Here is a 57671-nt window from a genome sequence, read left to right as displayed (position 1 = left end):
ATTGTTCTTCGTTAAATTGGTTGATGTAATTGTCGGGTTTACAGAAGAAGTTTAATTAAAATTGGTTTAGGGTGGAGTGAGATATCTGGAGAAAACGGATCCTGGGGAATACCTTGTTCATGTGAACATTACGAAGTGAAACATAAGTAATACTTAAAAAATACAAAAAGGTTATAATGAGCATTAAAGGTGACATGACTTGAGTATGCGTTCTAAGGATAGGTTGCATTCGTTAGAAACCTAAAAAGAAAGTTGACTTTTTATGCCTATCCTTCTTATAATGAATTGGACTGTCTTTTTAGTTTTTGAATTTATTCAATCCTCAGGGAGGTGTCTATACAATGAAACGTACATTTCAACCAAATAACCGTAAACGTAAAAAAGTGCACGGCTTCCGTAATCGTATGAGTTCTGCAAACGGACGTAAAGTACTAGCGCGCCGTCGTCGCAAAGGTAGAAAAACATTATCTGCATAGGCCACTGAACATATGTCAGTGGTCTTTTTTCTAGTTTGAACGTAAATAAAACGTATTCCTCACTAAACCATTAATAGTGGTGCTGATCTAATATTTCTTTAAGAAAATGCTGTTTCGTATGATATAACTTTTTTCTGTAGGGGATATGCTGTAAGCAGGGGGAATACGTTTTTTATGTTGAGAATAAAAGAAGAAACGACATATGATGGTCATAACTTATTTACTAGCGACTTTGCACATCTCGACGATTGAAAACTCGTGTATCTAAAGGCGCACTACGCTTTTTTTTAAGAGTGAGGATGAAATTATGAAGAAACAATACCGCATTAAAAAAAATGAAGAATTTCAGCATGTTTTTAAAAAGGGTTCTTCATTTGCTAATAGACAACTGGTGCTCTACTACGTAAAAAAAGAGGAACAACCTCACTTCCGAATTGGCCTTTCAGTAAGCAAAAAGATCGGAAACGCCGTTATGAGAAATCAAATAAAGCGTTACTTGAGACAAGCCTTTCTTGAACTTGAGCCACGAATGGAGCAAAATTACGATATAGTTGTCATTGCTAGAAAGCCAACAAATCAAATGAACTTCCAAGAGATCAAGAAAAGTTTGTCTCACGTTTTAAAGAAAACAAATCTTTTAGCGAAATCAGTAAAAGCTTAAGATTTGATATAGAAGCTTGCCAGTCACTAATGATAGAATACATGTATTACTGGAATATTACCGTTTGGGATAATAAGGAGGAAGAAACGTTGCGAAAGAAGGTCCTTTTTTTATTAACTCTGACAGGACTTCTTGTTGTACTATCAGGTTGTACTCAAATTGATCAAAACATTACATCTGAAAGTACAGGATTTTGGAATGAGTATTTCGTCTATCCACTGTCATTGTTAATTAAGTATTTCGCAGGCTTGTTTAGTGAAAGCTACGGTTTATCTATTGTAGTTGTAACACTGATCATTCGCTTGATTCTGTTGCCGTTAAACGTAAAACAGTTAAAAAGCTCTAAAGCTATGCAGGAAATACAACCACAGTTACAAGAGCTAAGACAAAAGTATAGCTCAAAAGATCAGAAAACACAGCAACAGCTACAACAAGAAACAATGCAATTGTTCCAGAAAAATGGGGTTAACCCGTTAGCTGGTTGTTTCCCAATTCTTTTACAAATGCCGATCTTAATTGCTTTTTATCATGCAATTGTTCGTACCCAGGAAATTGAAACACATAGTTTCCTATGGTTTGAATTAGGTGCACCAGATCCATTCTTCATTATGCCACTCGTTGCTGCAGCAACAACATTTATTCAGCAAAAGTTAATGATGGCTGGCACTATGGATCAGAACCCGCAAATGAAAATGATGCTTTACATTATGCCGGTTATGATTGGTATTTTTGCATTAAACTTCCCAGCCGCACTAGCACTTTACTGGGTAGTAGGTAACTTATTTATGATTGCACAAACTGTTTTTATTCGTAAGCCAATGATGAAGGATACAGAAACAGAGGGAGCGAAGTAAGTGAGACAAGTAACTGCTACTGGACAAACAGTTGAGGACGCGGTCCGTTCAGCGTTAGAGCAGTTAAACACCTCGAGGGACCAAGTTAATGTAGAAATAATTGACGAAGGCAAAAAAGGATTCTTCGGTGTGTTTGGTGCTAAGAAAGCTATTGTAAAGGTTATGATGATAACTACTAAAGAAGAAACGGTTTCAACCGCACCAGAACCAACTGAAGAACCTGTTGACCAAAAAGAAAGTACAGAAGATCAAGAAAGTTATAGTGTAGCTGAAGAACAGGTGAAAAAAACATCTGATGTGGAAGATGCAATTGAGGCAACGAAAGAGTATTTAGAGCAAGTCGGTAACCAAATGGGAGCTCCGATCCATGTAACCGTTCAGAAAAAGAGTAAAGAAGTTATATTTGAGCTTAAAGGGGATAAAATTGCTTTACTCATTGGTAAACGGGGTCAAACACTAAATGCTTTGCAGTCGTTAGCTCAGTTGGTCATAAACAAAGATGGTCATCAGTATCTTACAGCAATGGTAGATGCTGAAGGATATAGAGAAAGAAGGAAAGAGACACTTTCAGGTTTAGCAAGTCGTTTGGCTGACAAAGCCGTTCGAACGAAGACTGAGATTGCGCTTGAATCAATGCCTTCTTATGAGAGAAAAATTATTCACGCTGCTCTTCAGCATAACAAACAAGTTTCGACGTACTCTGATGGTTCAGAACCGCATCGTCATGTTGTGATTAAACCCGAATAACGTTTAAGATGCCCCTGGTCGAGGACCGGGGGCATTTCTTGTGATTGAGTCGGATGACGTGTGACAATGAAAAGAGGGGAAATGAGCGATATAAATTATCCACATGTGGATAACGCTCTGCCTATACAAATAGTTTGAAGTAAAAGCTTTTCAAAGAATTGTGTTATGTGCTAATCTAATAAGTTAGTGACTATATAAATCAAACAATTGTGGATAAAATATAATTAAGATGAGGAAAGAGGTGAGAGCATGGACACAGATACTATAAGTGCGATATCGACCCCCGTTGGGGAAGGAGCGATCGCTATTGTTCGTTTAAGTGGTCCAGAAGCGGTTTCCTTAGCTAACGGAATGTTTCAGGGTAAAGATTTAAACCAGGTTGACACTCATACGATTCATTATGGAAAGTTACTGGACCCTAAAACGAATGAAATGGTGGAAGAGGTAATGGTTTCTGTCATGCGTGCTCCTAAAACGTTCACTCGTGAAGATATAGTAGAGATCAACTGTCATGGTGGTCTTGTTTCTGTAAACCGTGTTTTAGAGTTAACTTTGTCACAAGGAGCCCGTTTAGCGGAGCCAGGTGAGTTTACTAAGCGTGCTTTTTTAAATGGACGTATCGACTTATCCCAGGCAGAAGCAGTTATGGATTTAATCCGTGCTAAGACTGATCGCGCTATGAACGTAGCTTTAAAGCAAATGGATGGTCGTCTATCCCATTTAATTCAGAAATTAAGACAAGAACTACTTGAGGTATTAGCTCAAGTAGAAGTCAATATTGATTATCCGGAATATGATGACGTTGAAGAAATGACGAACGAATTAATGATTCAGAACACAAGGCAGGTCCACCAAGAGATAGAACGACTGTTAAGAACGGCTAAACAAGGGAAAATACTTCGTGAAGGTCTTGGAACAGCTATCGTTGGTCGTCCGAACGTAGGGAAGTCTTCTTTAATGAACGCATTAGTTCACGAGAATAAAGCGATTGTTACAGAAATTCCTGGAACAACTCGTGATGTCATTGAGGAGTACGTAAACGTAAGAGGAGTTCCACTTCGTCTCATTGACACCGCAGGAATTCGAGAAACAGAAGACTTAGTTGAGAAGATTGGTGTTGAGCGATCTCGCCAAGTTTTACAAGAAGCGGATCTAATTTTGCTTGTCTTAAATAATGGAGACACAATTACGCAAGAAGACAAAAAATTATTTGAAGCGGTTGAAGGCATGGATGTCATTGTTATTGTAAATAAGACAGATTTGCCTCAACAAATAGATATGGATGAATTACGCGAAGTAGCGGGTGATCATCCAATTGTATCGACGTCGTTAATTGAAGAGCAAGGTATTGATCAATTAGAAACATCTATATCAGATATTTTCTTTGAAGGAGATATTGATACTGGTGATATGACCTACCTTTCAAATGTTCGCCACGTCCAACTGCTAAATCAAGCTAAAGAAACGTTAGAAGATGCAATGGATGGAATGAATGCGGGGATGCCGATTGATATGGTTCAAATCGATGTTACCCGAACATGGGAACTTCTTGGTGAAATCGTAGGTGATACGGTTCAAGAAAGCTTAATTGATCAGTTATTCTCTCAGTTTTGTTTAGGAAAATAAAAGTGAGTTAAGGAGAGAGAGTCATGAATACTTTTGATGCAGGACATTATGACGTTATTGTTGTTGGTGCTGGTCATGCAGGTGTAGAAGCTGGGTTAGCAGCTGCCCGTCGCGGAGCGAAGACATTAATGCTAACGTTAAATTTAGATATGATTGCCTTTATGCCTTGTAACCCTTCAATTGGAGGACCGGCAAAAGGTGTCGTCGTTCGTGAAATTGATGCCTTAGGCGGAGAAATGGCCAAAGTAATTGATAAAACGTATATTCAAATGCGTTTATTAAATACAAGAAAAGGCCCAGCTGTGCGTGCTCTTCGTGCCCAAGCTGACAAACATTTATATATTCAAGAAATGAAAAAAGTTATTGAGAATGAACCAAACCTAACGATTCGTCAGGGAATGGTTAAAGAACTTATGGTAGAAGACGGAGTATGTAAAGGTGTCGTAACAGAGACAAAGGCCGCTTATACAGCAGACTCTGTCATTGTGACAACCGGAACATTCATGCGTAGTAAAGTACTCATTGGAGATTTAGCCTATGAGAGTGGGCCTAATAACCAACGTGCTTCTACAGATTTATCTGTTCAACTTGAAGAACTTGGGATTAAGATGGTTCGCTTCAAGACAGGAACTCCAATGCGCGTAAACAGTCATTCAATTGACTATTCAAAAACAGAAATTCAACCAGGGGATGAGGTTCCACGTGCATTCTCCTATGAGACAACAGAGTATATTATGGATCAAATTCCTTGTTGGCTAACGTATACGAATGAATTTACTCATAAGATTATTGATGACAACTTAAGTTCATCTGCAATGTATTCAGGAATGGTGAAAGGTACAGGGCCTCGTTACTGCCCTTCTGTTGAAGACAAAATTGTTCGTTTCCATGATAAACCTCGTCACCAGGTCTTTTTAGAACCTGAAGGTAGAAATACAGAAGAGGTTTATGTACAAGGCCTGTCTACTTCCTTACCTGAAAACGTTCAAAAGCAAATGATTGAGACGGTACCAGGGCTTGAAAAAGCTGAAATCATGCGAGCTGGCTATGCGATTGAGTATGATTCTGTCATCCCAACCCAGCTTTGGCCAACACTCGAATTAAAAGCAGTTGAAGGGTTGTTTACAGCTGGTCAAATAAACGGTACTTCTGGATATGAAGAAGCCGCGGCTCAAGGTTTAATGGCAGGTATTAATGCAGCTTCTAAAGTACTTGGCAAAGAACCGGTTATTCTAGATCGTTCTCAAGCTTATATCGGTGTTCTTATTGATGATTTAGTAACGAAAGGAACGGACGAACCGTATCGTCTTCTTACTTCTCGTGCTGAATACCGCCTTATCCTGCGTCATGATAACGCAGACCTTCGTCTTACGGATATTGGTTACGAAATTGGAATGATCTCTGAAGATCGTTATGCTCGCTTCCAAGATAAAAAACGTATGATTAACGAAGAAATTGAACGTCTAAAAGGAATTACAATTAAAGCAACAGATCAAGTTCAAGAGGTTATTCAACAAGCGGGCGGTTCACCTCTTAAAGATGCAGTTAACGCGTATGATTTACTCAAACGACCAGAAATGAAATTTGAAATGGTCGCAAGTCTCCTTGAAGAGAGAAAGGATCTTCCTGAAGCGGTAGAAGAACAAGTGGAGATCCATACGAAATACGCTGGCTACATTCAAAAGTCAGAACAGCAAATTGAACGTATGCGAAAAATGGAAAACAAGAAGATTCCAGAGGACATTGATTATGATGATATCCATGGTATCGCTTCTGAAGCAAGGGATCGCCTGAAAGAGGTTCGTCCTTTATCGGTAGGTCAGGCTTCGCGTGTCTCTGGTGTGAACCCAGCTGATGTATCAATCTTACTTGTTTATATAGAGCAAGGAAAAATTGCTAAGGTATCTGGAGATGAAGCCTAAGCAGAAAGGACCGGTGTCATGAACAAAGAAACCTTTCTTAAAGCTTTACAAGATCAAGGGATTGAGCTAAATGAGAAACAAAAAAAGCAGTTCCATGATTATTTTGAAGCTCTCGTAGAGTGGAACGAAAAAATGAATCTAACGGCTATTACAGATGAAGAGAGTGTATATTTAAAGCACTTTTACGATTCAATAACAGCAGCTTTTTATTTAGATTTCAATCAACCTTTATCGATATGTGATGTGGGAGCTGGGGCAGGATTCCCTAGTCTCCCTTTAAAAATCGTCTTTCCGCAACTAAAGGTAACGATTGTCGATTCGTTGAAGAAGCGTATTACATTCTTAAATCATTTAGCTACAAAACTAGAACTCGATGATGTCGCTTTCTATCACGATCGTGCTGAAAACTTTGGCAAGAACCAACAGTTTAGAGAACAGTACGATATGGTAACAGCCCGCGCTGTAGCGAGACTATCCGTTTTAAGCGAATTATGTCTGCCTCTCACAAAAGTAGGTGGTAAGTTCGTAGCAATGAAGGGCGCTTCCTTTAAAGATGAATTGGAGGATGCGGCTTTTGCGACAAGTCTTCTTGGTGCTGAACTAGAGAAGCATCACACTTTCTATTTACCTGAAGAGGATAGCGAACGTAATATTGGAATCTATCACAAGCGTCGCAAAACACCTAAGAAATATCCACGTAAAGCGGGTCTTCCTAATAAAAGCCCTTTGACACAATAAGGAATTTGGCATACAAAAATAGTAAACACATGGGTTTTCTGGATAAGAGAGCTCATGTGTTTTTTGTATTTCAATTTAATAGAATCCTTAATTAAAGGTTTTATTTGTAGAGTAGGTAAGAATTCTGTTAATCTATCATAAGCCTTTCATTATAAAAAATATGGAAGGAAACTATTGAATTCCTTCCAACTGTTGAGAGACTCTATGCCTCGATAAGAAAAGTTTTTTGTGAGCAACGCTTATGTGCTCGGTATATAAACGACCTACGAAAATCTTAAATTTCATCGAATTATGTAAGGGAGTTGATGAGTTAGAAGGATTTGTGTCAATAAGTGGAGAATATATACATATTACAAGTAGGAGTAAGAAGCTCTATAGTTGTCTTCTGAGTCAGGAATATTTGAAAAGATTTTCAAGCTCTCCCTGCTCATTTCATAGATTATGTGCTAAAATAATAGATAGAAATATACGATAATAGAAGAAGACTGCTTCTATAAAATCGCAAATGAACGTTATATGCGCGGCAGCCTCCGCTGCAGCGCTTTTTTGCACTTTCAAAATTTTGTCCTTCCTTCCTCAAGGATAAAAGAAGAGAACAATACTTGGATTCTCGCATCTCTATTGAAAAGAGATGTTTTCTATAATGGTTTCTTTTACTGTTTCACGTGAAACATTCCTTAGATGATAACACGAAGGGTACCCATAAAGGGTGAAAGTAGAAAAGGTGGTGTCAAAGGATGAAACACCCATTCAGCCGCTTATTTGGAATAGGGGATAAGTCCGAAGCGGAAGAGAAAGATCAAGAACGACAAGACTATCATCCTGATGAAGTTATTCAATTACCAGTGCACAATATCCAACCAAACCGCTATCAGCCGCGTACAATATTCAACCATGACAAGATTGAAGAATTGGCTCAGACCATCCAAACACATGGTATGATTCAGCCTATTGTTGTTCGCAAGATGCAAGGTGAAGATGCTGGTTATGAATTAATAGCTGGTGAGCGTCGTTGGAGAGCTGTCCAGCATTTAGGGTGGGAGAATGTTTCAGCTATCATTAGAGAAATGGATGAAGCACAAACTGCTTCTGTTGCTCTAATTGAAAATTTACAACGGGAAGAGTTAACGGTTATTGAAGAGGCAATGGCTTATGCTAAGTTGTTAGAAATTCATAACTTAACACAAGAGGCTTTAGCGCAGCGGCTTGGAAAAAGCCAATCGACAATTGCGAATAAATTACGGTTATTGAAGCTGCCAGATGTAGTTCAACAAGCCATTCTTGATAAGAAAATTACAGAACGACACGCCCGTGCTCTTATTGCACTGAAGGATCCTGAGAAACAAGGGCAGTTGTTAGATGAAATTATTGAAAAGTCCCTTAATGTAAAACAAACAGAAGAGAAAATAGCTAAGATGCGTGAAGGGGAACATAAGCCCAAAAAGCGTAAGCCACAGTTAAAAGGGATTAGTAAAGATATGCGCATTGCGATGAACACAATAAAACAATCGCTTACGATGGTCTCCGACACAGGTATTGATCTTGAAACGGATGAAGAAGATTATGATGATTACTATCAAATCACTATTAAGATTCCTAAAAAACAATCATGATGCTAGTACTCCCCATCTTTTGTGACGCACATAAGGTGGGTTTTTTTCACTTAAATTTTGTATCTCTAGAAACAGTAAAGGATCTACAAAGCACTAGTTTAGAGGCTTTAGATTATAATTTTATCTGATTTATTTCATCTTATAAGTTCAAAAGATGATAGAATAAATATGAAAGATTTGACAGATTAGAGGTAGGTGACATCATGGGTAAAGTAATCGCCGTTGCTAATCAAAAAGGCGGTGTGGGAAAGACCACTACAGCTGTTAGTCTAAGTGCTAGCTTAGCTTATTTAAATCACAAGGTTCTATTAGTTGATATCGATCCACAAGGAAACGCAACAAGTGGAGTGGGTATTGAAAAAGCTGATATGGATCAATGTGTTTACAATGTGCTAGTGGAAGACTTAGAAGCGAAGTATGTGAAGGTTCCTACGATGGTGGAAAATTTAGACGCAATACCTGCCACGATTCAGTTAGCAGGTGCAGAAATTGAACTTGTTCCGACGATCTCACGTGAAGTCCGCTTAAAGAAAGCAATTGATTCGGTAAAGGATGAATATGATTACGTTATTATTGACTGCCCTCCATCCTTAGGGTTACTGACGATCAATGCTTTGACGGCTTCAGATGCTGTTTTAATACCTGTCCAATGTGAGTACTATGCATTAGAAGGATTGAGTCAGCTGTTAAATACTGTACGCCTCGTGCAGAAGCACTTGAATAAGCAACTTATGATCGAAGGCGTATTACTTACAATGCTAGATGCCCGTACCAATTTAGGAATACAAGTTATTGATGAAGTTAAGAAGTACTTTCAAGACAAAGTGTATGGATCTGTTATACCTCGTAACGTTCGTTTAGGTGAAGCTCCAAGTCATGGACAACCCATTATTCTTTACGATCCAAAATCCCGTGGCGCTGAAGTTTACTTAGAATTAGCAAAGGAAGTGATGACGAATGGCCAGAGGGTTAGGTAAGGGACTAGGCTCCTTCTTTCCGGAAGTAGAAGTAACAGAAGAGGAAAAGGTACAAGAAGTTTCTGTTCAAGAATGTCGCCCGAATCCTTATCAGCCAAGAAAGGTTTTTGATCCAAAAGCGATTGAGGAACTGAAAGAATCAATTCTCCAATATGGAATTCTTCAACCCATTATTGTACGGAAAAGTATAAAAGGATATGACATTGTAGTAGGAGAAAGACGATATAGGGCAGCAACAGAAGCGGGTCTCGGTACTGTTCCTGCTGTCATTCGTGATCTTTCCGAACAAAATATGATGGAATTGGCTTTACTTGAAAATCTTCAGCGAGAGGACCTCACGCCGATTGAAGAGGCACAAGCCTATTCAAACTTAATGAAAGAGCTAAATTTAACGCAGGAACAGTTAGCAAAACGTCTTGGGAAAAGTCGTCCTCACATTGCGAATTTAGTTCGTCTTTTGTCGCTTCCTAAACCTGTTGGAGAGCTTATTAATAACGGAGAACTTTCTATGGGACAAGGGAGAGCTTTGTTAGGGTTGAAGGATAAAAATCAACTCTTACCTCTCGTTGAAAAGATTCGAAAAGAAGGATTAAATGTACGTCAGGTAGAGCAGTACATTATTCAATTAAATGAAAAGAACATGCAAAAAAATAAGAAGAAAAAAGTAAAAAAAGATATCTTCATTCAAGAGAGGGAATCCCTTCTTCAAGAGCGATTAGGAACAGGGGTCACCATTCAAAAAGGGAAACGAAAAGGAAAAATTGAAATTGAATTTTTCTCTGAAGAGGACCTGGATCGAATTCTACACTACTTTGAAGAATAGAGACTCATACCTGATGCTTGTTCATGCAAGCATCAGGCTTTTTTCATATCTTAAGCAGATGTTTACCAACCTGTTTCACATGAAACATGGCTATGCTTGTTGGAGGAAAATGATAGATGATTTTATTTGGCACACTTGTAAATGGCATTGGTATTTTAATAGGGAGTTTAATAGGGTTATTTTTTCATAAAATACCTGAAAAAACGAAAGAAACAACTATGAATGGTATTGGGTTAGCTGTAACCCTCATTGGTTTACGAATGGCAATAGAAACAGACCAAATTATTGTCATGCTACTTAGTTTACTGTTTGGAGCTTTTGCCGGAGAATGGCTTCAACTTGAGGAACGGTTTGAGAAACTTGGTGCTTTCTTAGAGTTAAAGTTCAGTAAAGGTAAACAATCATCTGTATCAGAAGGTTTTATAACTGCCTCCTTAATTTTTGTTATTGGGGCAATGGCTGTTGTAGGAGCTCTTGATAGTGGAATAAGGGGAGACCACGACGTATTAGTCACAAAAGCAATTATAGATTCATTTGTTGCCCTCGTTTTAACGACGACATTAGGATGGGGAGTCATGCTTTCAGTTATCCCGGTTCTCTTATACGAGGGAGGAATCACGCTGTTATCTACTCAAATTCACAATTGGATACCTCAAGATTTTATGGATGTCTTTATTGTTGAAATGACAGCTACTGGCGGAATTTTAATCGTTGCAATCGGACTCAATATACTTCATATAACGAAAATACGCGTGGCCAATTTGTTGCCAAGTTTACTGTTTATTGGCTTCATCCTTTATGGCTGGTTGGAGTTAGGGGTATGACTTTTAGAAAAATGGACCGCTTTTAGTTATAAGAGCGTAAGCTGCTTCGGTAGATCTTTCCCTTTCCGCGGCCTTGCAAAGAAACAAAGCATAAAAAAGAGCAAAAACCCGAGAAGGTTTTTGCTCTTTTTTATGGATTCTATTCCTTAATCGGTAACCAGCGTTTTCTTTTTGTTGTGAGAGGATCAGTAGGAATAGTCTTTGAGATCTCAGCCTTCCCCATATCCTCATCAAAGGTTTGAAGTGCTTTGGCCATTTTTTTAGCCATTTGCATGACAATATTTAAGCGTGTGTTCTGCAAAACAAAATACTCCATAAAACCACTAACATTCACTACGCCTGTAAGGTGAATCTCTCCTACATCAGGGAGTTGTTTCTTTACGGCTGCCCCTGGTTTCACAGGTCCTTGACCTAAAATAATATTCCCAACAGATGATAATTTACCTAAACATGCATCGATCCCTATAATGTATGGACGATGATAGCGTTTTTGAATCAATTCAAGCTTTTCATTCAGGTTAACGGCATGAACAGGTTCATTAAGTGTTCCGTACACGTGAATACGTTGAAGATGACTCTCTTCTAGGAGTGTCCCAATTAAGGGACCGAGAGAATCACCAGTAGAACGGTCAGTACCAATACAGACAATGACAATTTCTCGATTAGCGGGCACCCACTCTTTAAGTGTTTGAGTTACCCCTAACATTAACTGCTCATCTTCAAAATGGTAGCGATGTTCTGTTTTCTGAGAAAAAAGTCTTTGCTTTAGATTCATAGCTTTTCCTCCGTAGTCATATTGTTATTAGTATACAGCGATTTATCGATTTCTATACATAGACGAAGAAAGAAGGTAGGAGGAAAAAATATGATTCGATCTGGTATGAAATGGATGTTTTTGATCATTGGGACTATGATTGGAGCAGGATACGCTTCAGGTAGGGAGTTATGGCAGTTTTTTGGTCATGAGAGTGGACTGGCCATTCTGATATTTACCATACTCTTTACAATTTCCTGTTACGTAATCTTGAGGATTAGTTTCGAGAAGAAGTCGAAGCATTACCTTCCTGTTCTTCGTACAATCGTAGGCGATCACTTAACTCTTCTGTACGATGGAATGATCATTCTTTACCTTTTCACTACAACTGTTATTATGCTAGCTGGAAGTGGAGCTACATGGCAGGCATTCCATTTTTCTTATTGGTTAGGAATCATTGCTATTATTGTTCCTCTTATTCTAGTGTTTGTGTGGGATATCAAAGGAATCTTATCTATGAATAGTATTATCTTGCCTTTGCTAATAGGGGGCCTATTGTATGTGTTGATTTTATTCTCCGTTCAGCAAGAACTCTCTATGTTTTCTCATTTTGGAGAACAGAGTAACTGGCCGGCAGCTTTCCCTTTTACTGCACTTAACATTCTTCCTCTTATTGCAGTTCTAGGTGCGGTAGGAAGTGAAGTTCGCTATAAGGGAGAAATATGGATTGCAAGTATTGGGAGTGGTCTTGTGCTAGGCTCTATATCATTTATTTACAATAGTAGTCTTATTCAGATAGCGGATGATATTTTACTTTATGAAATTCCCTTGTTTGCTATCCTTAAACATTACCCTTATGAGATGTTTCTCTTTATATCTTTTCTGTTATGGATTGCCATTTTTACAACGGCAGCATCTGGTGTTCTTGGATTAATTACAAGGTTTAGAAATCGATTGAAAGGGCCGCTTTGGCTTTTGGCTGCGATTACGCTGTTTCTTATGCTTCCTCTAACTAGTATTGGTTTTTCCACATTGATAAAGTATTTATATCCACTGTATGGTTTGTTAAACCTTTATGTGCTTTCGGCAATTTTGCTATACCCCTTTTTAAATCGATACAAAATCAGTTGAAAAGCTGATACAATAGTTTATTATGAAGGTTTAATGGGGGAGGGAACATAGCACATTGTGGAATTGGTTACAAGGTAAATGGACGAGCTCTGTTGATTATGTAACTGGGCCAGATTTATGGGTGATGCTTGGTAAAGGCGTTTTAAATATAATCGTCATATTACTACTTTCTTATTTTATTATTAAGTTTGGTAAACAAGTCATTCAAAACATTTTTAAACGAAGAAGAAAAGGTCCTTTTAAAATTACTCAACGGCGTGAGCTTACCCTCGTAAAGCTATTGGAAAATACGCTCACATATATGGTTTATTTCACCGCAGCGATCATGGTTTTAGACACCATTAGTATTGATGTGAGAACTTTGCTAGCTGGTGCGGGAATCGCTGGATTGGCTATTGGTTTCGGAGCCCAAAACCTGGTGAAAGACATCATTACTGGATTCTTTATTATCTTTGAAGATCAATTTTCAGTAGGTGACTATGTTCAAACGTCAAGCTCAGAAGGATTTGTTGAAGAGATCGGACTTCGCACAACGAAAATTAAACACTGGACAGGCAAACTCCACATTATACCGAATGGCAGTATTAATGAAGTCACGAATTTCTCGGTTCACAACAGTATAGCTGTCGTTGATGTCAGCATTGCTTATGAGGGAGACATTATACGAGCGGAAGCGGTTATAGAAGACTTGCTCCAAGAGTTACCTAAGCGGTACCAGGAGTTAAGAGGTACACCTGAACTTCTCGGCGTACAAAGTTTAGGATCATCTGATGTTGTGCTAAGAATTATAGCTGAGACAGATCCAATGGAGCATTGGCCAATTGCTCGTATGCTTCGCAAGGAATTGAAGAACAGGTTAGACGAACAAGGAATTGAAATACCGTTCCCTCGTTTAGTTATGTATTCTAGGCAAGAAGAACAGGAAGTCGTTGAGACAACATCGTAAGGAGGATCACAAATGGCAGATCAACTATATTCTTTAAACGATATTGTTCAGATGAAGAAGTCGCACCCATGCGGTGAGAATAGATGGAAGATTATTCGTTTAGGGGCAGATATACGCATAAAATGCGAAGGGTGCGGGCATAGTGTCCTCATACCAAGAAGACGCTTTGAAAGCAAGATGAAGAAGGTCCTTGAGAAACACGAAGCAAAGGAAGACTAAGAGTTCATAAAGAGCTTCTGAAGGTTGTTTCACGATAATCCTTGTATATGTTATGTTGTATACTAGAAAATCAAAAACCATCATTAGTGAATACCTGAAAAAATAAAAATTACGAGTGTATAAATGGAAAAACAAGGGCGAATTTCCCCTTGTTTTTCTAATGTGCTTACTTGTCATATGTATAGACGAGCAATATAATTGGGTTACTGCAGACGTTCATATGGACGGTAATCCTTAAGGAGTGGAAAGTTAATGTCATTAACAACAGGAATTGTAGGTTTGCCTAACGTTGGGAAATCAACTCTATTCAATGCAATTACGCAGGCAGGTGCAGAGTCGGCCAACTACCCGTTCTGTACGATTGATCCTAACGTTGGTATTGTTGAAGTTCCAGATGAAAGATTAGAAAAACTTACAGAATTAGTGAATCCTAAGAAAACAGTCCCTACGGCATTCGAATTTACAGATATCGCAGGTATTGTGAAGGGTGCAAGTAAAGGTGAAGGGTTAGGAAACCAATTCCTATCTCATATTCGCCAAGTAGATGCGATCAGCCACGTTGTCCGTTGTTTCCAAGATGATAACATCACACACGTTTCTGGTGGAGTAGATCCAATTGCGGATATTGAAACCATCAATTTAGAATTAATCTTGGCTGACTTAGAGACAGTCAATAAGCGTCTTGATCGAGTTGCTAAAATGGCACGCCAGAAAGATAAAGAGGCTCTTGCAGAACAAGCTGTTCTTGAAAAGATTAAAGAAGGTCTTGAAGAAGAAGTGCCAGCAAGAGCTTTGGAATATAGTGATGATCAACAAAAAATCGTTAAAGGACTTCATTTACTAACATCTAAGCCTGTTTTATATGTGGCTAATGTTGGAGAAGATGAAATTGCAGACCCAAGCGGCAACGAACATGTACAAGCTGTACGTGAGTTTGCTGAAAAAGAGAATGCACAAGTAATTGTTGTTTGTGCAAAGATTGAGTCTGAAATTGCTGAGCTTGAAGGAGAAGAAAAACAAGAATTCTTAGATGATCTAGGCATTGCAGAGTCAGGTCTTGATCAGCTTATCAAAGCGTCTTATAATCTTCTTGGTTTAGCTACGTACTTCACAGCGGGTGAGCAAGAAGTTCGTGCTTGGACCTTTAAAGAAGGAATGACAGCTCCTCAAGCGGCAGGAATCATTCACAGTGACTTTGAAAGAGGGTTTATCCGTGCTGAGACGGTGGCTTATGATGACCTTGTAGAGGCTGGTAAAATGTCAGTCGCAAAAGAAAATGGTAAAGTTCGTTTAGAGGGCAAAGAATATTTAGTTAAAGATGGAGATGTCATTCATTTCCGCTTTAATGTATAAGCGTAAAATTGGAAACTTGGTTGTGCTTTTTTATTAACTTTGATATAATACAACATTGTGAGTAATTGTACGAGAAATTACTCCTTGCCCGTAAAAGGGCCGCTAAGTCCAAAAGGAGGTGAAGTCGGATGAGAAATTACGAGATCATGTATATCATCCGCCCAAACGTAGATGAGGAAACTCAAAAATCAGTAGTAGAGCGTTTCAACAATGTTCTTACTGATAATGGTGCGGAAATTACTGAAACTAAAGAAGTAGGCAAGCGTCGCTTAGCTTATGAAATTAACGATTTCCGTGATGGTTACTACATGGTAATCAAATTCAACGGTGACAGCCAAGCTGTTAACGAATTTGATCGCCTTGCTAAGTATTCTGATGATATTATTCGTCACATCGCTGTACGCGAAGACGATCAATAAGGAGTGGTTCTGTGTTAAATCGTGTCGTTCTTGTCGGCAGATTAACCAAGGATCCCGATTTGCGCTATACACCCAACGGAGTAGCCGTTGCGAACTTTACGATTGCTGTAAACCGCCCGTTTACAAGCCAACAAGGTAGCCGTGATGCAGATTTTATTAACTGTGTCGTGTGGCGTCGTGCCGCAGAGAATCTAGCGAACTTTATGAATAAAGGAAGCTTAGTCGGTGTTGATGGACGTTTACAATCCCGAAGCTTCGATAACCAAGAAGGCAAACGCGTTTTTGTGACGGAAGTTGTTGCTGATAGTGTACAATTCTTAGAGACAAAAGGCTCGTCTTCAGGTGGCGCAGGTTCACAAGGATTCCAACCTAATCAGAACCAATCTGGATATAGTCCAAACAACAATAACAACAATAATAATCAACCTAAACAGGATGACCCATTCGCTGATAATGGGGAACCTATTGATATTTCAGATGACGATTTACCATTTTAATTAAATTATAAGGAGGTTTTCAATTATGGCTCGTCGTGGTCGCGCGAAGCGTAGAAAAGTGTGTTATTTCACAGCAAACGGAATTACACACATCGATTATAAAGATGTTGAACTTCTTAAGCGTTTTGTTTCTGAGCGTGGAAAGATTCTTCCTCGTCGTGTAACAGGAACTTCTGCTAAATACCAACGTAAACTTACAAGAGCGATTAAACGTTCTCGTCAAATGGCATTATTGCCTTACGTTAACGACTAATATTCTTTCGTAAGACTTTTAAAAGCACAGCATATAACGCTGTGCTTTTTTTGCAACAATAAAAACAGTTTACAGAAGGCTCGCTTAATGGCGGGTTTTCTGTAAACTTAGTTTTCCTTTTAACTTTGTGGTTTTATAGTATTCATGTGAAGTAAGAGGTTCAATGAACTTCCGAAAAATTAGAACTTTTGCGTTCTCCTATAAAGCATTGTAAAGTTAACCTTAACAATTGATTTAGTACATAGAACTATGACGACACTACTAATGAACACATACGCGTTTTATGTTAATCTAATTCTATTCAATAGATGGTTTAGAGGAGAGTAAATGAAAATGAAATCTTCAAGTATGTTACGTCAGAGCCTATTGTATGGTGGGGTTTATATCCTCCTCCTTCTACTTACCATTGTCATTCCTGTATTATCTATTTTTTCAATGGTAGTATTAGCTCTGCCTTTTTTCTTGTTTGCTGCTAAACATGGCTGGAAACAATCTTTGTTATTTATAGCGCTATTATCGATTATCTCGATGTTGATTTTAGGGTTTGTAGCGATCCCTGTTACTCTTTCCATAGGAGTAGGTGGAATCTTTTTAGGAGCTGCTCTACACCATGAAAGAAGTCCATATGAAGCATGGGCACAAGGAGCCGTTGGGTACCTCATTGGAATCGTAAGTTTCTATTTAAGTATGATCTTTCTATTTAATTTAAATTTAGTAGAGGCTTTCCAATCGATGCTCGATGAAGCTTTTCAGTCAACTGAGAGCATGGTTTCAGATATGGGGATTTCTGAAGAGCAACTTTCAGTTGTTCAGGCTCAATTTGAAAACCTTCCCTCTATGTTACCAAGCGTCATGGCAATTTCGTCTATAGTCTTCTCGTTTATTACCTTATGGCTTGGGTTTAGAATAAAGAGTAAGATTGAAAAACAAACGTTACGATTTCCGCCGGTCCATCAGTTTACCTTTCCGAAATCAGTATTATGGTACTATTTCATAGCCGTTCTAGTGACTTGGGTATTCCCAACCACAGAAGAGTATATGGGTGTTGTGGCGCAGAATATGTATACGCTCACCGGTTTCTTTATGATTCTACAGGGCCTTTCATATTTGTTTGCCTTGACCCACCACAAAAAACGTTCCAATGCTCTCCCTATAACGGCAGTAGTATTAACTTTACTTTTCCCTTACCTATTAGTGTTTCCGATGCGAATTTTAGGTATAATTGATTTAGGTTTCTCATTAAGAGAACGATTAGGAAAGCAATAAGGATCGACTTTATGTTTAGGAGATGACGGTCATGCCGAATTTCTTTAAAAAACCAAGGTTGAGTAGTCATTTATGGGTGATTTATACATTATCCATTCTTCTATTAGCGCTGATCTTTTATTATGAGTGGAAGCTCGGTTTAGTCATGACCGCACTACTGATCGCTTCTATTTACTATAGCGTTCGAACTGAACAGTTTCTAATTAACGAAACAGAAGAGTATATCTCAACCCTTTCGTACCGGGTGAAAAAAGTGGGTGAAGAAGCCTTAATGGAGATGCCTATAGGGATTGTCCTGTTTAGTGAGGACTATAACATCGAATGGGCTAACCCATATATGAATCACTTTTTTCCTCAGGAAACATTGGTCGGAGAACCTCTTAATCAAATTTCGGACACGCTAGTATCAGCGATTAAAGAAGGAAAGAACGATGTATGGATTTCTATGGACGACTATGAATTGCAAACGGTTGTAAAAAAAGATGAACGATTGTTGTATCTATTTGACCGAACTCAACAAACATTAGTTCAGAATCTATATCAAAATGATCGAACGGTCTTGGCGATTATCTTCCTGGATAACTATGAAGAGATTACACAAGCCATGGATGATACAGCCAAAAGCCATATTAATTCACAAGTTACATCTATTCTTAATCAATGGTCACAAGAAAATGGAGTGTATTTAAAACGCTCCTCGCAAGATAAGTTTTTCGCGGTTTTAAATCACCGTATTCTGAAAAACTTAGAGCGATCTAAATTTGATATCTTGGACGATGTACGTGAACTAATCACAGATAAGAATGTTCCTCTTACACTGAGTTTTGGTATTGGTGTAGGCGAAGCTTCTCTCCCTGACTTAGGTGAGTTGGCCCAGTCTAGTCTCGATTTAGCGCTCGGACGAGGAGGAGACCAAGTAGCGATTAAGGATGAAAATGGGAAGGTTCGTTTCTATGGAGGTAAGACAAATCCAATGGAAAAGCGTACCCGTGTACGTGCACGCGTTATTTCCCATGCCCTGAAGGGACTTGTTCAAGAAGCAGATAAAGTTATTGTAATGGGGCATAAAAACCCTGATATGGACTCAATAGGTGCTTGTATTGGTATCTTGAAAATGGCTCAAGCCAATGATAAAGACGGATTTATTGTATACGATCCAGATGAAGCCAATACAGGAGTTCAACGTTTGTTTGATGAGATTCAAAAAAGTGAACAATTATGGTCGAGGTTTATCGACCCAGAAGAAGCCCATGAGGTTGTGACTAAGAAAACATTAATTGTTGTAGTCGACACCCACAAACCTTCTCTTGTTATTGAAGAGAAACTCTTAAACAAAACAGAACATGTAGTGGTGATTGACCACCACAGAAGAGCGGAAGAGTTCATACAGGATCCTACACTTGTCTATATGGAACCATATGCCTCTTCAACTGCAGAACTGGTAACAGAAATGTTAGAATATCAACCGAAGAAATTAAAGTTGAATATGCTTGAATCTACTGCTCTTTTAGCTGGAATCATAGTAGACACGAAGAGCTTTACGCTCCGTACTGGCTCTAGAACGTTTGATGCCGCCAGTTATTTACGCTCTAAAGGCGCAGATACGGTGCTTGTGCAGAAATTCATGAAAGAAGACTTAGATGTTTATGTGAGACGGAGTAAGCTTATTGAGAGCGCTAAGATTTACCGCGACGGAATTGCCATATCAAAGGCAGGTGAGGGAGACACATTCGGCCCTGTTATCATTGCGCAAGCAGCTGATACATTGCTAACCATGAGTGGAGTTGTAGCCTCATTTGTTATATCCGAACGTTCAGATGGACGGATTGGTATTAGTGCCCGCTCACTAGGTGATGTTAACGTACAGATTTTAATGGAAAGTATGAATGGTGGTGGCCACTTAACCAATGCTGCTACTCAGCTTGACGATACTACAATTGAACAAGCTGAAGAACAACTAAAAGAAATTATAGATGAGTATTTTGAAGGAGGTAATGAATCATGAAGGTAATTTTCACAAAGGATGTAAAAGGTAAAGGTAAAAAAGGCGAAGTAAAGAACGTTTCAGAAGGATATGCTCGTAACTACCTTCTAAAAAATAATTTGGCGGTCGAAGCTACAAAAGGAAATTTAAAAGCCCAAGAAGCAATTGATCACAAAAAAGAAAAAGAAGCTCAAGAAGAACTTGAAGAAGCAAAGCGCCTAAAAGAAACTCTTGAAAATCTTACGGTCGAGCTACAAGCTAAATCAGGTGACAAGGGTAGTTTATTTGGGTCTATTACGAATAAGCAAATTGCTGAAGAACTGAAGAAATCTCATGACATTAAAATTGACAAACGTAAAATAGAGATGGATTCACCAATTCGTTCTCTTGGATATACAAATGTACCTGTTAAACTTCATCATGAGGTAACAGCTACGATTAAAGTTCATGTTTCAGAGAAATAATTAATCCATCCTCTTAACTGAAAAGGGGGAAGATGACTTGAGCGATTTTTTAAATGACCGAACACCGCCCCATAATATAGAGGCCGAGCAGGCGGTGCTCGGCGCTATTTTTTTGGAACCACAATCGATTGCAACAGCAACAGAGCTGCTCCAACCTGAGGATTTTTACCGCGCTAGTCACCAGCGTATATATGAAGCAATGTCCCACCTTTCTGAAAAGGGAGAACCTATCGATTTAGTAACCGTTACTACTTCTCTTTCCAATGCGAAAACACTAGATGAAATTGGTGGTGTTTCGTACCTTAGTGACTTAGCTAACTCAGTCCCAACAGCAGCCAATATTGAATATTACGCTCGAATAGTAGAAGAGAAAGCTATATTGCGTCGTCTCATTAAGACTGCGACAACAATTGTGACGAATGGTTACTCGAACGAAGAGGATATTGAAGGTGTCTTGAATGATGCGGAGAAGTCCATACTAGAAGTAGCTCAGCAGAAAGATTCCGGTAAATTTAAAAATATAAAAGACGTATTAATAGATGTGTATGACAATATTGAGCAACTTCACAATACGTCAGCTGAAGTAACAGGATTACCGACAGGATTTAGAGATCTTGATGGGATGACAGCGGGTTTCCAACGAAATGATCTTATTATCATTGCAGCCCGTCCTTCTGTAGGAAAAACGGCGTTTGCTTTAAATATTGCACAGAACGTTGCCGCTCATACAGATGAGAACGTAGCAATCTTTTCCCTTGAGATGGGAGCAGATCAGCTAGTCATGCGTATGCTTTGTGCGGAAGGAAATATTGATGCTACAAGATTAAGAACAGGTAAGCTTGAAACAGAAGACTGGGGTAAATTGACGATGGCTATGGGTAGCTTATCCAATGCGGGAATATTCATTGATGATACACCTGGTATTCGAGTAAACGAAATTCGCTCCAAATGCAGACGCCTTGCGCAAGAACATGGCCTTGGTATGATTCTTATTGACTATCTTCAGTTGATTCAGGGAAGCGGAAATTCCAAAGAGAATCGTCAGCAAGAGGTATCAGAGATTTCGCGTGCTCTTAAAGGATTAGCCCGAGAACTGAATGTACCTCTTATAGCTCTATCACAGTTATCTCGTGGCGTTGAAGGACGCCAAGATAAACGTCCGATGATGTCTGATATTCGTGAGTCCGGGAGTATTGAGCAGGATGCCGATATTGTAGGTTTCTTATACCGTGATGATTACTACGATCAAGAATCTGAAAAAGAGAATATCATTGAGATTATATTAGCCAAACAGCGTAATGGTCCAGTAGGAACCGTTGAGTTAATGTTTGTGAAGGAATATAACAAATTCGTTGATTTAGAGCACCGTTATGACGAGAGTGATATTCCTCCTGCTTAAAGAGGGTTTCCCACACTTGAATGGGATTCCCTCTTTTTTTATGAGAATAAAAGGGTTTCCAAGCTCCAAAACATTTATTATTACGAACGTATATTAAATTAAAAATGTTAATGTTCGTGTTTTGGTTTGACTTTTCCTTTTCTAGCTGATAAGCTACTCATGTTGTCAATTTTACGGAAATGAAATTCGGCGGAGGTGCCATATATATGTCTTCAGTAGTAGTAGTTGGAACACAATGGGGAGATGAGGGGAAAGGTAAAATTACTGACTTCTTATCCGAGAAAGCAAAAGTTGTCGCACGTTATCAGGGCGGTGACAATGCTGGTCACACGATACAGTTTGAAGGGGAGACGTACAAGCTTCATCTAATCCCTTCAGGTATTTTCTATAATGATAAAGAGTGTGTAATTGGGAACGGTATGGTTATTAACCCAAAAGCACTTGTAAAAGAACTTGCATACTTACACGAACGAAATGTATCAACAAGTAACTTGCGTATTAGCAACCGTGCTCATGTGATTCTTCCTTATCACATTAAATTGGATGCTCTTCAGGAAGAGAGCAAAGGAGATAATAAGATCGGAACAACGAATAAAGGGATTGGACCGGCTTATATGGATAAAGCAGGCCGCATGGGCATTCGCATTGCTGATTTATTAGATGCTGACGCTTTTCGTGAGAAGCTTACGCAAAACTTAATCGAAAAAAATAAGTTTTTCGAAAAAGTGTACGAGTCTGACCCGATGGCAGTCGATGAAATCTTTAATGAGTACTTTGAATATGGTCAACAAATTGCCCAATACGTTTGTGATACTTCTAAACTTCTTAATGATGCGATTGATTCAGATCAGCCTGTGCTATTTGAAGGCGCGCAGGGTGTTATGCTTGATGTTGACCAAGGGACTTACCCGTTTGTAACGTCCTCTAATCCAACAGCAGGTGGTGTAGCCATTGGTTCTGGGGTTGGCCCAACAAAGATCGATCACGTTGTAGGCGTTTCTAAAGCTTATACATCCCGTGTTGGAGATGGTCCTTTCCCGACAGAATTACACGATGAAACAGGCGACCGCATTCGTGAGGTAGGTCGTGAATATGGTACAACTACAGGACGTCCTCGTCGCGTGGGCTGGTTTGACAGTGTTGTAGTCAGTCACGCAAGACGTGTAAGTGGAATAACAGCTTTATCTCTTAACTCCATTGATGTATTAACAGGGATTGATACGCTTAAGATCTGTGTAGCTTATCAGTATAAAGGTGAACGTTTGGAAGAGTATCCAGCAAACCTGAATATCTTAGCTGATTGTGAACCCGTTTATGAGGAAATGCCAGGATGGACAGAAGACATCACAAGTGTGAAAAACTTCGAAGACCTTCCAACAAATGCCCAGCATTATGTAAATAGAGTTTCTGAGCTCACAGGTATCCCTCTGAACGTTTTCTCTGTTGGCCCAGACAGAAACCAGACGAACGTCTTAAAAGATGTCTACGAAGCTTAAATAGCCAAATAGAGCATGTTAGTAATTGGACTGCTATTAATAGTCCTTATTAAGCGTTTAAAACGCCTGGAGTATAACTTATACTCCAGGCGTTTTTTATAGGGTAACCACTCCACAATAGCCCCCTTATACGGAAGCCTTGAGGATGAGAATCTTTTGTATGAATGAGGCCGTTACGGTTGTTAAGTGCTTGGGGTGTCTGGTGAACGACTCGCTTTCCGCAGGCGGCCCCACATGATGTGGGGTCGTTCGACGTTGTCACAGGACGTGACGGTTTTAGTCGAACTTCTCCTTTCTTTTTAGAGCCTCCTCGTTCGCTTACGCTCTCTGTGGGGTCTCGTCTACCTCTTTCTCCTGCAGGAGTCTCCCCGTTCCCCAGACCCCCCTGGCTAAATTTTATAAAACGGCCGCGCAGCTTAGATGTGGGAGGGGTGAAGACCTCTGACTTATTGCATGTTTCCATCCCTTCTACATATGGCAAAGGTGGTTCGGGAAATTGCGAGACTCCTGCGGCAATAGGAGCATAGGGAAGACCCCACAGAGAGCGCCAGCGAACGAGGAGGCTTCCCAGCTCGCCGCGGAAAACGAGTGATTTCCCGAACCACCTTACTCTCAAATAACACAAACGGAAACATTCTCTCAGTTAATACGTAGTGGGAGGGGTATAGGAAGTCACTAAAAATATAATATTATCATTTTTTATAGAAAATCTATTGCCAAAGAGAAGATATCCTGCTATTATTAATATCGCTGTCAGTTAGACAGATCGTCTCGACATTCTATATTGGCCCGTTGGTCAAGTGGTTAAGACACCGCCCTTTCACGGCGGTAACACGGGTTCGAATCCCGTACGGGTCATTGCCTGATAGAGGGGTCCTGATCGATTCAGATTCCTCTACTTTATTTTGAGGTCCGGTAGTTCAGTTGGTTAGAATGCCTGCCTGTCACGCAGGAGGTCGCGGGTTCGAGTCCCGTCCGGACCGCCACTATTTATACCTATATAGTTAGCTTCCTACTATAGGAAGTGAGTAATTACTTGGCTCGGTAGCTCAGTCGGTAGAGCAACGGACTGAAAATCCGTGTGTCGGCGGTTCGATTCCGTCCCGAGCCACTTTTTAATAAACAGGACTCTCTGTAGAGGGCCCTGTTTTTTATTGCTCTTTGATTAGGACTTTTGTCTTGATTCGAACGCTATTAAATGTAACGATGGTGAAACATTAGGCCCGTTATTTGTAAGGTGTTATTTCATTAAAAGAAACAAATTACACTCAAGTAATCCTGTTACACTGGAATTTTCGGATTAATTTGCTAACTATAATACAAGTATATTACATCGTCTCGAATTCTATTTATTTGATAGTAGGAGATATGGTAGATTGATAGAGTGCTAAAGTAAAAAAATAAACTCAACTAATATAAAAAAGCAACGATTGTAGGGGGAAGAAGCTGTGTGGTTTAAAAAAGCCAGCGCTGCTCTCAACAAAAATGCTGATCACCAACCTAGAAAGAATTCTTTATGGAAGAAGATAGCGTTAACGACTTGTTTAGGTGTAGGGATTACGTTTGGCTCTGTGTATGCTGATAACATTGAGAGTCAGATTCCAACTGTGTATCACGTTTATGTTGATGGCGAGCACTTAGGTATTGTGGATGACAAGAAAGTAGTTAAAGAGCATGTCGAAGAAAAAGTAGATAAAGCTGAAGAAAAGCATAAAGACCTGCCATTAACGGTAGGTGAGGAAGTTACATATGTACCAGAGAAAATGTTTCGGCCCACCTTTAATAACCAACAACTTGTTCAGTCATTAGAAGATGAATTATCTATTAAAGTTGATGGTGTGCAAGTTGAAATTGCTGGTAAGGCTGTAGGGTTCATGGCGTCAAAGGATCAAGCTGATCAAGCTCTAGAAAAAATTAAAACACAATATGTATCTTCAGAAAAGTTAAAAGCATTTGAAGAAATGTCGGTAGAGCAAAAAGAACAGCCTGTAAAGATTGGCGAGTCTAGTATTATAGACGTTTCTTTATCGGAAAAAGTTTCACTATCTAATAAAAAAATATCTCCTAAAGATATATTAACGGTAAACGATATGGTTAAACTTCTTAAGCAAGGCGTATTAACAGACCAAGTTCATAAGATTAAAGAAGGCGAAGTACTAGGAGAGATTGCTTCTTCGTACAATTTATCTTCTGAAGAAATTAAGGAGTTAAATCCTAAGCTAAAAGACAATGAGCTGCTTCAAATTGGACAAGAACTAAACGTAACAGACTACGAGCCTTATGTAGATGTACTTGTAACCGAAAAGAAGCGTGTAGAAAAAACGCTTGAATATGATACTGAAATTCGTGAATCAGACGAACTTTATAAAGGTGAGCAGGAAGTTAAACAAGAAGGCGAAGATGGCTCAAAAAACATTGAATACGAAATAAGTAAAATGAATGGTAAGGTTACTACCGAAACAGTTATAAACGAAGAGACAACGAAAGAACCTGTAACAAAGGTGGTTGTCAAAGGGACGAAAGTAATCCCATCACGTGGAACAGGAAACTTTAAATGGCCTGCTGTTGGCGGCGTCATTACGAGTAAGCAAGGTCCAAGATGGGGATCCTATCATAAGGGGATTGATATTGCAGGAGTGAGCGATCGATCGATTCTTGCAGCAGATAATGGCGTTGTAACAGAGGCTGGACGTGATGGTGGATATGGGAATAAAGTTGTTATTGATCATAACAACGGATATAAAACCATTTACGCTCATCTTTCATCGATTAAAGTAAGCACTGGTCAAACGGTGAAAAGTGGTCAAACCATTGGGAAAATGGGAACAACCGGTCATTCAACCGGGATCCATTTACACTTTGAAGTCTACAAAAATGGTAACTTGGAAAACCCCCTTTCACACGTTAGCCAATAATAAATTGATTGAATCCTGCAGCAATTGCGTTGCAGGATTTTTTATATTAGGCTCTGCTACAGTTTGATGTTGTTATTTTTATAACAAAGTTCAAGAATAGAGCGGGATTGTTGAAGACTCGAAGTTTAGACACTTTATATTGGTTGGGGTCGTTACATTTATTGAGAGGTCGGGGTGTCTGGGAAAGCGATTGATTTCCCGAACCCCCTTATTCTTTATTTGAGCAAACGGAGTATTCGCTCAGCTTCAAGTCTTTTCTTGATATTAAACAGTAGCATAAGCATTGTCATCCCATTGAAAAAGACATTTACATGAAAATGCGTTAGAATTAAGAATTAAAGAACTACATGACGACCTAATAAGAAAGTAGGGATAAATATGAGTTTTAAAGTGTTAGTAGTAGATGATGAAAAACCGATTGCAGATATACTGAAATTCAACTTAGAAAAAGAAGGATACGAGGTTGTTTGTGCTTATGACGGCGATGAGGCAATTCACCTTGGGCTACAAGAAGACCCAGATATTATCCTTCTAGATATTATGCTTCCTGGAAAAGATGGTATGGAAGTATGCCGAGAAATTCGCAAAACAAAAAGTATGCCGATTATTATGCTCACAGCTAAAGACTCAGAGATCGATAAAGTGCTCGGTCTTGAGCTTGGAGCGGATGATTATGTAACGAAACCATTTAGTAATCGCGAAGTTATTGCTCGTGTTAAGGCGAATCTTCGACGCCACCAGCAGCCAGCTGAAGAAAGCGGTAGAGCCAATAATGACATTCAAATTGGGAAGCTTGTTATCCATCCTGATGCCTATACGGTAACAAGAGATGGGGAGCAGATTGAGCTGACTCATCGAGAATTTGAACTTCTGCATTACTTAGCCAAGAATATTGGACAAGTTATGACGCGTGAACATCTCTTAGAAACTGTATGGGGATATGATTATTATGGTGATGTTCGTACAGTAGACGTAACAGTAAGAAGGCTGCGCGAGAAGATTGAAGAGAATCCGAGTACGCCGATGTGGATCGTAACACGCCGGGGAGTAGGATACTACCTGCGAAATCCTGAACAGGAGTAATTTGATATGAAGCAGGTGGGGTTTTTTCAATCCATTCGTTTAAAGTTTATTATCATTATTACTCTTTTGCTTTTGTTTCCGATTCAAGTAATCGGTGCTTATTTCTCACAGCAGCTTGAGACAAAATTGAAAGAGAACTTCGAAGAATCCATTACAAACAACGTCGATATACTGAATATACAATTAGAGCAAGCCTTTTCAAAGGAGCGTACAGAGGATGGCCAGACTTTAGAAGAGGAGGTACAGTCCATCCTATCAGATTTTAATGCTGATAATATAACAGAACTCCTTGTGATAAATAGTAATATGCGTGTAATTGGGGCAACTGAAGATACTGATCAAAGCAAGGTAGGGAAGAGGCTTCCCCTTCCGGAAATACAACGTACATTGATGCTTGGGGGAGCGGAACCAGATACAAAAGTAAACCAACAAGGTCATCGTATAATGGTGAGGACCTACCCGATTTATCAGGAAAAAAATAATCAGGACAAAGAAAACGTTGAACAACAAGATGTAGTTGTTGGAGTAATCTATATTAAAGCTTCTCTTGAAGGTGTATATGGACAGCTTCAAGATATTAATCGGATCTTTGCTAATGGCACATTCTTAGGTGTTTCTATTTCGGTTTTATTAGGAATTGTCATTGCGAGAACGATTACAAAACCGATTACGGAAATGCGAAAGCATGCCAAAATTATGGGTGCAGGAGATTTTTCACAGAAGGTTAATGTATACGGACAAGATGAAATTGGACAACTTGCTGTTTCCTTTAACGAGTTAAACGATAAGTTAAAAATTTCGCAAGCTACTACAGAAGGTGAGAGACGGAAACTTAGTTCAGTATTATCAAACATGACCGAAGGCGTCATGGCAACAGATCACACTGGGGCAATCATTCTTATGAATGAGCCGGCTTCAAGATTACTAGGTAAAGAGATTGAAGATGTTCAAGGAGAGTCGCTTTTAAACGTCCTGAGTATAAATGACCGTCTTGATAACATTACAGACTTACATGACAAAGAATCGATTATTATCGACTTTAGTGAAGGCGATCAACAGCTTTTACTGAAGGCGAGTTTTACTGTGGTTCAATATGAAATGGAAGAAATGAATGGGTATATAACTGTGCTAAGCGATGTGACTGAACAAGAGAAGATAGAGCGAGAACGAAGGGAGTTTGTGGCAAACGTATCTCACGAATTACGGACGCCTCTAACGACAATGAAGAGCTATTTGGAGACACTAACTGAAGGCGCTTGGCAAGACAAAGAGATCGCTCCCCGCTTCTTAGACGTTACCCAAAATGAAACAGAGCGAATGATTCGTCTTGTTAACGATCTTCTGCAGCTATCCAAAATGGATAATAAAGATTACAAATTGCATAAAGAGAAAGTAAACTTTATTGGATTCTTTAGAACAGTAGCCGAACGTTTTGAAATCAACCAAGATGATCATATTCACTTTGAGCATCATTTACCAGACAAAGAGGTGATTGTTTGGATCGATAAGGATAAAATGACTCAAGTGTTGGATAACATCATCTCGAATGCGATTAAGTATTCTCCAGAAGGAGGAACCATTACTTTCCATTTAGAGGTAAAGAAACAGCAACAAAAGCTGCATATATCCATCTCTGATGAGGGAGTCGGTATTCCTAAAGAGAAGTTAGAAAAGATATTTGAACGCTTCTATCGGGTGGATCGAGCTCGTTCAAGAAATTTAGGTGGAACAGGGCTTGGGTTAGCAATTTCCAGGGAAATGATTGATGCCCATGGTGGAGAAATATGGGCCGATAGTAAAGAAGGTGAAGGAACTAAGGTGACCTTCACACTACCTTTACTGAAACAACCGCAAGGGGATGAAGAATGATGTGGGAGTACTTGAAGTCGATTGTGTTAGGGCTCCTCGTGACCACTAGCTTATTGGTTACGTTCGCCCTTTGGACTTATCAGCCCGAATATGATGAATTGAATAAAGGTAATAAAATTCTAGAGGTAGAAACTAAGTTAACCAATGGAACGCAACAAAGCATATCGTCCGTTATTAATCCTGAGCTCCTCTTATTTCACCAAAATGGAAGGCTTTTCTCATTGAACGAACGTAGTGAAGAAAAAAGCTTATATGAAAAAATATTAACTTGGCCTTTAACAAATTTTTATAAAGTAGAAGAAGTGAGTAAATCGGAGAGAGAGTCTGCATTGGAAATTACCTATCCAACTAGTGTACCACTGAGTACATTAGTCAACATCTTCACAGTAAACGAGGAGACAGAATTTCGTGCCGAGGAGACAGAATATAGCCCGTATAATGTTGATCGTATGTTGATTTCTTTTGCACCCCAAAAGTCCAATAACTATGTTTACTTTGTATCTGATGATAACTCTGACACTTACTGGAGAGCTTCAATTCGAAACTTTGATGTATATAATTTTGTCGCTAAGTATTTGAATAATACTGATATGCAAAGAGAGTACTTTAGCATTGATGATAATAGAGAAAATCCGATTTATTTACCTGAATCTGAAATATCTGTACCTATGGATACAATGACGGGTGAAGATTCAGAAGTAGATACGATGAAGAATATTCTGTTTAATAATCCGCAGCTTGTTAAGCAGAATTCAACAAGTACTGGGCAAGCTTTTTATAATATTGATAATCGTTTATTACAAACTCTAAAAAATGAAAAGCTAATGGTATTTGAAAAGGTTCAATCTGAAGAGTCTCAATCCATGTTAAGGCAAGAAATCATTAAACATAGTTTAAATGACATTAATGATCATAATGGGTGGACAGATGAAACTTACAACCTTTTTAATATTAACTCTAGAGATAACACGATCGATTATCGACTATATAAAAATGGATATCCCGTGTTACATGATAACTTGAAGGGGAGTAACGGTCTGGGGTTAATTTCACAACAGTGGAGGAATCAAGATCTCATCGTTTATAAAAGGCCATTAATTCGCCTGAACTCCCCCCTAGAAACTCAACAAATAACACTGCCTTCAGGAAGAGATGTTTTATCTTATATCGAAAAAAGCAGAGATGGTCTTTCTTCTTATTTTATCGACGACATAAAAATTGGCTACATCATGAAAGTAACAGGGAACAATTCTCTTGTTATTACAATAGAACCTTCCTGGTTTATTAAAGAAGGAGAGGATTGGGAACCATTAACAATAGGGGGCAATGAATAATGCAATGGGGACAAATTAAAACACTTTTTATTCTATGCTTCCTGGTCTTAGATTTCTTTCTGGTGTACCAGTTTATAAATAAGACAGAGCAGTCTCAACTTGGGGTTTTGCCTGATACAAGTATAGAAGAACAACTTGAAGCTGAAGATATTCAACTTCAAAATGTACCTGAAAATCCTCCTAAGAAAACCTATATCTCAGCTAAAAGGTATGATTTTAAAGAAGAAGATTTAGAAACATTAGAAGAAAATGACAATCAAAACCCCGAAGTTTATGGGAACATATTAATATCCGAGTTTAAAGAGCCCGTAGATATTGATTTGGAGGCAGATGAGAGTAAGATCTCTAGTATTGTGAAGGATGAGATTTTGTTTAGAGATGAGTACCAGTACTGGGGTTATAATGAGAGATGGAATGTACTGATTTTCTTCCAACTTCGTGAGGGTGACCCTATTTATTATAATCAAAATGGAGTTGTCCTTGCATTCTTAAATGAGGAAAAGGACGGTATATCTCGCTTTACTCAAACACATTTAGATGAGATTAAAAATACAGGTGAGGAACAAGATCTGATTAAGCCAATCCAGGCTATAAGTACCTTGTTTGATAAGAACAAACTATACAGTGATGATACCGTAACTAAATTCGATATAGGGTATTATACGTTAGTGCAAGTGCCTCTCCAAAATGGGGTGCAGGTCTTTTCACCTACATGGAATATTCATGTAAATGAAGAAAGTAATTATTTCGTCAACGGACTTGAAGGTCAATATATCTCGAAGGATGAAGATGAGTTCGTAAACGAATTCATCCAAGAAATGAAGGATAGTGTTGAGAAACAACAGATAGAACTGGAACAACCAATACGGGGTGGAGAATCATGAGTATGCACTTTAGCGTCCTGGCATCAGGAAGTACCGGTAATGCCTTTTATGTAGGTACGGAAAAACAAAAATTATTAGTGGATGCAGGGTTAAGCGGAAAACAATTAGAGCGAGTTATGTCGCAAGTTGATCTAGACCCTAATGACCTAAACGGAATCCTTGTGACTCATGAACACAGCGATCACATTAAAGGATTAGGTATATTAGCTAGACGTTACAACTTACCGATCTATGCTAACGAAAAAACATGGAAGGCTATGGAAGGCCACATTGGAAAGCTAACAACGGACCAAAAGTTTAACTTCCAAATGGAAACAGTCAAAGCGTTTGGAGATTTAGAAGTGGAGTCCTTCGGCGTATCACATGATGCGGCCGAGCCTATGTTTTATGTATTCCGTCATAACGGAAAGAAGGTAGCATTAGTGACGGATACTGGGTATGTGTCAGAAAGAATTAAGAAGACAGTTGAAGATGCTGATGCTTATATATTCGAATCGAATCATGATGTAGAAATGCTAAGGATGGGGCGCTATCCCTGGAACGTCAAACGACGTATTTTAGGGGATAAAGGGCACGTGTCTAATGAGGATAGTGCACTTGCTTTAACAGATATTATTGGCAATTCAACAAAACGTATTTATTTAGCCCATTTAAGTCAAGATAATAACATGAAAGACCTCGCACGTATGTCTGTCGGGAACATGTTAAAAGAACGCGGTATACCTTTAGGGGATACTATTGACTTATTTGATACAGACCCGAATCATGCTACACCGATTTACACGCTGAATGACGTTTAGAAAGTGTGTAGTGAGGTAACGGGGGACTAGTATACAATGTAGAACTGGTTCAGAAAGGATTGAGGGTTCAATGGGCTATTATGATGATCAAACCTCTTCAAGCAACAGACACAAGCGTCCAGGATGGATTATGCCAACTTTTGTGGGTCTGATTCTGGGTGCTGTGTTAATCGTGCTGGCGTTACCCGCTCTTATTCAATCGAATATCTTGCCGTATGATCTTTCATCACAAGATAAAGAAGATCAGGTTCAAGCAAGTGAAGAGGAAGACACCCCCACAACGGAAAGCGTAAACCTTGATGTTACAACGCAAGTTACAGAAGTTGTGAGCGAGGTACAAGAAGCTGTCGTAGGCGTTGTTAAAATACGTGAATCTTCCGGTTTAATTCAGGAACAGCCCTCTAGTGGAGAAGCTGGAACAGGTTCAGGCGTCATATATAAAAAGGAACAAGACAAGGCTTATATTGTAACAAATAACCATGTTGTGCAGGGAGCTGACCGAATTGAGGTTTCCTTAATTGATGGTTCCCGTATTGAAGCGGAACTAGTTGGAGCTGATCCATATACAGACTTAGCTGTATTAACAGTAGATGGATCTAAAGTAAATAAAGTTATAGATATTGGTGATTCCTCAAAGGTTAAAGTTGGGGAACCCGCTATGGCTATTGGAAGCCCACTTGGATTAATGTTTGCGGGGTCTGTTACGAAAGGGATTATAAGTGGAAAACAGAGAGCCATCCCGCAAGATTTTAACGGAGATGGACGAATGGACTGGCAAGCTGAAGTCATGCAAACAGATGCTGCGATCAATCCTGGAAATAGTGGGGGAGCCCTCATCAATATTAAAGGTCAACTGATCGGTATCAATTCCATGAAAATTGCCAAGTCAGCTGTTGAGGGGATTGGCTTTGCCATTCCGATTAATAATGCTGTACCGATTATGGAAGACATCGAAGAAGATGGTGAGGTTACAAGACCGTTTATGGGGATTGGAGCCGTGTCGTTATCAGAAGTTCCTCGTTCTCAACAAAGAGAGGTTTTAGGTCTTCCTAGTGATGTTAAGGGAGGCGTTGTCATTGATAACGTTCAAACAGCTTCACCGGCTGGTCAAGTTGGACTTCAACAATATGATGTTATAACAGAGCTAGATGGCAAAGAAATTTTAAGTATTGTTGATTTACGAAAGCATTTGTATAAGAATAAGAATGTTGGTGATGAAATGTCAGTGACGTTTTATCGAGATGGCCAAAAGCAAGATGTAACGATGAAGTTATCCAATCAGAGTTATTAAAAGCGGGAACGATAAGTTCCTGCTTTTCCTATGTGTTAGAGAGTGAGGTGTAAATGTGAAATTGTTTGTCTGTCAGGACCATGTCGATCGTGGCATTGATGTGATTGTGGATGAATGTGAAACGTTCCCTAATTTAGATAAGATAGAAGGGTCAAATAATTTATCCACAACCTGTGAGTATTGCAGTGGATTAGCTACATATATAGTAGCGAACGCAGGTTCTTCCACCAAATAAGGGAATGAATTTGTGTATATGTGGATAACTTTGTGAATAACTTGTTTATATGCTTCCTTTTCTTGTGAGTATTGTTATGAGAAGAGGGCTGTGGATAATTATGTTGATAAGTTTGAATAGTCATACAATTTTTAATTAGTGATGGTAAAAAAACGACAGTTTCTGCCTTAGAAACTGTCGTTTTTTTATGTTCCTTTAGACATAATCCTTAAGAACTATTTAGGGGAGGTTTTTACAAGAATTTTATTCCAAAATATTAAATTTATTGATAATATATTTATTAACATACATACAATGTACTATAAACCAAAATGGTGTAAGGAGAGGAATATGACTAATATACTAAAACAGCAAGTACAAGGTTCGGTTTTACTTCCAGGTGATGAAGGGTATGAAACACAACGGAGGATTTGGAATGCGGCTGTGGATAAATCTCCACAAATGATCGTGGTATGTAAAGAAGAGGCCGATGCAATGAGTGCAGTTCGGTATGCAAGAGAACATGACTTAGAAATATCGATTAAGGGCGGAGGTCACCATGTAGCAGGTACTGCAGTAACAGAAGGTGGGATTATGATTGACCTTTCCGAACTAACGAATGTGGTAGTGGATAAGGATGCAAGAATTGCGCGTGTGCAAGGTGGAGCTACACTTGCTCATGTTGACAAAGAAACACAGAAGTATGGATTAGCTACCCCTACTGGAACGGTATCAGAGACAGGTGTGGCTGGATTAGCGTTAAACGGTGGGTTAGGTTATCTTAGAGCTAAGTATGGATTGACTTGTGATAATATTCAAGCTGTTAACTTGGTCACAGCTGATGGGGATCATATTAGGGTGAGTGAAACGGAGCACTCTGATCTGTTTTGGGCAATCCGTGGAGGTGGTGGTAACTTTGGCGTTGTTACCTCATTTGAGTTCCAGCTTCATGAAATAGGACCTGAAGTGTTAGCACTTGATGTAATGTATGATTTTAAAGATGTTAAACAGGTGTTCCAAAACTTAAATACATATCTAGAAACGGCACCTGATGAAATCAGTGTAAATGCAACTATGATTGATTTGCCTCCAGCTCCTTTCATTCCTGAATTTTTACACCATCGTCGAGTGATTATAGTAGCAGGAATGTATGCTGGGTCTCCTGAAGAAGGAGAAACGATTATACAGCCTCTACGGGAATTAGCTCAACCATTAGCGGATATGACAGCTGTCATGCCGTACGTAGAGCTGCAGAAGAAGTTGGACGCGATGGTTCCTCAGAATGCTTGTATTACTGGTACCTCTCTATATCTTGATGAGCTAACAGAAGAGGCGCTTGATCAAATTGTAGTTCAAATGAATGAAGCCCCTGCCCCTGCTATGGTGCAATTATGGGAAACTCATGGGCATATGAATCGTATTCCTTCTAACGAAACTGCCTATTACGTTCGTGGTGGTAAGTATCTTTTACTTGTGGACGTGATCTATGAAGACGGCCAAGAAGTAGAGGCGAAAGAATGGATTAATGAGATTCGTCACTCTCTTTTAGCCTATTCTTATAAGCAGACATCCTATTTGAATCTCACTGAAAATGACGAAACCATTATACGGGACAGTTATGGTTCGAATTATGACCAGCTAGGTGCCATTAAGCAAAAATATGATCCCAATAATATTTTTCATGTAAACCATAATATTGACCCTAAAGGCGATCGTGAGCCAGTAACAGAGTAGAACAATAAAAACGAGGATTCCTAATTAGGAATCCTCGTTTGTCATTTTTCTGGTTTTATTTCTTCACCGTTTTTACCTATATATCTAAGCCCCCAGCCCGTTATGGCTGATATAAACATGACCAGTAACAGAAACCAACCTTGAAAAACGAAAGGGAATACTTCTGTGGGGCCAACTACTGGTAAGAAATCATAATCCTTCGCCGCCCCTTTAATTGTCGCCCATGCGAGTAGTACCCCACCACTCCAGGGGAAGATGTATCCTAGCGAAGAGGATACAGTATCGAGGAAGTTTGCTCTTCTGTAAGGGTGTATATTAAACTCTTTACCAATCTTTCTTACAAAAGGGCCTGCCGTAATTTCTGCAGCCGTATTGATTGTAATAAACACATTTAAAAAAGCAACAATGGCGAAAATCGAAAGTTCAGCCCGTTTCACGACACCATTAATGATCTTAAGAAAGAAATTCTTTATGGCTTCCATGGTACCTGCAAGTTCCATTAGGTGAGCCGCTGCCAATATGAATAATATGAGGATCGCCATGTTAAAATATCCTCCTATCCCATTCATTAATGCCCCCCCAATTGCGGCTTCCCCTGCATCATTACGATAAATGTGTAAAACCTTGCGAAGCGGTACACCTATTACAATAATCATAAGTATAGAAGACACAATGCCAATCGTTAAGGAGGTTAACAAATGACGTCCTGAAAGAGCCAGGGTTAATACGATAGCAAATGGAATGAGCATGAGTAAGCCTGTAGGGGTGACTTGCTCTTGTAGTTGCTTAAAGGCTTCTTCATTCCCTGACTGCTCTCCACCTCCAAAGATTACGAATAAAATAAGGGCCGGTATAGCGGCTGTAATAGAGTACTTAAAACGAGAACGCACGACGCCTGGGACATCAGCTTCTTGTGTTGTAGCAGAAACAATTGTGGTATCTGAAACAGGAGCTAAGTTATCCCCGAACACCGCTCCGCTTAATATTGCAGCTAGCAGTATAACCGGATCAGCGCCCAATATAATACCAGCAGGGAACATCAGAATACCAAACGTCGCAACGGTTCCATATCCTGTTCCAACCGCTGTTGAGAAAACACCAGCTAAAAGGAAAGTCAGTCCTGCGATATACCCACCCTCAAGTCCTGTTTCAAACCCAACCCATATTAATCCTTCTACTAGCCCTCCTGCTGCAAGGAGCTTAGCAAACATTCCCGCCCAAAACCAAGCAATCACTGCAATAATACCGATTGGTTGAGCCATGCCTTCAACGAGCCCTTGAGCGTAATCTTTCCAAACAGATTTACAGAAAAAGAGTCCAAGTGCTACACCAATAACCATACCTAAAACAAGGGCCTCCTCAGTCACTAACTTTGTTACGCTTAAAGAAATGGCCCAAACAATAAAGAACACAAGGGGGAGTGTGGCGGTGAAGGGGCCGCCACGGAACGCTAAAAATTCAATGTCTTTTTTCCCTATAGCCTCTTCTGCATCCTGCTGCTGTTTTTTCTCATCCTCTTTCATATGTGTTCTCCTTTCAGTATTTTCAATCAGGCTCGATTTGAGCTACTCCTGTTGTAATGGCAGCGTTTATGACTGCTTGTCGAATAGTCGGTACTACTTCTTTGTTAAAAACACTTGGAATGATATACTCTGCGTCTAACTCATCTTCTTGAATGGTTGAAGCAATGGCTTTAGCTGCGGCAAGTTTCATTTCATCATTAATCTCTTTAGCACGGCAGTCCAACGCTCCTCTAAAGATACCGGGAAAACACAAGACATTATTCACTTGATTGGGGTAATCAGATCTTCCTGTAGCAATAACGGCTGCATAAGGTTTAGCCTCTTCAGGGCGAATTTCAGGGTCCGGATTAGCTAGGGCAAAAACAATAGGTGACTTAGCCATTTGTTTAATGTCAGCTTGCGTTAAAAGCCCAGGGGCAGAGACACCAATAAACACATCGGCTCCTTTAATAACCTCGCATAATTCTCCTTCTTCTTGGTTTGGATTTGTTTTATTAGCGAATTCATTCCACCCGGTTCTTTCATACTTTTTACGGCAATGAAGTGCCCCCTCAACGTCGACACCAATGATATTGGTAGCGCCTGCTTTTAGGAGCATATTCGTGATTGCCATCCCTGCAGCCCCAATACCACATACGATGATTTTACAAGCCTCAATAGGTTTAGAAACAAGTGTAAGAGCGTTTAATAAGCCTGCAAGTGCAACAATTGCTGTGCCGTGTTGATCGTCATGAAATACAGGAATGTTTAATTCTTGCTTAAGACGTTGTTCAATGGAGAAACAGTTTGGAGAAGCAATGTCTTCTAAGTTGATTCCGCCAAATGTAGGTCTGAGAGCTTTAACAATGGTAATAATCTCTTCAGGATCTTGTGTGTCTAAGCAGATAGGGTAAGCATCAATATCAGCAAACTGTTTAAAGAGCATAGCTTTGCCTTCCATAACAGGCATGGCGGCCTCTGGCTTGATTTTCCCCAGACCAAGTACGGCTGTTCCGTCTGAAATGACAGCGACAGAATTCTTCTTAACTGTATACTCGTGAGCAAGATCTACGTCCTGATCAATGGCCTCGCATACTCTGGCGACTTCCGGTGTGTAAACTCTAGACATATCGTCTCGGTTATCAATTTTGACTTTAGGAACGACATGTATTTTACCTCCGGAGTGGGCCAGAAATGTTCGATCTGTAGTATGTTGAATAGAAATTCCGTCTAACTTTCTTAATTCACTTATAATAAGATTTTGAGTACTTTCTTGATTAACGTTAATACTTAAATCTCGAACGGTGGTATTTTTGTTTTCTTTTATAACGTCTATTGCAACTAGATCCCCGCCATTTGAGCTAATAACGGTTGCAATTTGTCCAAAAGAAGCCGTCTGTTTATCTAACTTTAGTCTTAATATAAAACTCATGCTTACTTTACTCATATTGAAGATGTCCCTTCTTTAATCAATAGTGTTCTTATCTTTCCAAATGAGTAAAGAAATATAACGGATCCTTACATAATGAAGCAGTTTCAGTGACACATTAGGAGTATGTAAACGTACGAGAGGTAGGGAAAGCTATGGAAAAGCATAAAGCAGAAGCAGATATCGCTACGCATGATCAAAATCCTTATAAAATCGTAAAACAATTACTAAGTGAATCAGTAAAACAGTTAGGCTTGGATGAAAGCATATACCACATATTAAAGAAACCCATGAGAGTCATGGAAGTCTCCATCCCTATACGAAAAGAGGATGGATCCGTCGAGAATTACACTGGATACCGTTCTCAGCATTTGGATGTACTAGGTCCATGTAAGGGAGGAATTCGTTTTCACCCATCCGTTACCCTAGATGAAGTAAAAGCTCTTTCTATTTGGATGTCTCTTAAGTCAGCTATTATTGAATTACCACTTGGAGGCGGAAAGGGAGGCGTAATTGTAAATCCGGAAGACCTAAATCAAAGGGAATTAGAAGAGTTAAGCAGAAGTTACATCCGAAAGATAACGCCAGTCATTGGTCCTGAAAAGGATATTCCTGCCCCTGATATGAACACAACTCCTGAAATTATGGCTTGGATGATTGATGAATACGACAAACTTCGCGGCTATAATATACCAGGGCTTATTACAGGAAAGCCTATTATTATAGGAGGTTCTGAAGGACGTTTGGATGCCACAGGGCGAGGTGTTGTTATTCACATACGAGAAGCGGCAAATGCTTTAAATATAGACCTATCTAGGGCTACGGCTGCCTTACAGGGGTTTGGAAATGTAGGCAGCGCAACGGCTAAATTCTTACATGAATCTGGTGTTAAAGTTGTAGCTGTTACGGATGTATCAGGAGGGATCTATAAGGAGGATGGATTGAACATTCCGGCCTTATTAGAGTTCATAGGGGAGGGGAATGTGATTGCCGACTTCAAAGAGTGCGAATCCATCTCGAATGAAGAGATGTTTGCTCTTCCTGTAGATATTCTTATTCCAGCGGCATTAGAAAATCAAATTACAAGCGAAACGGCTCCTTCGATCAAAGCAAAGATTGTAGCAGAAGCAGCTAACGGGCCAACAACTCCAGAAGGGAACAAGATCCTCGAGGAGAAGGGGACTTTTATTATCCCGGATATCTTATGTAACGCCGGTGGTGTAACGGTTTCGTATTTTGAATGGGTCCAGAATACAATGAACTATTACTGGAAGGAAGATAGGGTAAATAAAGAGCTTGAAGAGAAAATGATTGCTGCCTTTAAGCGTGTATATGAGATGAAAGAAAATAAAGGCTGTGAAATGCGTCAAGCTGCTTATATGGTCGGTATTCGACACCTCGTACTGGCTCTTCAAGCTAGAGGATGGATCCAAAATGGAGATCTTTCAAAACTGTAAACGTGGTCATAATTTGAATACGTGAAACGAATAGGTATGAAATGAAGAGAGAGGGGATTCATCTTCTCTCTTTTTGTGGCTTGTGGGACAAGCCTTCATGTGTACAAATATGTTTACTTGTATACAAATTGGAATACATGTAAACAAAACTGTAAACAAGAAGTACACAATAGTGTATACAAGTATACAAACGTGTACACACGTTATTCTAAAGGCATGTGTACATATAACGTATACATGTAAACGAAAAATGTATACATGTATACAGAATTGTCGACAAAAGAAGACATTGACTGTTGTCTAAATCTTCTATATCTTTTAATTAACGGAAGAGAGACTCTAGTCATTAACTTCAAAAAAAGAAGGGGAGCTAGTTTCATGACAAATTCAAGAATTGCTGCTGTAGATGTTGGTAATGATGCCCTTAAGGCATTGTTTGGTAAATTAGATTCGGAGCTTTACATTCCAAATGTTATCGCACGAGATATTGAAGATCGTCCTGTAATTGGAATAGAAGAATTAGACGAAAAAGATCCGGTAGATAACCTACATATCCGCGTGCATTCACCTGCACTAAAGGATAATAACGCGATTTACCGTGTAGGTAATCTAGCAACGAAAGGGAGTAACCCTACTGAGCTAGACCCAGGAAGTAGTAAATCTGAAGAAGACCAAACACTTGTGATGCTATTTGCTTCCTTAGCGCTTGATGCTGTATCAAGAGAGGACGGCTCACAGAAGCACCATGGAAATAATCGTAATGTAGTAGAAGCTAATTACACGCTTGGGACTGGGTTACCACTTAGAGAAGTAAAAGAAGGTAAGGACGTAGGCTACCGTTCTCAGCTACTAGGATCGGTGCACCAAGTAGAATTCCTTGTCACTCCTAGATATCAAGGTATGAAAGTTAATATTAAGTTTGATGAAGTGAAAGTCTATCCAGAAGGATTTGCGGCATTTGTAAATCTAGTAATGGATAATGATTTAAATGTAATTAATAAAGATTTGATTGATAAACAGATTTTAATTCAGGATATTGGCGGTCTATCAACAGATATTGCTGTGATTCGTAACCGCAACGTCGATGACGATAAAGCTCAAGGATTCAACCTAGGTGTAGCAGAGTCTTTAGAAGCCATTCGGGACGAAATCCGTACAAAACATGGAGTAGAGTTAGATAGTCGTCGCGATGTTGTTGATATTATTACGCGTAAAAATGATCGTCACCACATCATGGTTAAAGGAAGTCGGACAAGCGTTCATGATATTACAGACCGCATACTTTTAGAATTGGCTAAAAAGCAATATCGCTACCTTCGTAACGTATGGCAACGAAACTCTCAATCTGAGATTTGCTATTTTGTTGGAGGCGGTTCTGCCGTATTAAAAGAGTACTTAAAATCGCTGAATAACAGTCTTGATGGATTTAATATTGAATTCTTTGAAGACGAAAATGAGAGCATCTGGATGATGGCCAATGCGTATTACAAGCTAGTGTCAGATTTCGTGCGAAAGACGAACAAAGATAAAAAACAGGAGAAGCAAAAACAAGAAGCAACTTCTGCTAAGTAGATAGGGAGATTTCATGGGAGATTCTAAAAAGGGTGTTCAACGAGGCCAGGCAATTACGTTTCGCATTCCCTCAGATACACCAGATTACGTTTTAAAACAACTCCAACATCTGAAGGAAACAGAAAAGCGAAACTTCTCCAGTCGAATCGCTCAGTATGTATTACAGGGCGTATCAGAAACACGTTCGAAGGAGAAAGAGACGGTTACAGTTTCTTTACCAAAATCATTAACGAAGGAGCAGCGCAATTGGCTTAAGCACGAGCATTCTGAGGCTTTAATCGGAAGTATTCTCTATCAGCTGCTTATGGATCCTATTCGCGCTACCTCTTTATATGCATCGTTACACAACAATGCTTATGATTTTGATGATGTGTTAGAACTCCAAGAACAAGTAGAGGCCGCTATTCAAACAAAGTCCCAATCGATAGCCTCTGGTCAGAGTGAAGCTTTGTCACATGAACAACATAATTGGCAAGCGAATGAAGCGGCATCCGCCTCTGAGGAGAACTGGACAACAGATGATGATCTTGATGATATCAATCTTGATCACTTGCAAGAGGAGATTCATAAGAAGGAAGAAAAAGTGGAGTTCGACGAAGATGACCCACTAGCAGACTTCTTTTCCTCCATGAATAAGTAAAACATTATCCCCAAAGCTTTTAAGGCTTTGGGGTTTTTATGCTCTTACGCCGTTTCATGATACGATACAAATAAGAAATGGAATGAAGGAGTAAAGTTATGAAGATCACCATTATTTCTGTTGGAAAACTTAAAGAAAAATATTTAAAACAAGGTATACAAGAGTATGAGAAACGACTCAGTTCCTATGCTTCTATTGATTTAATTGAAGTACCAGATGAGAAAGCTCCAGAAAACTTAAGTGAAGCGCAGATGGAAGAAGTGAAACAGAAAGAAGGAGAGCGGATTCTTGCTAAGGTCAATCCGGACGCCCACGTCGTTACGCTTGAGATTGAAGGGAAAATGCTCACCTCAGAGAAATTAGCCAAAGAATTAGACCAGCTTGCTACTTACGGGAAAAGCAAAGTGACCTTTATTATAGGAGGGTCTTTAGGTTTAAGTGATGAGGTCATGAATCGTTCTGACTTTGCCTTATCCTTTTCTAAAATGACTCTGCCTCATCAGTTAATGCGCCTCGTGTTGTTAGAACAGATTTATCGTGCATTTAGGATTAATAGAGGTGAACCGTACCATAAGTAAACACAAAGTCATCTGTTTTTTTAGACGTATCGAAGTACAATTCTACATCTTCGATACGTCTATCTTCATGCGAAATTAATGTAATTCTGTTTATCATATTGTGAAGAAAATGCTTTTGTTGCTCTGCTGGTACTTTAGGTAATAACTTAGAAAACTTCTTTAAAGAATCATGAACAAAGCTAAAAGATACCTCTTCCATTGTAGGTTTATCAATCTCGTTTTGTATATTTTCTCTTTGTTCTAATAAATCATTTTCTTCAGCTATGAAGGTATTTATTTTTTCTTTAAAATAGCTTGCAGATAAATCCTCATTATCGAATAATTCTTCATATTTGGCTTTTTTGTTATTTATCTTTTTTAGTTGAGTATCAATTTGTTCAAGATCCTGATAAAGAGGGTCTTTTTGCGACTTAACCTTAGAATTGATTTCTTCAACTATTTGTTCAAGTTCATTTGGAGTAGATACTATTTCTTCTAACCTTTTAAACACAGCTCCCTCGATGTAATCAGCGTTCACAGTATTTGATTTGCAAGCAGCGGAGCCTTTATTGCTAAATGTACTGCATTTATAGTAACGAATATACTCATCACTATTCTTTGAAGCCCTTGATTTATGGCTAATCATGCCTTGTCCACACTGTGGACATCTAAGTAATGTAGTTAAAGGAAAAGTTCCGTAGAATGATTTAGAAGGTTTGTGAGATTTTTTTCTGATTAATTCTTGAGTCCTTTCCCATGTATCCTTAGTGATTAGTGGTTCGTGGGAACCTTCTACTACTATTGGATTAGAGTTAGTGCCACTTCTTCTTTTTTCATTCCAGTTTTCTACTTGATTGAATCTTATATACCCTACATATACAGGATTGTGTAAAATTGTACGAACTGATGTTACGCTAAATTGCCTATTCTTTTTTGTTTTGTAACCTCTGTGATTAAGGTGGTTAGCGATAGCTTTGTAACCCTTTCCTTCAAGGTAGAGGCTGAAAATCTTACGGACTGTCTCGGCTTCCTCCTCTAAAATATATAATTCTTTATCTTCTGATTTGTAACCTAATACACTTCCACCATTCCATTTTCCCTCTCTAGCCCTTTGTTTCATTCCTAATGTAACGTTCTCTACCATTTGATTTCTCTCAAATTCCGCAAAGGAACCCAGAATTTGCATCATAACTTTACCATGTGAAGTATTATAATCTATATTCTCACTAACGCTATATAAAGTAACATTGTGATTAACCAAATCCTCTATAACATTAAGTAAGTCGACTTGTTTTCTTGAAATCCTAGAAAATTTCCATGTTAAAATCAAATCAAAGTTATTACTATTTAAGTCCCTCAGCATCTTCTGTAAGGCAGGCCTGTTAAGGCTTTTAGCGCTAATACCTTCATCCTTATATACCTCAACAATCTCGTGATTCATCTTCGTGCAATATTCTTTTAGTGATTGAATCTGCCCATCAATAGAGTAACCATCGTCAGCTTGTTCCTCTGTTGAAACTCTTACATATAGTGCCGCTTTCATTATATTCAGTCCTCCAAGTCATGAATTTCTTCTTCTGGTAGCTCAAAATCATCTATTAACTTTTTCAACATATCTTTGTCTCTTTCTTCAATTTTTAAAAAGTCATATGAGAAAAGGTTAGACAAAAAAGCAAACCCTCTTTTACTTCTGGTAAGTTTATCGAGATTTTCTATAAGAATTTTTGCTCTAGAAAAATCTCTTTCAATTAACTCATTCATTACACTATGGAACCGATTATTCTTTTCTTTTAGTTCATCTATTTCTTCATCAAGTAAAAGTAAAGATGACTGGTGATATTGTTCAAATTTACCTGAATCCTCTTTGTAGGTAAGGCCTGCTGTTGTGTCTATCGTTTCATCTGCTTCAAACTTTTTGTTTAATATAAGATCTGCTTTTTCAGAAGAAAAACCAAGCTCATGCAATAAAGCCATTGATGTAGAAAAATCAGGTTTCTTTATTAAGCCTCTCTCTAGTTGAGAGACGTATGTTACAGCCTTTCCGACTTTTTGTGAGAGTACTTTTGAGGATATTTTCTGTTCTTTTCTTAATTCTTTAATGTACTTACCAAATTCTATTCCGTTCATAAATAATCCCTCCTTTAAGTAGCATATAGCACATAAGATAATATGTAAATAGCATTATATGCTACTTTTAGGTTGACCCATGCTACCTTTGGCTGTTAAAGTGAGATTACAAAGTTTTAAAGGAGGAAAAACAGTATGCCTTATGAAGGTCAAGATAGTCATTTTACTAGTCTAATTGCTGAAATTGTTTATGGAGCTTTAAATAGTGATGAAAAGGGGTTAGAGGATTTAGTAGATCATTGGGGAGGGGAGTTACCCTATGGTTTTTTCACATACCATATTGATGAATGAAAAAGTAGCATTAAGCGTTGTGTTATATGCTACCTTTTTAAATAGATAAACAAATATTAAAGGAGATTGATATCATGGATAATTTTTCACCAGAAATCATTGAGGAAGCGGAAATGTTGGCAATACAGAGTAGTTATTATGCAAAAGGAAGAACAAATCGCGAGTATAGCCATAGGGGAATACAGTATGAAATACCAATAGGAAAAGATATAGTGCCTTTCCTGAGGGACAGGACGGAATTGTGGGAGAAAATGTTGAATTTAACTGCTGATTATATAAAAAAAGGCAGAAAGAGAAGTTTAAGACCTACACTTGATAGGATTAATCCAGAGGGTAATTATTCTATAGATAACCTTGATGTACTTACATTAGAGGCGAATGTAAGAAAAGATAAGGCAGTTAAAATAGAGGTCATTGATTTAGGGGAAGAAAAGCTTTGGGGTACTGATACTATGATCCAAGCAGCAGAGTTATTAGAAGTGAAAAGACAACGTATTAGCCAGTATTGTGATAGTGGGGTATTTATGGATGATAGATATCTTATTCAAAGTACTGGTGATAGATCAGGGAATAGTCAGTATAAAGTGAAAACTAACCCTGAAATACCTATAGTTTTGGATTCATACTACAAAGCTTATTACGATGAAGAAACTCAGGAAACTCAATATACCAAGGTATTCAACTGTGTAAATGTAACTATTGAAGAAGGTATTTATTTAAGTAGATATGAGGATTAAGGGATTAGCTCTCCCTTAGTCCTCCCATATATTAATAACTAACTAAATTAAACTAACACAAGTTGTTTATATAACGAAATGCTTTAAGAATTAATCAAAAAATTTGTAACAGGAGGGGATGGTATTAACCAGACTGAAGATGATTTACTCTCAATAAACACATCAATTGATACAGTGATATTGGTTGCCAAACTATCAATTGAGGAGAAAATATTTATCAGAGATAGATTTAATATGACATATGGTCATTCAAAGTTTCTAGAATCAACAAACAGTGAAGACCCATTCTATGTAATTAACCTTAATATAAAGAATGAATATGCTAGATATCATTACAACGCTATGATTATCATGCAGAATGATGCTCTGATAAACATGCCCCAATCGCTAAAGGAAGTTATTCAACAGATTGATTGGAAGTTTAAAAGACTGGATGTAGCCTTTGATATAAACAGTGATTATGATAACCATGTATTCCTAAGACCACATGGAAATACGAAGACTTTCAGTAGGGAAACTTGGAGTGGTTATTACTTAGGTGGCAATTATTCCAAAGTAAAAGTAGCTGTCTATGATAGAAATGCAAAAGAACAGAGCAGAGGTAAGGATATAACGCATAGTCACTCTACCAGATTTGAGTTTCGATTTAGACCTAAACTTAGTGAACAAACAAGTATTCATGACTTTAATACTGACTTTATATTCGACAGTTTGACTAAATTCAATTTTGTAGAAGATGTGACTAAGTTAGATACTTCAAAGTGGAATAAAAACAGGCTCTACGGCTTGCGGAAAAACGTAAGCAACAAACGTAAGTATAAAAGTAAATGGAAGAGGTTAGACAAGAAGGATCAAGATGAATTGAAGCGGCTCACAGAGGTGTATAGAATCCCTTTTGAGAGTCATTTTGAGCTCAATAAGGCTAATCTATTTAAATGGACAAACAACTCACACAAGGCTTCTAATGAAGCTGTGTGAGTTGGATAATACTTAATCATCTTGGTTTTTCTCTTTACGATATCTCACTTGACGGGTACGCCCTCTATTTTCTACTATAGCTATCCAAGTAGATGTTGTTTTTCCAAGGTCACTTAGTATTAGCATCTCTACCTCTTGAAAAGTGTTTTCATGACTCACGGTGAAAACAGAGTTATGTACTCCATCTTCGAATTGGTAGTAAACGACATTAATAAAGCCCGTGTTATCATCTTCAATTAAAATCATACTAATATCGAAAGTGATACGTCCTTGAGGATCCATGCCATCCCTCCTGTAAAGTTATTCCAATTAACGATACTCAAATTATAGATTAATTCTTAATACACATCAACCAATAAATACCAACTTTGGAATAGAGGATAAAATACTAATACTCCCACACCAGTAATAGAAAACCCGATCCGAAAGGCTATATTAATTACTAGCTAAACATTGCAGCATAACGCTCAAAAGTTTTTTCGTAATTACTCTCCATATACTATGTACTAATAAACGTTTTTCGCATTTTTCCGCTTAGAAACAAAGCTTTATTCCCGATCGCTTCTTATATCACCCCGATCGTTACAGGCATATATTAACGCGCACTATCGTGCGTAACGCTTAATACGCGTTTCTAAGGAACTCTTTTAAACAGGCATTCAATAGATATATATTGTAGTCGTATGGAGGTTAAAATCGTTCATAGAATATCACTTCTATGAATGGCCTTTGAAAACATATGCTTTAACTTGTTAAAGATTTTACTGGTAAACAACTAAAAATACTGGTATGACGGGTTGTGTAGGGGGTGGTTAACAGTTTGATTAAAGGTATCACTAATTTTATTACCACAAACTGTTCTACATCTCTAGGTAATCGTTTATGTGAATCGATCGAGAATGAACAGTATTAGTTTTAGTTTTTGTAATATTTTGACAATTAAATATATTAATGGTAATATAGACTTATAACAAATGATAAGGAGAATGACCTATGAAAACACAATTTATGTATGAAACATTTAAGAGACAGAAAGAAGCAGGGAACCTTAAACAATTTAATGAAGTTACCAAGGAAGAGTTGAAAGAAATGTTCTATCATGAAATTAGAACAGATGAAATGATAGCTTACTTATTTGATGTAGAAAAGAAAATAGTCACAAAAAAACGGTATGACCTAGGATTGAAAATAAATATTTTAGAGGAAACAGAAGGGCCTCCCAAAGCGATGATAGACGAATACAATGGTTTATTAGAAATAGATAAAATGGAAATATAATATTACATAAATACAGGGGGATTAAAGATGAGTTTCAGAAAATTTTTATTTGAGGACTTTCAGAAGCAAAAGGAAATGGGAGGATTGAAGAGTTTTGATGAACTTACTAAAGAAGAATTAAAGGAAATCTTCTATCATGAGTTAATATCAGATAGTAGGATTGCTGAGCTGTTTGATGTAGGAAAAAGGACAGTTACTAATAGAAGGTATAAATTAGGGCTAAAAGAAAACCGCTTGAAGTATACCGAGGGCTGGTCTAAAAGAGTTCTCGACGAAAAAATCAAAAGTTAAAATCACATCAAACTCTTAAACTGAGAGTAAACCACTATTAGCTTGGTAGGCAGGATGGTTTATTCATACAGAGATCCCCTTCATGATGATAGAGGGGATCTTTTGTGATGTTTTTATATTCTTGTTTAGAAGTGGAAACTTTTATAAAAAAGGCTAATCTTCTTGCTTTTTCCGTTCTTTAAACAGTCCCCAAGTTTTATCCATAAACATTTTTATCTTACCCATATGTGGTATCCCAGGTGGTTGGATTAAATAACTATATTTTTTCATATCTTCTTTTTCAAGCAATTCCACTAGGTACCAATATCGTAGTTCTTGATTTTTACATTGTCTGAAATCAGGATCATTAAAGATAATCTCCCTCAACTGATCTTCATCTTCTTTTTGTTGTTCCTTCTTGTTCTTCTTAATTTCCTTAACCTCGCAACAGAATTTCTTTTCTATAAAATCAATAGCTTCTTCTGCTGGAAGGATTCCCTGCTCTTCAATCCAAGGGTTTGTTAGTTCTATTCCCACGAAAGTACCATTTTGAAGAATAAATAGCTTTAAATTTTTTGGTGAGCTAAAATCTAATGATTTGATGTATTGGTTATGTAGGAGTACTTCGGTTCTAAATTCTTTTGAATACTCACTGTACCATTCTTTAGGAATAGTGTAGTCATCAAATATGTAGTAAGAATAATGGTAATAACAATATTTAGAATTTAAGTCACTTGCATATATCAAGAAATCTTCAATTTTATCTAAGTTTAAAAAAAGTTGATTAGAAATTTCCAAAGCACTTACTTCTAAAGGTGTGATGTTATAGTTACTAATTATTTTTTTTAGATGACGGTTTTCAATAATCGACATACTACTTCTCCTAACTAATTTTCTATAAATACATATTTACTCATGTGTCTTATTGCATCATGGCCCTTTAAACGTGTTGGTTATCATAAACAAATATGTTCGTTATCTTAAAAACAACACTTCAGAAATCGTTCATATTTTAGCATAAAATTACAATTAACTGCTTGTTCTAAAAAGGTAATTTAACGCTTAGTTTTCTAACCATTATATTTTGAATGAAAGAAATGTTTCATTTAAATTAAGGCTTTGATATATTCAAACTCTTACACTTTAAAAAAACGGTCTAAAAAACAAAAAAACTTTAATTAAAAAACAGGTTGAGGTATAATTTTAAAGGAATACTAATTCTTCATTGGGAGGTAAGATCGTGAAAAAGTATAAGTTTGAGAATGATTTTGCTCAAGGGATTGTCGATGGTATTTTACAAGGCTACAAGGATTATCTAGGTGTCAGAAAAGAAAAGAAGATTGAACTTGAGATAAGTTCTGCATATGCTTGGGTAAAAGGGAATCATATAGAAGATGCAGTCTCTCAAAAAGTACCTGAATTTGGTGTCACTTACAATCATTCTAAAGCTGGATACGCATGGGGATATCTACAATTTACCCAAGAAGATGAAAAAGTCCTTTTTATTATTAAGCATGGAATGAAACATGGTACCAAAATTCCTTCAACTAAGAAGAGAAACGTCGAAACAAATTATCTCGCGAAGCTATCCCGTATTAACAGTGATGCTACTTTTAATGAGATAGAAGATGATAAAGAGTTCAATGAACAATTAACTTTTGATGACTTCCCTCTAATTGATGAAGAATTAAATGAAGAGGTAACTGAAATTTCAAGACAACATGATCGTTTTTTTATAATTTCTTATACAACAGATAATAATAAAATGATATCTGAAATTGAATTACTTCTACCAAACCCTAATGAAAATGTTCTGTATAGAGTGGAAAGTTGGACTGAACTCATTGAAAATTCCAACGTTTCAATAGACGCAACTGAATTAGATGTAGTGAGTGGTGAGAAGGAGCCTATTTCACCAAACCAATCTGTTGCTGATTATGGAATTGAAGATATTCCAGAGGAGCAAGAGAACGAGTAAGAGGAGGTGCAAACCATGTTTGTCGGTCAACAGCTCGTTAATCTGCGTTCTATGAATGAAATGTCTAGAGCAGAATTAGCGCAAAAGTTAGGCATCACAGAGCAAGCAATCTGGCAATATGAAAAGGGTTATACCTCTCCTAAAATGGAAATAATATTGAACTTGTCTAATATCTTTGATGTGAAGTCGAAATACTTCTATCAGGAAAATAATGCTTTCAATATAGTAAATGAAAAGCATATTGCTTATAGGTCTATTGAGAAGAACAATATGCAAAAAGTTAATGCTGAAAAATCATACCTTGAACAAATAGAATTACTTCTGGTGTATATTGAAAAGACTATCAAACACCCACCGAATAAACTGCTCTCCTTGAGAAACAATTCTCAAAGAATTATGGGAGAGCATTTTAATAAGGATAATTTCAATAAAGAGAAAATAATTGAGGAATTAGCTTCTAATGCACGAGTTACATTGGGATTAAATTCAACCTATAATAACAATTTAATTTTCCATATAGAAAAGAATGGAGCATTTGTGCTAGAAAAGCCCATGGACGTTAATACAGATGGTTATAGTACATGGACTATTCATGATAGGCCGTATATAGTTCTTAATAGTAATCATAAAACTGCTGTACGAAGGAATTTTGACTTAGCTCATGAACTTGGCCATCTTGTAATGCACTATAACGAAGACTTTCAAGCTATTGATAAAAATAGCTATAATAAGATGGAAAAAGAAGCTCATTTATTTGCAGCAAGCTTTCTGTTGCCTAAGGATGAGTTTTTAAATGATATCCAGTTTATTAGCAAGGTTTCGAATCCTAAATCATATATAGATCTGAAAAGAAAATGGAATGTTTCTATAGCTGCTATGGGAAAGCGTGTTTATTCCTTAAATCAAATGTCATATCAGCAGTATAGGCATTTCAATGCATTATTAAGAAGATATGGGTTTGTAAAGCATGAACCATTAGATAACGAAATTGATGTTATAAAGCCAGGAAAAATAAGGAGCTTAATGACACACGTTCTAGAGAAAAAAGTCATAACCCCTTATGATTTATCAAATAAATTCAATTTAAATTTATCAAAGATTTCCTCATTGTTAGACTTAGAGCCTAACTTTTTTAATCAATACCTAACTCCCCAAAAAGAATATAACTTCATTGAAATAAAGAAAGTATAATTGATATATCAGTTTATATGTGGTGTTCCTTGATAATATGGGAACACCTTTTTACCTTACATATCAAAGACTTTTAGAGGTATATGTTTCTTGGTGACTAATGTAAAGCTATAGATCTAAATATCAGGTTAGATTTTAATGCTAAAGAATAACACGTATAAATTCACAAACTTAAGCGCTTTTGGTAATATTAACCTATTACATAGTGTCTTAACAAGTGTGAAATCTTTAAATATTGGTTTATGTAGATGTATTTCATTTTTTAAAGTATATTCAAGGGGTTATATGGAAGAATTATTTTTTTGTTTAGGGAGAGGGATATTTTGGATTTAAATAGTGGAGAAAATATAATCCAGAAGTTAAGCGGTTTAGATGTAGGAGAAGATAATAATTTAAGTGGTATTGGTCTATCTTTTCACCTTGTTAGAAAACAAAAACATGCAGATAACTTGTATCAATCTAAAGAAGTATCTGTAAGCCCTGAAGTAACATCGTGGCTTAAAAAACATATAGTGAAATCATTAAACGAACTAAAAAAGGATGACTCTGGTGTGGTTCAACGATTCCATGTCGGACAATACAATCATGAGATTAATAGGCAAGATCAACTTATGAAGTTTGACTTAGATAATTCAAGTGATTTATTGGCTCGTAAAAGAGGTTTGATAAGTGAATTAGCAAATTCTTCAGAGGACTTTCCAGAAGATCAAACCAACTTTCAAATAGTAAAATTAACTTATGAAGGTTCTTCTGTTTACTTTTGTTATTATAGAGGTACAAAAAAGAGTTCTTCTAAAAAGAAATGGGCTTTGAAAACTTCAAATGAATATACATTCGTTACCAACCCTGTGATGGACATAGGTGGTAATATTGATTTTTTCATACTTGAAAACTACATCTTTATAGTTAACATTAAACCTTTTGAATATGCTTTTAATTATAGAGATCATATTATTCGTAAAAGAGATCAAAGACTATCAGAAATCACAGGTATGGATTTCTTTAATGGCAATGATTCAAATCCATTGGATTTCGAAGAAAAATGTAAAGCGTTTATTTATTCAAGAAGTATTGCAAAGATTGATCGTGAAACAATTGAAGTCCTAGAATCTAATTTCTCTGATAGATGCGCTGAATTATTAAGAATTAGGGAGAATGCGCCTGATGACACTCAAGAGTTAGAGGAATACAAACGCAAGATAGGATCTTTATGGACATTATTTGATTATATTGATACTGAAAATAATAAAATTATTTACAATGAAGATATGAGCCCAACACCTTTAATCCATTTTTTTACTGATAAAATAGCGAAATCTTTTTTAACTGAAGATGTAAAAGTTGTAATGGCTTACGAGTAATATATTACCATTTTATCTTCATTTTGGGAGTGAATAAAAATGATATGGGGAAAAAAAGAGCAATACCTTATTTGGATATCTGCATACCTCCCCTTTATAATAATAATGTTATATCGGTTTATTGATGGAAATGACTATTTTAAAAATACTTCTTTAGCTCTATATATTAAAGAATATCTTTCTAAAAACCAATTTGATACACTTATCATCATATTTATAGTTGTCTTTACTATTTTTTTGTATAGAAGAGTTGTTTCTTTTTTGTTTAGTAGAATTGATGAAAAATTGAAAGCAGGTTCTTACGGGAAAGAGGTAGTTGTTAGAAATTATGAAAGTTTAAACGTAAATGATTATTCTTTCTTCTTAATAAGCTTACTTTTACCCTTAGTATCTCTTGATTATGCTTCTATTATGAATCTATGGATCTCTCTTTTATTTATATTCATAATAATCGGGGTTTATGTAAAAACTAACACTATTAGCGTTTGCCCCGTATTCTTTATTTCAAATAGGAACGTTTTTAAAGCAGTGATATCAGAACATACGAGACAAGAAGAAGAGAGTAATCCACAATTAAGAAAGAGTGTTTACGTAATTACTTTTAACAAAAACATCGATATGGATAACAAATTTAGAGCCAAGCAAATTGTAGGAAATGTATTTTATATTTCTCCATTTAACGATTAATTCTTAAGTTAAACCTATATCACCATCTATATTACTTGAAGAGAAACTGAGGGTAATGAATTGATTTACATCTTGAGATAATAAATGACAGCTCAATTCTGAGGAACGTAATATTATGGGTTATATGGGTTTGGGTAAGTACGTTATCCCCAAGTCAGTAAAATAGTCTTTAAGTTGTTTTGTACTATCCCGAGGTCTTTCCCTCTAGGTTTACGCTCTAATAGCCCCCGTAACAGAAAGTAATGAAAGTTCGTCCCCCGACTAAATTCGTCTATCCTTTCATTTGCAAGTCTAATTTTGAATCAGTTTAGTATAACTAATATATTTTCCTCCCCATTACTTTAAAATCGATACAATTCTCATATTATCGAGAATTTATTGATATAATGGTTGGGAGGTAAACTAGTATCTATTAAGGAGATTATTTATGGCAAGAGGTGCTTTTACTGGCAGTACGGACTTTTCAACGCAGCCGTTGAGCGAAGTAGTAAAGGAATTGAGTAATTGGAAAAAGGATATAAAAGGTGTAAGTGATCTTTTTGAAGAAACTATTAGGGAAATTGATACTGGTAGTCTTAGTGTGGAAGTTGATATTGACTTTTTAATTAGTTGTAGGAATCTATACTCATTCTTTATCACGGCCATCCAAGATCTAAAAGATGTCTTAGATGGAATAGATTCTGAAATTCAAGAATACCATGTTAATTTATTAAAGAATATTGGACAAAATGCTGGGAGATTCTATAGAAGCCACCGTAAGGTTTGGCACGCAAGTGAATACAAACCATACTGGAAAAATGATTTTAGGCCAGTAGAGAAATTGTACGTTGAAGGATCCGATATGACTGGTGATATGATTGATATTAACAATGCTGCGGAAAGATTAAAAGATTTTGTTGGTAAACGTTCACAAAATAATACCCCTTCTCCATATATGCAGCAATATAATACTTTTAATGCTCCCATAACTAACTTACAGCAAAATAATCATAGCTCAAATGTTCAACAAAATGTAAACAGTGCTGGTATAGGAGAACTTCAACAACTCCTGATTAGTGTTAGAGATATTATCCCACACCTTACTGAACCGAAAGATAAGAATGACATAAATGAACAAGTTGAAGATTTAGAAGAAACACTTCAGGAAGAGAATCCAAAGCAAAGCAGGATAAAAGCGGCTCTCAACACGATAAATGGAACATTAAGTAAAGCTTTCAACATGAGAACATTTAACAATGTGGATCAAGTATCGAAGGAACTTCCATCTATCATAGAAAACACACAAGATATATTAGATAAATTTTAAAAGAAGCATGAACAGACATGCTTCTTTTTGCTATTATAATCATCATATTGATATATAAATAAGAGTACTATTTATTACTTTGTGTTTGTTTACTACGCGGGGAACCGTACCATAAATAGTGAGTAGATTAAGGAATAAAACAAAGTATTGCTTAAATAAAGAGGTGAGTCACTATGGAAACAGTCTATTTTGCAGGTGGATGTCTCTGGGGTGTACAAGAATTCATTAAAACATTGCCCGGAGTTACGTCAACAGAAGCGGGGAGAGCGAACGGAACGAGTTATACACTAGACGGTGATTATGACGGCTACGCAGAATGTGTTAAAACAGCATTTGATCCGGAAATTGTAAACGTAAATGAATTGATGGAGTATTTCTTTGAAATTATTGATCCCTACAGTCTAAATCAACAAGGAGAAGATGTTGGGGTGAAATATAGAACGGGTGTGTATAGTGAGAACCCTGCACATTTGGACGAAGCGAAAGCGTTTATAAGGGAGAGAGAGGACGCTGATCGTATCGTGGTGGAAGTTTTACCTCTTACAAACTATGTGAGAAGTGCGGAAGAGCATCAAGATCGGCTAACCAAATGTCCAGATGATTATTGTCATATTCCGAAAGAATTATTAAGGAAATACAAGTAAGCTTGTCCAATGAAAAAGAGAGGAAGACCTAAATGGCTTTCCTCTCTTTTCGTATTTAAAGTATTAGTTTGAATGGAAGAGAGCGAAATGTATTTAAGAAATAGAAAAACCTTTTTCTTCTTCCACTCCATTACTCTCTGTAAACTCATCAAGTAAGGCACGAACTTCATCGGTAGATTCAGTGCTCATTAGTTGATTTCGTAACTCACTCGCTCCTCGGAAGCCTTTAACGTAAATCTTAAAGAAGCGGCGAAGTGGTTTGAAGAGACGTGGCTCTAGTTCTTCTGAATACTTATCATGAAGATCAAGCTGTAAACGTAGAAGATCAAGTAGCTCTTCGCTGGTATGCTCTTTCTTCTCTGTTTCGAAGCAGAACGGGTTATGGAAGACTCCTCGCCCGATCATTACACCGTCAACTCCATACTTTTCAACTAGTTCAAGACCCTTCTGACGGTCAGGAATATCCCCGTTGATGGTCAGAAGCGTATCAGGGGCAACTTCGTCACGAAGCTTCTTAATCTCTGGAATCAGCTCCCAGTGAGCGTCTACATTACTCATTTCTTTTTTCGTACGAAGATGGATGGAAAGGTTAGCGATATCCTGTTCTAACAGGTGCCTCAACCAGTCGTGCCATTCATCTACTTCTGTATAACCTAAGCGGGTCTTCACGCTTACAGGAAGTCCTCCTGCTTTAGAAGCCTGGATGATTTCTGCTGCAACATCTGGACGACGGATTAATCCGCAACCTTTTCCTTTTGTTGCGACATTAGGCGCAGGGCAGCCCATATTGATATCGACTCCACGATACCCCATCTCGGCCATACCGATACTCATTTGTCGGAAGTTTTCTGGCTTATCTCCCCAGATATGGGCCACGATTGGCTGCTCATCTTCCGTGAACGTTAAACGCCCACGTACGCTGTCTTTTCCTCTTGGGTGGCAAAAGCTCTCTGTATTCGTAAACTCTGTAAAAAACACGTCAGGTCTTGCAGCTTCACTTACGACATGACGAAAAACGACATCCGTTACAGCTTCCATTGGTGCTAAAACAAAAAACGGCCGCGGCAACTCATGCCAAAAATTATCTTTCATATATATCTGAACCCTTTCCTTAAGGGAAAACACGTTCCCAAAGTTAAAAGTGAAAATGTTTTTCTAAATGATTTCCATTTTCAATAGAAATCCATCATTATATACTTTAATAGTATCCGGCGAAAAGTGCAAGGGAACCAAATGTTTTAACAAAGACGCTTCTTTCAATATATGTTAAAATTTCAGTGTTTCCCCCAAGAATAGGGCAGTAATCATGAAGAATCGAAGTTGAAACACTTTATTGTGTGTGGGGCCGTTACGTTTATTGAGTGTTAGGGGGGTCTGGGGAACGACTCGCTTTCCACGGGCGAGCTGCCGAGCCTCCTCACTCACTTCGTTCGTTCCGGGGTCTCGTCGACCTCTTTCTCCCGTAGGAGTCTCCCCGTTCCCCAGCCCCCCTTACCTGAAGATGTATAACGTCCTCCTCAGCTCTAGTATGGTGGTGATTCAACTATCCGTCCCCTTACGTAGCATGCTTCCGTTCCCTCTATATTTGGCAAAGGTGGTTCGGGAAATTGCGAGACTCCTGCGGCAGTAAGAGCCTAGGGGAGACCCCACAGAGAGCGTAGCGAACGAGGAGGCTTCCCAGCTCGCCGCGGAAAGCGAGTGATTTCCCGAATCACCTTATTCTCAATTTGAGCAAACGGGAGCATTCTCTCAACTTCGTGCCTTCCACATAAGGGGGCTTATATGGGAGAGAGATCATAGTCAGCACAAATATGAGTATATTCAAAATGAAAAGCATAGATAGGAGAGATCGAAATGAAAATTTCAAACGAAGCAAAAGAGCAACTCCTTCAAATAATCGATGAAGAAGAGTCGTCAAATCTTAGGTTTTTTGCTGCAGGAGGGTGTGGGGGAACTCAGCTTGGGCTTGGGCTTGAAGAGCCAGCTGAATCCGATTATATTACAGAGGTTAACGGAATTCGGGTTTCCATTGAATCTTCTATGCAAGATGTAGCAAAAGACATTGAATTAGACTTACAAGAATCAGGCGAAGGTGTAGAC

The 57671-nt window shown here is 38.0% G+C and carries 56 protein-coding genes and 3 tRNA genes (1 of these 59 only partly in view); 51 read left to right on the top strand and 8 right to left on the bottom strand.

The genetic code is table 11. From position 1 onward, the window contains the following. The first annotated feature begins 341 nt into the window (after window positions 1-341). The 11 genes from rpmH to IEW76_RS03705 all read left to right on the top strand — a co-directional run bounded on the left by rpmH (window position 342) and on the right by IEW76_RS03705 (window position 11261). Window positions 342-476 (top strand): 50S ribosomal protein L34, encoded by a 135-nt coding sequence (gene rpmH / locus IEW76_RS03755; RefSeq protein ID WP_036780566.1) that lies wholly within the window; start codon window positions 342-344, stop codon window positions 474-476. Between the two features lie 307 nt (window positions 477-783). After that, the gene (gene rnpA, locus IEW76_RS03750) at window positions 784-1137 is read left to right on the top strand and encodes a ribonuclease P protein component (protein WP_036780565.1); all 354 of its coding nucleotides are present in this window, start codon (window positions 784-786) and stop codon (window positions 1135-1137) included. Window positions 1138-1226: 89 nt separating this feature from the next. Beyond that, complete coding sequence (gene spoIIIJ, locus IEW76_RS03745) at window positions 1227-1991, top strand: YidC family membrane integrase SpoIIIJ (RefSeq protein WP_036780564.1); 765 nt, start codon at window positions 1227-1229, stop codon at window positions 1989-1991. Beyond that, window positions 1992-2738, top strand: coding sequence for an RNA-binding cell elongation regulator Jag/EloR (jag, locus tag IEW76_RS03740; RefSeq protein ID WP_188651047.1), 747 nt, complete (start codon window positions 1992-1994; stop codon window positions 2736-2738). A 249-nt stretch (window positions 2739-2987) separates the two neighbouring features. Continuing rightward, window positions 2988-4364, top strand: coding sequence for a tRNA uridine-5-carboxymethylaminomethyl(34) synthesis GTPase MnmE (gene mnmE, locus IEW76_RS03735; RefSeq protein WP_188651044.1), 1377 nt, complete (start codon window positions 2988-2990; stop codon window positions 4362-4364). A gap of 23 nt (window positions 4365-4387) precedes the next feature. Next, window positions 4388-6286: a tRNA uridine-5-carboxymethylaminomethyl(34) synthesis enzyme MnmG gene (gene mnmG, locus IEW76_RS03730; RefSeq protein WP_188651041.1), complete on the top strand. Its 1899-nt coding sequence runs from the start codon at window positions 4388-4390 to the stop codon at window positions 6284-6286. Window positions 6287-6304: 18 nt separating this feature from the next. Continuing rightward, a complete protein-coding gene (gene rsmG / locus IEW76_RS03725; RefSeq protein ID WP_188651039.1) occupies window positions 6305-7024 on the top strand; it encodes a 16S rRNA (guanine(527)-N(7))-methyltransferase RsmG in 720 nt (239 codons plus the stop codon). A 737-nt stretch (window positions 7025-7761) separates the two neighbouring features. Then, window positions 7762-8637 carry a nucleoid occlusion protein gene (gene noc / locus IEW76_RS03720; protein WP_188651037.1) on the top strand — a complete coding sequence of 292 codons (876 nt, stop codon included), beginning with the start codon at window positions 7762-7764 and terminating at the stop codon, window positions 8635-8637. A gap of 203 nt (window positions 8638-8840) precedes the next feature. Beyond that, entirely contained in the window at window positions 8841-9614 is a 774-nt protein-coding gene (locus IEW76_RS03715) for a ParA family protein (protein ID WP_188651035.1), read from the top strand. Continuing rightward, a complete protein-coding gene (locus tag IEW76_RS03710; protein WP_188651033.1) occupies window positions 9595-10437 on the top strand; it encodes a ParB/RepB/Spo0J family partition protein in 843 nt (280 codons plus the stop codon). The genes IEW76_RS03715 and IEW76_RS03710 overlap by 20 nt, the downstream gene beginning before the upstream one ends. A gap of 116 nt (window positions 10438-10553) precedes the next feature. Next, window positions 10554-11261 (top strand): DUF554 domain-containing protein, encoded by a 708-nt coding sequence (locus tag IEW76_RS03705; RefSeq protein ID WP_188651031.1) that lies wholly within the window; start codon window positions 10554-10556, stop codon window positions 11259-11261. 139 nt (window positions 11262-11400) lie between these two features. Here IEW76_RS03705 and yyaC read toward each other — a convergent pair whose 3' ends face one another. Next, window positions 11401-12036, bottom strand: coding sequence for a spore protease YyaC (gene yyaC, locus IEW76_RS03700; protein ID WP_188651029.1), 636 nt, complete (start codon window positions 12034-12036; stop codon window positions 11401-11403). A gap of 90 nt (window positions 12037-12126) precedes the next feature. On the opposite strand from yyaC, the gene IEW76_RS03695 reads away from it, so the two are divergent. The 24 genes from IEW76_RS03695 to IEW76_RS03580 all read left to right on the top strand — a co-directional run bounded on the left by IEW76_RS03695 (window position 12127) and on the right by IEW76_RS03580 (window position 35566). Beyond that, complete coding sequence (locus IEW76_RS03695; RefSeq protein ID WP_188651027.1) at window positions 12127-13146, top strand: YkvI family membrane protein; 1020 nt, start codon at window positions 12127-12129, stop codon at window positions 13144-13146. 124 nt (window positions 13147-13270) lie between these two features. Continuing rightward, window positions 13271-14092 carry a mechanosensitive ion channel family protein gene (locus tag IEW76_RS03690; RefSeq protein ID WP_084599339.1) on the top strand — a complete coding sequence of 274 codons (822 nt, stop codon included), beginning with the start codon at window positions 13271-13273 and terminating at the stop codon, window positions 14090-14092. 12 nt (window positions 14093-14104) lie between these two features. Next, entirely contained in the window at window positions 14105-14311 is a 207-nt protein-coding gene (locus IEW76_RS03685) for a DUF951 domain-containing protein (RefSeq protein WP_188651026.1), read from the top strand. A 252-nt stretch (window positions 14312-14563) separates the two neighbouring features. Further along, on the top strand, window positions 14564-15664 hold the full coding sequence (ychF, locus tag IEW76_RS03680) for a redox-regulated ATPase YchF (RefSeq protein WP_188651023.1): 1101 nt from the start codon (window positions 14564-14566) through the stop codon (window positions 15662-15664). Window positions 15665-15792: 128 nt separating this feature from the next. Continuing rightward, window positions 15793-16083, top strand: a complete 291-nt coding sequence (rpsF, locus tag IEW76_RS03675) for a 30S ribosomal protein S6 (protein WP_036780517.1) — start codon at window positions 15793-15795, stop codon at window positions 16081-16083. Window positions 16084-16094: 11 nt separating this feature from the next. After that, complete coding sequence (ssb, locus tag IEW76_RS03670) at window positions 16095-16580, top strand: single-stranded DNA-binding protein (protein ID WP_188651021.1); 486 nt, start codon at window positions 16095-16097, stop codon at window positions 16578-16580. 25 nt (window positions 16581-16605) lie between these two features. Next, window positions 16606-16833: a 30S ribosomal protein S18 gene (gene rpsR / locus IEW76_RS03665; protein ID WP_036780513.1), complete on the top strand. Its 228-nt coding sequence runs from the start codon at window positions 16606-16608 to the stop codon at window positions 16831-16833. Window positions 16834-17166: 333 nt separating this feature from the next. Beyond that, the gene (locus IEW76_RS03660) at window positions 17167-18099 is read left to right on the top strand and encodes a YybS family protein (protein WP_188651019.1); all 933 of its coding nucleotides are present in this window, start codon (window positions 17167-17169) and stop codon (window positions 18097-18099) included. Window positions 18100-18130: 31 nt separating this feature from the next. Then, window positions 18131-20104 (top strand): DHH family phosphoesterase, encoded by a 1974-nt coding sequence (locus IEW76_RS03655; protein ID WP_036780510.1) that lies wholly within the window; start codon window positions 18131-18133, stop codon window positions 20102-20104. Further along, on the top strand, window positions 20101-20547 hold the full coding sequence (gene rplI, locus IEW76_RS03650; RefSeq protein WP_036780509.1) for a 50S ribosomal protein L9: 447 nt from the start codon (window positions 20101-20103) through the stop codon (window positions 20545-20547). Before IEW76_RS03655 ends, rplI begins: the two co-directional genes overlap by 4 nt. A gap of 37 nt (window positions 20548-20584) precedes the next feature. Further along, window positions 20585-21946, top strand: a complete 1362-nt coding sequence (gene dnaB / locus IEW76_RS03645; RefSeq protein WP_036780507.1) for a replicative DNA helicase — start codon at window positions 20585-20587, stop codon at window positions 21944-21946. 206 nt (window positions 21947-22152) lie between these two features. After that, window positions 22153-23442, top strand: coding sequence for an adenylosuccinate synthase (locus tag IEW76_RS03640; protein WP_188651017.1), 1290 nt, complete (start codon window positions 22153-22155; stop codon window positions 23440-23442). A gap of 786 nt (window positions 23443-24228) precedes the next feature. Continuing rightward, window positions 24229-24300 (top strand) — tRNA-Glu (locus IEW76_RS03635). A 51-nt stretch (window positions 24301-24351) separates the two neighbouring features. Then, window positions 24352-24428: transfer RNA gene (locus IEW76_RS03630), tRNA-Asp, on the top strand. Window positions 24429-24480: 52 nt separating this feature from the next. Beyond that, window positions 24481-24553: transfer RNA gene (locus IEW76_RS03625), tRNA-Phe, on the top strand. Between the two features lie 337 nt (window positions 24554-24890). Continuing rightward, window positions 24891-26357 carry a peptidoglycan DD-metalloendopeptidase family protein gene (locus tag IEW76_RS03620; RefSeq protein WP_188651015.1) on the top strand — a complete coding sequence of 489 codons (1467 nt, stop codon included), beginning with the start codon at window positions 24891-24893 and terminating at the stop codon, window positions 26355-26357. A 378-nt stretch (window positions 26358-26735) separates the two neighbouring features. Continuing rightward, a complete protein-coding gene (gene yycF, locus IEW76_RS03615) occupies window positions 26736-27440 on the top strand; it encodes a response regulator YycF (RefSeq protein WP_188651013.1) in 705 nt (234 codons plus the stop codon). Between the two features lie 6 nt (window positions 27441-27446). Continuing rightward, a complete protein-coding gene (walK, locus tag IEW76_RS03610; RefSeq protein WP_188651011.1) occupies window positions 27447-29309 on the top strand; it encodes a cell wall metabolism sensor histidine kinase WalK in 1863 nt (620 codons plus the stop codon). Next, entirely contained in the window at window positions 29306-30643 is a 1338-nt protein-coding gene (locus IEW76_RS03605) for a YycH family regulatory protein (protein ID WP_188651009.1), read from the top strand. The genes walK and IEW76_RS03605 overlap by 4 nt, the downstream gene beginning before the upstream one ends. Then, window positions 30643-31527, top strand: coding sequence for a two-component system regulatory protein YycI (locus IEW76_RS03600; protein ID WP_188651007.1), 885 nt, complete (start codon window positions 30643-30645; stop codon window positions 31525-31527). The genes IEW76_RS03605 and IEW76_RS03600 overlap by 1 nt, the downstream gene beginning before the upstream one ends. Continuing rightward, a complete protein-coding gene (locus tag IEW76_RS03595; RefSeq protein WP_188651004.1) occupies window positions 31524-32327 on the top strand; it encodes an MBL fold metallo-hydrolase in 804 nt (267 codons plus the stop codon). The genes IEW76_RS03600 and IEW76_RS03595 overlap by 4 nt, the downstream gene beginning before the upstream one ends. Before the next feature lie 70 nt (window positions 32328-32397). Further along, on the top strand, window positions 32398-33618 hold the full coding sequence (locus IEW76_RS03590; RefSeq protein ID WP_188651002.1) for a S1C family serine protease: 1221 nt from the start codon (window positions 32398-32400) through the stop codon (window positions 33616-33618). A 55-nt stretch (window positions 33619-33673) separates the two neighbouring features. Further along, window positions 33674-33853 carry a CxxH/CxxC protein gene (locus tag IEW76_RS03585; protein WP_229721110.1) on the top strand — a complete coding sequence of 60 codons (180 nt, stop codon included), beginning with the start codon at window positions 33674-33676 and terminating at the stop codon, window positions 33851-33853. A 330-nt stretch (window positions 33854-34183) separates the two neighbouring features. Continuing rightward, on the top strand, window positions 34184-35566 hold the full coding sequence (locus IEW76_RS03580) for an FAD-binding oxidoreductase (protein ID WP_188651000.1): 1383 nt from the start codon (window positions 34184-34186) through the stop codon (window positions 35564-35566). Between the two features lie 41 nt (window positions 35567-35607). Here IEW76_RS03580 and IEW76_RS03575 read toward each other — a convergent pair whose 3' ends face one another. Together IEW76_RS03575 and IEW76_RS03570 are read right to left on the bottom strand one after the other, a co-directional pair. Continuing rightward, window positions 35608-37089, bottom strand: coding sequence for a Na+/H+ antiporter NhaC family protein (locus tag IEW76_RS03575; protein ID WP_188650998.1), 1482 nt, complete (start codon window positions 37087-37089; stop codon window positions 35608-35610). Between the two features lie 22 nt (window positions 37090-37111). After that, window positions 37112-38515 carry an NAD-dependent malic enzyme gene (locus IEW76_RS03570; RefSeq protein WP_188650996.1) on the bottom strand — a complete coding sequence of 468 codons (1404 nt, stop codon included), beginning with the start codon at window positions 38513-38515 and terminating at the stop codon, window positions 37112-37114. Window positions 38516-38652: 137 nt separating this feature from the next. Between IEW76_RS03570 and IEW76_RS03565 the strand changes: the two genes are divergently transcribed. The 4 genes from IEW76_RS03565 (at window position 38653) to rlmH (ending at window position 42744) form a co-directional block, all read left to right on the top strand. Beyond that, on the top strand, window positions 38653-39954 hold the full coding sequence (locus IEW76_RS03565; RefSeq protein WP_188650994.1) for a Glu/Leu/Phe/Val family dehydrogenase: 1302 nt from the start codon (window positions 38653-38655) through the stop codon (window positions 39952-39954). 378 nt (window positions 39955-40332) lie between these two features. Next, window positions 40333-41526 (top strand): ParM/StbA family protein, encoded by a 1194-nt coding sequence (locus IEW76_RS03560; RefSeq protein ID WP_188650992.1) that lies wholly within the window; start codon window positions 40333-40335, stop codon window positions 41524-41526. A 13-nt stretch (window positions 41527-41539) separates the two neighbouring features. Beyond that, window positions 41540-42166 carry a hypothetical protein gene (locus tag IEW76_RS03555; protein WP_188650990.1) on the top strand — a complete coding sequence of 209 codons (627 nt, stop codon included), beginning with the start codon at window positions 41540-41542 and terminating at the stop codon, window positions 42164-42166. 98 nt (window positions 42167-42264) lie between these two features. Further along, window positions 42265-42744, top strand: coding sequence for a 23S rRNA (pseudouridine(1915)-N(3))-methyltransferase RlmH (gene rlmH, locus IEW76_RS03550; RefSeq protein ID WP_188650988.1), 480 nt, complete (start codon window positions 42265-42267; stop codon window positions 42742-42744). Here the strand turns inward: rlmH and IEW76_RS03545 are convergent. Together IEW76_RS03545 and IEW76_RS03540 are read right to left on the bottom strand one after the other, a co-directional pair. Beyond that, window positions 42716-44266: a recombinase family protein gene (locus IEW76_RS03545; RefSeq protein ID WP_188650985.1), complete on the bottom strand. Its 1551-nt coding sequence runs from the start codon at window positions 44264-44266 to the stop codon at window positions 42716-42718. The genes rlmH and IEW76_RS03545 overlap by 29 nt on opposite strands. Before the next feature lie 5 nt (window positions 44267-44271). Then, window positions 44272-44850, bottom strand: coding sequence for a helix-turn-helix domain-containing protein (locus IEW76_RS03540; RefSeq protein WP_188650983.1), 579 nt, complete (start codon window positions 44848-44850; stop codon window positions 44272-44274). A 135-nt stretch (window positions 44851-44985) separates the two neighbouring features. On the opposite strand from IEW76_RS03540, the gene IEW76_RS03535 reads away from it, so the two are divergent. The 3 genes from IEW76_RS03535 (at window position 44986) to IEW76_RS03525 (ending at window position 46856) form a co-directional block, all read left to right on the top strand. Beyond that, complete coding sequence (locus IEW76_RS03535; protein WP_188650981.1) at window positions 44986-45141, top strand: hypothetical protein; 156 nt, start codon at window positions 44986-44988, stop codon at window positions 45139-45141. Window positions 45142-45215: 74 nt separating this feature from the next. After that, window positions 45216-45878, top strand: a complete 663-nt coding sequence (locus IEW76_RS03530) for a hypothetical protein (RefSeq protein WP_188650980.1) — start codon at window positions 45216-45218, stop codon at window positions 45876-45878. 375 nt (window positions 45879-46253) lie between these two features. Further along, window positions 46254-46856, top strand: a complete 603-nt coding sequence (locus IEW76_RS03525; RefSeq protein WP_188650978.1) for a hypothetical protein — start codon at window positions 46254-46256, stop codon at window positions 46854-46856. A 12-nt stretch (window positions 46857-46868) separates the two neighbouring features. Here the strand turns inward: IEW76_RS03525 and IEW76_RS03520 are convergent, their stop codons facing one another. Continuing rightward, a complete protein-coding gene (locus tag IEW76_RS03520; RefSeq protein ID WP_188650976.1) occupies window positions 46869-47138 on the bottom strand; it encodes a hypothetical protein in 270 nt (89 codons plus the stop codon). 711 nt (window positions 47139-47849) lie between these two features. On the opposite strand from IEW76_RS03520, the gene IEW76_RS03515 reads away from it, so the two are divergent. Further along, window positions 47850-48134 (top strand): cytochrome-like domain-containing protein, encoded by a 285-nt coding sequence (locus IEW76_RS03515; RefSeq protein ID WP_188650974.1) that lies wholly within the window; start codon window positions 47850-47852, stop codon window positions 48132-48134. A 27-nt stretch (window positions 48135-48161) separates the two neighbouring features. Next, a complete protein-coding gene (locus tag IEW76_RS03510) occupies window positions 48162-48425 on the top strand; it encodes a hypothetical protein (protein WP_188650972.1) in 264 nt (87 codons plus the stop codon). Window positions 48426-48578: 153 nt separating this feature from the next. On the opposite strand, the gene IEW76_RS03505 is transcribed toward IEW76_RS03510, so the two are convergent. After that, window positions 48579-49277: a hypothetical protein gene (locus tag IEW76_RS03505; protein ID WP_188650970.1), complete on the bottom strand. Its 699-nt coding sequence runs from the start codon at window positions 49275-49277 to the stop codon at window positions 48579-48581. Window positions 49278-49644: 367 nt separating this feature from the next. Between IEW76_RS03505 and IEW76_RS03500 the strand changes: the two genes are divergently transcribed. The 6 genes from IEW76_RS03500 to IEW76_RS03475 all read left to right on the top strand — a co-directional run bounded on the left by IEW76_RS03500 (window position 49645) and on the right by IEW76_RS03475 (window position 55571). Next, window positions 49645-50382, top strand: coding sequence for a spr1630 family ClpXP-sensitive toxin (locus tag IEW76_RS03500; protein WP_188650968.1), 738 nt, complete (start codon window positions 49645-49647; stop codon window positions 50380-50382). 15 nt (window positions 50383-50397) lie between these two features. After that, the gene (locus IEW76_RS03495) at window positions 50398-51573 is read left to right on the top strand and encodes a spr1629 family repressor/antitoxin (protein ID WP_188650966.1); all 1176 of its coding nucleotides are present in this window, start codon (window positions 50398-50400) and stop codon (window positions 51571-51573) included. 323 nt (window positions 51574-51896) lie between these two features. Then, the gene (locus IEW76_RS03490; protein ID WP_188650964.1) at window positions 51897-52934 is read left to right on the top strand and encodes a Kiwa anti-phage protein KwaB-like domain-containing protein; all 1038 of its coding nucleotides are present in this window, start codon (window positions 51897-51899) and stop codon (window positions 52932-52934) included. A gap of 39 nt (window positions 52935-52973) precedes the next feature. Continuing rightward, window positions 52974-53621, top strand: a complete 648-nt coding sequence (locus IEW76_RS03485) for a KwaA family protein (RefSeq protein WP_188650962.1) — start codon at window positions 52974-52976, stop codon at window positions 53619-53621. Between the two features lie 427 nt (window positions 53622-54048). Further along, window positions 54049-54927: a hypothetical protein gene (locus tag IEW76_RS03480; RefSeq protein ID WP_188650961.1), complete on the top strand. Its 879-nt coding sequence runs from the start codon at window positions 54049-54051 to the stop codon at window positions 54925-54927. A gap of 173 nt (window positions 54928-55100) precedes the next feature. Continuing rightward, window positions 55101-55571: a peptide-methionine (S)-S-oxide reductase gene (locus tag IEW76_RS03475; RefSeq protein ID WP_188650959.1), complete on the top strand. Its 471-nt coding sequence runs from the start codon at window positions 55101-55103 to the stop codon at window positions 55569-55571. A gap of 93 nt (window positions 55572-55664) precedes the next feature. Here IEW76_RS03475 and IEW76_RS03470 read toward each other — a convergent pair whose 3' ends face one another. Beyond that, on the bottom strand, window positions 55665-56663 hold the full coding sequence (locus IEW76_RS03470) for a tRNA dihydrouridine synthase (RefSeq protein ID WP_188650957.1): 999 nt from the start codon (window positions 56661-56663) through the stop codon (window positions 55665-55667). 762 nt (window positions 56664-57425) lie between these two features. Between IEW76_RS03470 and IEW76_RS03465 the strand changes: the two genes are divergently transcribed. Continuing rightward, window positions 57426-57671 carry the 5' portion of an adhesin gene (locus tag IEW76_RS03465; protein ID WP_188650955.1) on the top strand. 30 nt of this gene lie beyond the right edge of the window, so the window shows 246 of its 276 coding nt (coding positions 1-246); it begins with the start codon at window positions 57426-57428; its stop codon lies off the right edge, out of view.

The sequence above is a fragment of the Pontibacillus salipaludis genome (assembly GCF_014642405.1).
GTDB classification, from domain to species: Bacteria; Bacillota; Bacilli; order Bacillales; family BH030062; genus Pontibacillus; species Pontibacillus salipaludis.
Note: the sequence above shows the minus strand (reverse complement) of the source record. Positions and strands in the feature narration are given on the sequence as shown.

Bases quoted from the DNA above. Each gene is read 5' to 3' on its own strand.
- rpmH (WP_036780566.1), top strand. From the start codon at position 342: ATGAAACGTACATTTCAACCAAATAACCGTAAACGTAAAAAAGTGCAC.
- IEW76_RS03545 (WP_188650985.1), bottom strand. From the start codon at position 44,266: ATGAAAGCGGCACTATATGTAAGAGTTTCAACAGAGGAACAAGCTGAC.
- IEW76_RS03560 (WP_188650992.1), top strand. From the start codon at position 40,333: ATGACAAATTCAAGAATTGCTGCTGTAGATGTTGGTAATGATGCCCTT.
- IEW76_RS03510 (WP_188650972.1), top strand. From the start codon at position 48,162: ATGAGTTTCAGAAAATTTTTATTTGAGGACTTTCAGAAGCAAAAGGAA.
- IEW76_RS03605 (WP_188651009.1), top strand. From the start codon at position 29,306: ATGATGTGGGAGTACTTGAAGTCGATTGTGTTAGGGCTCCTCGTGACC.
- yycF (WP_188651013.1), top strand. From the start codon at position 26,736: ATGAGTTTTAAAGTGTTAGTAGTAGATGATGAAAAACCGATTGCAGAT.
- rlmH (WP_188650988.1), top strand. From the start codon at position 42,265: ATGAAGATCACCATTATTTCTGTTGGAAAACTTAAAGAAAAATATTTA.
- IEW76_RS03570 (WP_188650996.1), bottom strand. From the start codon at position 38,515: ATGAGTAAAGTAAGCATGAGTTTTATATTAAGACTAAAGTTAGATAAA.
- IEW76_RS03480 (WP_188650961.1), top strand. From the start codon at position 54,049: ATGGCAAGAGGTGCTTTTACTGGCAGTACGGACTTTTCAACGCAGCCG.
- IEW76_RS03475 (WP_188650959.1), top strand. From the start codon at position 55,101: ATGGAAACAGTCTATTTTGCAGGTGGATGTCTCTGGGGTGTACAAGAA.
- IEW76_RS03525 (WP_188650978.1), top strand. From the start codon at position 46,254: ATGCCCCAATCGCTAAAGGAAGTTATTCAACAGATTGATTGGAAGTTT.
- IEW76_RS03640 (WP_188651017.1), top strand. From the start codon at position 22,153: ATGTCTTCAGTAGTAGTAGTTGGAACACAATGGGGAGATGAGGGGAAA.
- walK (WP_188651011.1), top strand. From the start codon at position 27,447: ATGAAGCAGGTGGGGTTTTTTCAATCCATTCGTTTAAAGTTTATTATC.
- rpsR (WP_036780513.1), top strand. From the start codon at position 16,606: ATGGCTCGTCGTGGTCGCGCGAAGCGTAGAAAAGTGTGTTATTTCACA.
- rsmG (WP_188651039.1), top strand. From the start codon at position 6,305: ATGAACAAAGAAACCTTTCTTAAAGCTTTACAAGATCAAGGGATTGAG.
- rnpA (WP_036780565.1), top strand. From the start codon at position 784: ATGAAGAAACAATACCGCATTAAAAAAAATGAAGAATTTCAGCATGTT.
- mnmE (WP_188651044.1), top strand. From the start codon at position 2,988: ATGGACACAGATACTATAAGTGCGATATCGACCCCCGTTGGGGAAGGA.
- IEW76_RS03715 (WP_188651035.1), top strand. From the start codon at position 8,841: ATGGGTAAAGTAATCGCCGTTGCTAATCAAAAAGGCGGTGTGGGAAAG.
- mnmG (WP_188651041.1), top strand. From the start codon at position 4,388: ATGAATACTTTTGATGCAGGACATTATGACGTTATTGTTGTTGGTGCT.
- IEW76_RS03565 (WP_188650994.1), top strand. From the start codon at position 38,653: ATGGAAAAGCATAAAGCAGAAGCAGATATCGCTACGCATGATCAAAAT.
- IEW76_RS03495 (WP_188650966.1), top strand. From the start codon at position 50,398: ATGTTTGTCGGTCAACAGCTCGTTAATCTGCGTTCTATGAATGAAATG.
- IEW76_RS03470 (WP_188650957.1), bottom strand. From the start codon at position 56,663: ATGAAAGATAATTTTTGGCATGAGTTGCCGCGGCCGTTTTTTGTTTTA.
- IEW76_RS03695 (WP_188651027.1), top strand. From the start codon at position 12,127: ATGATTCGATCTGGTATGAAATGGATGTTTTTGATCATTGGGACTATG.
- IEW76_RS03580 (WP_188651000.1), top strand. From the start codon at position 34,184: ATGACTAATATACTAAAACAGCAAGTACAAGGTTCGGTTTTACTTCCA.
- IEW76_RS03660 (WP_188651019.1), top strand. From the start codon at position 17,167: ATGAAATCTTCAAGTATGTTACGTCAGAGCCTATTGTATGGTGGGGTT.
- IEW76_RS03600 (WP_188651007.1), top strand. From the start codon at position 30,643: ATGCAATGGGGACAAATTAAAACACTTTTTATTCTATGCTTCCTGGTC.
- IEW76_RS03520 (WP_188650976.1), bottom strand. From the start codon at position 47,138: ATGGATCCTCAAGGACGTATCACTTTCGATATTAGTATGATTTTAATT.
- IEW76_RS03485 (WP_188650962.1), top strand. From the start codon at position 52,974: ATGATATGGGGAAAAAAAGAGCAATACCTTATTTGGATATCTGCATAC.
- IEW76_RS03655 (WP_036780510.1), top strand. From the start codon at position 18,131: ATGCCGAATTTCTTTAAAAAACCAAGGTTGAGTAGTCATTTATGGGTG.
- IEW76_RS03595 (WP_188651004.1), top strand. From the start codon at position 31,524: ATGAGTATGCACTTTAGCGTCCTGGCATCAGGAAGTACCGGTAATGCC.
- yyaC (WP_188651029.1), bottom strand. From the start codon at position 12,036: ATGAATCTAAAGCAAAGACTTTTTTCTCAGAAAACAGAACATCGCTAC.
- IEW76_RS03540 (WP_188650983.1), bottom strand. From the start codon at position 44,850: ATGAACGGAATAGAATTTGGTAAGTACATTAAAGAATTAAGAAAAGAA.
- IEW76_RS03575 (WP_188650998.1), bottom strand. From the start codon at position 37,089: ATGAAAGAGGATGAGAAAAAACAGCAGCAGGATGCAGAAGAGGCTATA.
- IEW76_RS03705 (WP_188651031.1), top strand. From the start codon at position 10,554: ATGATTTTATTTGGCACACTTGTAAATGGCATTGGTATTTTAATAGGG.
- IEW76_RS03555 (WP_188650990.1), top strand. From the start codon at position 41,540: ATGGGAGATTCTAAAAAGGGTGTTCAACGAGGCCAGGCAATTACGTTT.
- IEW76_RS03590 (WP_188651002.1), top strand. From the start codon at position 32,398: ATGGGCTATTATGATGATCAAACCTCTTCAAGCAACAGACACAAGCGT.
- ychF (WP_188651023.1), top strand. From the start codon at position 14,564: ATGTCATTAACAACAGGAATTGTAGGTTTGCCTAACGTTGGGAAATCA.
- IEW76_RS03530 (WP_188650980.1), top strand. From the start codon at position 45,216: ATGGATAATTTTTCACCAGAAATCATTGAGGAAGCGGAAATGTTGGCA.
- IEW76_RS03515 (WP_188650974.1), top strand. From the start codon at position 47,850: ATGAAAACACAATTTATGTATGAAACATTTAAGAGACAGAAAGAAGCA.
- IEW76_RS03690 (WP_084599339.1), top strand. From the start codon at position 13,271: ATGCTTGGTAAAGGCGTTTTAAATATAATCGTCATATTACTACTTTCT.
- IEW76_RS03535 (WP_188650981.1), top strand. From the start codon at position 44,986: ATGCCTTATGAAGGTCAAGATAGTCATTTTACTAGTCTAATTGCTGAA.
- IEW76_RS03710 (WP_188651033.1), top strand. From the start codon at position 9,595: ATGGCCAGAGGGTTAGGTAAGGGACTAGGCTCCTTCTTTCCGGAAGTA.
- IEW76_RS03685 (WP_188651026.1), top strand. From the start codon at position 14,105: ATGGCAGATCAACTATATTCTTTAAACGATATTGTTCAGATGAAGAAG.
- IEW76_RS03505 (WP_188650970.1), bottom strand. From the start codon at position 49,277: ATGTCGATTATTGAAAACCGTCATCTAAAAAAAATAATTAGTAACTAT.
- rpsF (WP_036780517.1), top strand. From the start codon at position 15,793: ATGAGAAATTACGAGATCATGTATATCATCCGCCCAAACGTAGATGAG.
- rplI (WP_036780509.1), top strand. From the start codon at position 20,101: ATGAAGGTAATTTTCACAAAGGATGTAAAAGGTAAAGGTAAAAAAGGC.
- noc (WP_188651037.1), top strand. From the start codon at position 7,762: ATGAAACACCCATTCAGCCGCTTATTTGGAATAGGGGATAAGTCCGAA.